This window comes from Xanthomonas sp. NCPPB 2250 (assembly GCF_056725265.1).
On sequence record NZ_CM161520.1, the window covers coordinates 3,316,850 to 3,374,520 of the forward strand.

General features: G+C 69.5%; 46 protein-coding genes, 1 tRNA gene and 1 pseudogene (2 of these 48 running past the window's edge). 17 read left to right on the forward strand and 31 right to left on the reverse strand.

Annotation, left to right across the window (positions count from 1 at the left end; all coding sequences use genetic code 11):
• From AC1PMG_RS13190 to AC1PMG_RS13210, 5 genes are all read left to right on the forward strand, one after another.
• Positions 1–636, forward strand: partial view of a cytochrome ubiquinol oxidase subunit I gene (locus tag AC1PMG_RS13190; protein ID WP_481109175.1) — the 3' end only. 954 nt of this gene lie to the left of the window's left edge; only the last 636 of its 1,590 coding nucleotides appear in the window; the start codon falls outside the window, past its left edge; the stop codon is at positions 634–636.
• A 19-nt stretch (positions 637–655) separates the two neighbouring features.
• Positions 656–1,807, forward strand: coding sequence for a cytochrome d ubiquinol oxidase subunit II (cydB, locus tag AC1PMG_RS13195; protein ID WP_342073584.1), 1,152 nt, complete (start codon positions 656–658; stop codon positions 1,805–1,807).
• 23 nt (positions 1,808–1,830) lie between these two features.
• The gene (gene cydX / locus AC1PMG_RS13200; protein WP_017912084.1) at positions 1,831–1,962 is read left to right on the forward strand and encodes a cytochrome bd-I oxidase subunit CydX; all 132 of its coding nucleotides are present in this window, start codon (positions 1,831–1,833) and stop codon (positions 1,960–1,962) included.
• Positions 1,963–2,022: 60 nt separating this feature from the next.
• Positions 2,023–2,099: transfer RNA gene (locus AC1PMG_RS13205), tRNA-Pro, on the forward strand.
• Positions 2,100–2,378: 279 nt separating this feature from the next.
• Complete coding sequence (locus tag AC1PMG_RS13210; protein WP_481109176.1) at positions 2,379–2,696, forward strand: hypothetical protein; 318 nt, start codon at positions 2,379–2,381, stop codon at positions 2,694–2,696.
• A 22-nt stretch (positions 2,697–2,718) separates the two neighbouring features.
• Here AC1PMG_RS13210 and AC1PMG_RS13215 read toward each other — a convergent pair whose 3' ends face one another.
• From AC1PMG_RS13215 to AC1PMG_RS13300, 18 genes and pseudogenes are all read right to left on the reverse strand, one after another.
• A complete protein-coding gene (locus tag AC1PMG_RS13215; protein WP_481109177.1) occupies positions 2,719–3,903 on the reverse strand; it encodes a beta-barrel domain-containing protein in 1,185 nt (394 codons plus the stop codon).
• Complete coding sequence (locus AC1PMG_RS13220) at positions 3,896–6,064, reverse strand: type I secretion system permease/ATPase (protein WP_481109178.1); 2,169 nt, start codon at positions 6,062–6,064, stop codon at positions 3,896–3,898. The genes AC1PMG_RS13215 and AC1PMG_RS13220 overlap by 8 nt, the downstream gene beginning before the upstream one ends.
• Positions 6,054–7,226 (reverse strand): TolC family protein, encoded by a 1,173-nt coding sequence (locus tag AC1PMG_RS13225; protein ID WP_481109179.1) that lies wholly within the window; start codon positions 7,224–7,226, stop codon positions 6,054–6,056. Before AC1PMG_RS13225 ends, AC1PMG_RS13220 begins: the two co-directional genes overlap by 11 nt.
• Before the next feature lie 101 nt (positions 7,227–7,327).
• Positions 7,328–12,829, reverse strand: a complete 5,502-nt coding sequence (locus tag AC1PMG_RS13230; RefSeq protein WP_481111671.1) for an Ig-like domain-containing protein — start codon at positions 12,827–12,829, stop codon at positions 7,328–7,330.
• A gap of 222 nt (positions 12,830–13,051) precedes the next feature.
• Positions 13,052–13,276: pseudogene (locus tag AC1PMG_RS13235) on the reverse strand (BapA prefix-like domain-containing protein); the annotation flags it as partial.
• Between the two features lie 865 nt (positions 13,277–14,141).
• Positions 14,142–16,064, reverse strand: a complete 1,923-nt coding sequence (locus tag AC1PMG_RS13240) for a CocE/NonD family hydrolase (RefSeq protein ID WP_481109180.1) — start codon at positions 16,062–16,064, stop codon at positions 14,142–14,144.
• Between the two features lie 234 nt (positions 16,065–16,298).
• Positions 16,299–17,549 (reverse strand): glutamate-5-semialdehyde dehydrogenase, encoded by a 1,251-nt coding sequence (locus tag AC1PMG_RS13245; protein ID WP_481109181.1) that lies wholly within the window; start codon positions 17,547–17,549, stop codon positions 16,299–16,301.
• Between the two features lie 141 nt (positions 17,550–17,690).
• On the reverse strand, positions 17,691–18,896 hold the full coding sequence (proB, locus tag AC1PMG_RS13250) for a glutamate 5-kinase (RefSeq protein WP_481109182.1): 1,206 nt from the start codon (positions 18,894–18,896) through the stop codon (positions 17,691–17,693).
• Between the two features lie 16 nt (positions 18,897–18,912).
• A complete protein-coding gene (locus AC1PMG_RS13255; protein ID WP_481109183.1) occupies positions 18,913–19,170 on the reverse strand; it encodes a YciI family protein in 258 nt (85 codons plus the stop codon).
• Positions 19,171–19,238: 68 nt separating this feature from the next.
• Positions 19,239–20,081 carry a hypothetical protein gene (locus tag AC1PMG_RS13260; RefSeq protein ID WP_481109184.1) on the reverse strand — a complete coding sequence of 281 codons (843 nt, stop codon included), beginning with the start codon at positions 20,079–20,081 and terminating at the stop codon, positions 19,239–19,241.
• Complete coding sequence (argH, locus tag AC1PMG_RS13265; protein WP_481109185.1) at positions 20,078–21,373, reverse strand: argininosuccinate lyase; 1,296 nt, start codon at positions 21,371–21,373, stop codon at positions 20,078–20,080. Before argH ends, AC1PMG_RS13260 begins: the two co-directional genes overlap by 4 nt.
• Before the next feature lie 112 nt (positions 21,374–21,485).
• Positions 21,486–22,451 carry an N-acetyl-gamma-glutamyl-phosphate reductase gene (argC, locus tag AC1PMG_RS13270; protein ID WP_481109186.1) on the reverse strand — a complete coding sequence of 322 codons (966 nt, stop codon included), beginning with the start codon at positions 22,449–22,451 and terminating at the stop codon, positions 21,486–21,488.
• Positions 22,448–23,077 carry a GNAT family N-acetyltransferase gene (locus AC1PMG_RS13275; protein ID WP_481109187.1) on the reverse strand — a complete coding sequence of 210 codons (630 nt, stop codon included), beginning with the start codon at positions 23,075–23,077 and terminating at the stop codon, positions 22,448–22,450. The genes argC and AC1PMG_RS13275 overlap by 4 nt, the downstream gene beginning before the upstream one ends.
• Before the next feature lie 14 nt (positions 23,078–23,091).
• Entirely contained in the window at positions 23,092–24,408 is a 1,317-nt protein-coding gene (locus tag AC1PMG_RS13280; protein ID WP_150409055.1) for an acetylglutamate kinase, read from the reverse strand.
• A gap of 79 nt (positions 24,409–24,487) precedes the next feature.
• Entirely contained in the window at positions 24,488–25,591 is a 1,104-nt protein-coding gene (locus AC1PMG_RS13285) for an acetylornithine deacetylase (protein WP_481109188.1), read from the reverse strand.
• A gap of 116 nt (positions 25,592–25,707) precedes the next feature.
• A complete protein-coding gene (locus tag AC1PMG_RS13290) occupies positions 25,708–26,952 on the reverse strand; it encodes an argininosuccinate synthase (RefSeq protein ID WP_481109189.1) in 1,245 nt (414 codons plus the stop codon).
• 71 nt (positions 26,953–27,023) lie between these two features.
• Entirely contained in the window at positions 27,024–28,049 is a 1,026-nt protein-coding gene (locus AC1PMG_RS13295; RefSeq protein WP_342074151.1) for an N-acetylornithine carbamoyltransferase, read from the reverse strand.
• Between the two features lie 299 nt (positions 28,050–28,348).
• Positions 28,349–28,879, reverse strand: coding sequence for a hypothetical protein (locus tag AC1PMG_RS13300; RefSeq protein WP_342074152.1), 531 nt, complete (start codon positions 28,877–28,879; stop codon positions 28,349–28,351).
• A gap of 142 nt (positions 28,880–29,021) precedes the next feature.
• Between AC1PMG_RS13300 and cysS the strand changes: the two genes are divergently transcribed.
• The 3 genes from cysS to AC1PMG_RS13315 all read left to right on the forward strand — a co-directional run bounded on the left by cysS (position 29,022) and on the right by AC1PMG_RS13315 (position 32,424).
• Entirely contained in the window at positions 29,022–30,437 is a 1,416-nt protein-coding gene (cysS, locus tag AC1PMG_RS13305; protein WP_267084731.1) for a cysteine--tRNA ligase, read from the forward strand.
• 302 nt (positions 30,438–30,739) lie between these two features.
• Positions 30,740–31,180, forward strand: coding sequence for a SufE family protein (locus tag AC1PMG_RS13310; RefSeq protein ID WP_017912501.1), 441 nt, complete (start codon positions 30,740–30,742; stop codon positions 31,178–31,180).
• A complete protein-coding gene (locus tag AC1PMG_RS13315) occupies positions 31,177–32,424 on the forward strand; it encodes an MFS transporter (protein WP_481109190.1) in 1,248 nt (415 codons plus the stop codon). The genes AC1PMG_RS13310 and AC1PMG_RS13315 overlap by 4 nt, the downstream gene beginning before the upstream one ends.
• 123 nt (positions 32,425–32,547) lie before the next feature.
• Here the strand turns inward: AC1PMG_RS13315 and AC1PMG_RS13320 are convergent, their stop codons facing one another.
• Positions 32,548–33,660 (reverse strand): alpha/beta hydrolase, encoded by a 1,113-nt coding sequence (locus AC1PMG_RS13320; protein WP_481109191.1) that lies wholly within the window; start codon positions 33,658–33,660, stop codon positions 32,548–32,550.
• 582 nt (positions 33,661–34,242) lie between these two features.
• On the opposite strand from AC1PMG_RS13320, the gene AC1PMG_RS13325 reads away from it, so the two are divergent.
• Positions 34,243–34,599 (forward strand): hypothetical protein, encoded by a 357-nt coding sequence (locus tag AC1PMG_RS13325; protein WP_481109192.1) that lies wholly within the window; start codon positions 34,243–34,245, stop codon positions 34,597–34,599.
• 244 nt (positions 34,600–34,843) lie between these two features.
• Positions 34,844–35,518 carry a secreted signal peptide protein gene (locus AC1PMG_RS13330; protein ID WP_481109193.1) on the forward strand — a complete coding sequence of 225 codons (675 nt, stop codon included), beginning with the start codon at positions 34,844–34,846 and terminating at the stop codon, positions 35,516–35,518.
• A 249-nt stretch (positions 35,519–35,767) separates the two neighbouring features.
• Here the strand turns inward: AC1PMG_RS13330 and dksA are convergent, their stop codons facing one another.
• Complete coding sequence (dksA, locus tag AC1PMG_RS13335; RefSeq protein WP_481109194.1) at positions 35,768–36,907, reverse strand: RNA polymerase-binding protein DksA; 1,140 nt, start codon at positions 36,905–36,907, stop codon at positions 35,768–35,770.
• A gap of 114 nt (positions 36,908–37,021) precedes the next feature.
• On the opposite strand from dksA, the gene yidD reads away from it, so the two are divergent.
• From yidD to AC1PMG_RS13350, 3 genes are read left to right on the forward strand one after another with little or no spacing between them, the layout of a single operon-like run.
• Positions 37,022–37,294 carry a membrane protein insertion efficiency factor YidD gene (gene yidD / locus AC1PMG_RS13340; protein ID WP_481109195.1) on the forward strand — a complete coding sequence of 91 codons (273 nt, stop codon included), beginning with the start codon at positions 37,022–37,024 and terminating at the stop codon, positions 37,292–37,294.
• Positions 37,294–38,628, forward strand: a complete 1,335-nt coding sequence (locus tag AC1PMG_RS13345; protein WP_481109196.1) for a dihydroorotase — start codon at positions 37,294–37,296, stop codon at positions 38,626–38,628. The genes yidD and AC1PMG_RS13345 overlap by 1 nt, the downstream gene beginning before the upstream one ends.
• The gene (locus AC1PMG_RS13350) at positions 38,628–39,491 is read left to right on the forward strand and encodes a M23 family metallopeptidase (RefSeq protein WP_481109197.1); all 864 of its coding nucleotides are present in this window, start codon (positions 38,628–38,630) and stop codon (positions 39,489–39,491) included. The genes AC1PMG_RS13345 and AC1PMG_RS13350 overlap by 1 nt, the downstream gene beginning before the upstream one ends.
• Positions 39,492–40,097: 606 nt before the next feature.
• On the opposite strand, the gene AC1PMG_RS13355 is transcribed toward AC1PMG_RS13350, so the two are convergent.
• Together AC1PMG_RS13355 and AC1PMG_RS13360 are read right to left on the reverse strand one after the other, a co-directional pair.
• Positions 40,098–41,054, reverse strand: a complete 957-nt coding sequence (locus AC1PMG_RS13355) for a hypothetical protein (RefSeq protein ID WP_481109198.1) — start codon at positions 41,052–41,054, stop codon at positions 40,098–40,100.
• Entirely contained in the window at positions 41,051–42,736 is a 1,686-nt protein-coding gene (locus AC1PMG_RS13360) for a sensor domain-containing diguanylate cyclase (RefSeq protein ID WP_481109199.1), read from the reverse strand. Before AC1PMG_RS13360 ends, AC1PMG_RS13355 begins: the two co-directional genes overlap by 4 nt.
• A 413-nt stretch (positions 42,737–43,149) precedes the next feature.
• On the opposite strand from AC1PMG_RS13360, the gene AC1PMG_RS13365 reads away from it, so the two are divergent.
• Entirely contained in the window at positions 43,150–44,331 is a 1,182-nt protein-coding gene (locus tag AC1PMG_RS13365; protein WP_481109200.1) for a putative acyl-CoA thioester hydrolase, read from the forward strand.
• Between the two features lie 199 nt (positions 44,332–44,530).
• On the opposite strand, the gene AC1PMG_RS13370 is transcribed toward AC1PMG_RS13365, so the two are convergent.
• The 6 genes from AC1PMG_RS13370 to efp all read right to left on the reverse strand — a co-directional run bounded on the left by AC1PMG_RS13370 (position 44,531) and on the right by efp (position 49,663).
• A complete protein-coding gene (locus AC1PMG_RS13370) occupies positions 44,531–45,235 on the reverse strand; it encodes a squalene/phytoene synthase family protein (RefSeq protein WP_481109201.1) in 705 nt (234 codons plus the stop codon).
• A 179-nt stretch (positions 45,236–45,414) separates the two neighbouring features.
• Positions 45,415–46,116 (reverse strand): phosphoglycolate phosphatase, encoded by a 702-nt coding sequence (locus AC1PMG_RS13375; protein WP_481111672.1) that lies wholly within the window; start codon positions 46,114–46,116, stop codon positions 45,415–45,417.
• A gap of 49 nt (positions 46,117–46,165) precedes the next feature.
• Positions 46,166–46,885, reverse strand: a complete 720-nt coding sequence (gene ubiG / locus AC1PMG_RS13380; protein WP_481109202.1) for a bifunctional 2-polyprenyl-6-hydroxyphenol methylase/3-demethylubiquinol 3-O-methyltransferase UbiG — start codon at positions 46,883–46,885, stop codon at positions 46,166–46,168.
• A 53-nt stretch (positions 46,886–46,938) separates the two neighbouring features.
• Positions 46,939–48,273 carry a TRZ/ATZ family hydrolase gene (locus AC1PMG_RS13385; protein WP_242159783.1) on the reverse strand — a complete coding sequence of 445 codons (1,335 nt, stop codon included), beginning with the start codon at positions 48,271–48,273 and terminating at the stop codon, positions 46,939–46,941.
• A gap of 25 nt (positions 48,274–48,298) precedes the next feature.
• The gene (locus AC1PMG_RS13390) at positions 48,299–48,970 is read right to left on the reverse strand and encodes a TMEM175 family protein (protein ID WP_342074174.1); all 672 of its coding nucleotides are present in this window, start codon (positions 48,968–48,970) and stop codon (positions 48,299–48,301) included.
• Between the two features lie 126 nt (positions 48,971–49,096).
• Positions 49,097–49,663 carry an elongation factor P gene (gene efp / locus AC1PMG_RS13395; RefSeq protein WP_010343528.1) on the reverse strand — a complete coding sequence of 189 codons (567 nt, stop codon included), beginning with the start codon at positions 49,661–49,663 and terminating at the stop codon, positions 49,097–49,099.
• Between the two features lie 99 nt (positions 49,664–49,762).
• Here efp and epmB point away from each other — a divergent pair, with 99 nt between their 5' ends.
• Positions 49,763–50,800 carry an EF-P beta-lysylation protein EpmB gene (gene epmB / locus AC1PMG_RS13400; RefSeq protein WP_481109203.1) on the forward strand — a complete coding sequence of 346 codons (1,038 nt, stop codon included), beginning with the start codon at positions 49,763–49,765 and terminating at the stop codon, positions 50,798–50,800.
• A 60-nt stretch (positions 50,801–50,860) separates the two neighbouring features.
• On the opposite strand, the gene AC1PMG_RS13405 is transcribed toward epmB, so the two are convergent.
• From AC1PMG_RS13405 to AC1PMG_RS13415, 3 genes are all read right to left on the reverse strand, one after another.
• Entirely contained in the window at positions 50,861–53,005 is a 2,145-nt protein-coding gene (locus AC1PMG_RS13405) for a putative bifunctional diguanylate cyclase/phosphodiesterase (protein ID WP_481109204.1), read from the reverse strand.
• On the reverse strand, positions 53,002–53,919 hold the full coding sequence (locus tag AC1PMG_RS13410) for a phosphate/phosphite/phosphonate ABC transporter substrate-binding protein (protein ID WP_481109205.1): 918 nt from the start codon (positions 53,917–53,919) through the stop codon (positions 53,002–53,004). Before AC1PMG_RS13410 ends, AC1PMG_RS13405 begins: the two co-directional genes overlap by 4 nt.
• Before the next feature lie 151 nt (positions 53,920–54,070).
• A complete protein-coding gene (locus AC1PMG_RS13415) occupies positions 54,071–54,829 on the reverse strand; it encodes an RNA methyltransferase (RefSeq protein ID WP_481109206.1) in 759 nt (252 codons plus the stop codon).
• A 118-nt stretch (positions 54,830–54,947) separates the two neighbouring features.
• On the opposite strand from AC1PMG_RS13415, the gene AC1PMG_RS13420 reads away from it, so the two are divergent.
• On the forward strand, positions 54,948–55,775 hold the full coding sequence (locus tag AC1PMG_RS13420) for an inositol monophosphatase family protein (RefSeq protein WP_481109207.1): 828 nt from the start codon (positions 54,948–54,950) through the stop codon (positions 55,773–55,775).
• 483 nt (positions 55,776–56,258) lie between these two features.
• Positions 56,259–57,671 carry the 5' portion of a methyl-accepting chemotaxis protein gene (locus AC1PMG_RS13425; protein ID WP_481109208.1) on the forward strand. Its footprint extends 735 nt past the window's final position, so only the first 1,413 of its 2,148 coding nucleotides appear in the window; the start codon lies at positions 56,259–56,261; its stop codon lies off the right edge, out of view.

Genomic DNA, 57,671 nt, shown 5'->3' on the forward strand with positions numbered 1-57,671 from the left:
CGCGTGCGCGGCGGGCAGATCGCCTACGGCGCGCTGCAGCGGCTCAAGGCCAACCGCAACGATGCCGAGGCGCGCGCGGTGTTCGATCGCCACTGGCAGGACCTGGGCCACGGCCTGCTGCTCAAGCGCTACCGCGAGGACATCCTCAACGCCACGCCGGAGGAGATCGCCAAGGCCGCGCTGGACACGGTGCCGCGGGTGCTGCCGCTGTTCTGGACGTTCCGGGTGATGGCCGGCCTGGGTTTCTACCTGATCGCCTTCTTCGCCGCCGCGCTGTGGTTCTCGTGCAAGCACAATTTCGAGGACAAGCGCTGGTTCCTGAAGCTGGCGCTGTGGACCCTGCCGGCGCCGTGGATCGCGATCGAGTGTGGCTGGTTCGTGGCCGAGTACGGCCGCCAGCCGTGGGCGGTGGAAGGCGTGCTGCCGACCTTCTACGCCGCTTCCGGCCTGGCCCTGCACGACATCCTGATCACCCTCGCCGGCTTCGTGGCGATCTACACCACGCTGCTGATCATCGAGATCAAGCTGATGCTCAAGGCGATCCGCAAGGGACCGGACGCGCTGCCGGCCCTGCTGCAGCCCGCCCCGCGTCCCGTTACCCCGATCGCCGCGCCTGCGACCGCCGGCCACCTCTGACCCCGGCAGGAGACACACCATGGACTTCATTGCATTGGACTACACCACGCTGCGCGTGATCTGGTGGCTGCTGCTGGGCATCCTGCTGATCGGCTTCGCGGTGATGGACGGATTCGACCTGGGCGTCGGCGCGCTGCTGCCGTTCGTGGCCAAGACCGACGCCGAGCGCCGGCTGGTGGTCAACACCATCGGCCCGGTCTGGGAAGGCAACCAGGTCTGGTTGATCCTGGGCGGCGGCGCCATCTTCGCCGCCTTCCCGCCGCTGTACGCGGTGAGCTTCTCCGGCTTCTACCTGGCGATGTTCGTGATCCTGTTCGCGCTGATCCTGCGCCCGGTCGGGTTCAAGTTCCGCGGCAAGCTGCCCAGCCAGCGCTGGCGCAACGGCTGGGACTGGGCGCTGTTCGTCGGCGGCTTCATCCCGGCGCTGATCATGGGCGTGGCGGTGGGCAACGTGCTGCTGGGCGTGCCGTTCCACTTCGACGACACCCTGCGGGTGTTCTACACCGGCAGCTTCTTCGGCCTGCTGATGCCGTTCGCCCTGCTCGCCGGCCTGCTCAGCGTGAGCATGCTGGTGGCGCACGGCGCGGCGATGCTGGTGCTGAAGACCGACGGCCCGGTGGCCGAGCGCGCGGCGCGCTACGGCAGCCTCGCCGCCCTGGTGGCCTGCGCGCTGTTCGCCGGCGCCGGGGTATGGGTGGCCACCGGCCTGCCCGGCTATGCGGTCACCTCGCAGGTGGTCACCGACGGCGCCACCAATCCCCTGCTGAAAACCGCCGTGCTCGGCGAGGTGGGCGGCTGGATGCACAACTACCAGCGCATGCCGCTGACCGCCCTGGCCCCGGCCGCCGGCCTGCTCGGCCTGCTGCTCAGCGCGGTGCTGCTGCGCAAGCGCCGCGGCGGCCTGGCGTTCATCGCCTCCGGCGCGGCCATCGCCGGCATCATCCTGACCGTGGGCTTTGCGATCTTCCCGTTCCTGCTGCCCTCCTCCAGCCAGCCCGGCTCCAGCCTGACCGTGTGGGACGCCTCCAGCAGCCACCTGACCCTGTGGATCATGCTGCTGGCCACCGTGGTGTTCCTGCCGATCATCCTCGGCTACACCACCTGGGTGTACCGCGTGCTCAAGGGCAAGGTCACCGCCGCCTCCCTGGACGACAACCCCAACGCGTACTGACGCGCCCGCAAGGAGAAACGATCATGTGGTACTTCGCCTGGATTCTCGGTGTCGGCCTGGCCTCCACCGCCGCCATCCTCAACGGCATGTGGTTCGAGGCGCGCGAGCGCAACGCCGCGGATGCCGCCGCGGACGCGGCCGACGCGGCGGACTGAAATTTTTTTGCAAAGGCGCTTGCCGAATGCGGAAGACCTCCGTATCATGTGCGGCTCCTTCGGGGTGTAGCTCAGTCTGGTAGAGCGCTACGTTCGGGACGTAGAGGTCGCAGGTTCGAATCCTGTCTCCCCGACCAGTTTCAAGGTCACAAGAAGCCTGGAAAACCACAGTTTTCCGGGTTTTTTTGTGTCCGCAATCCGGTGCGGCCACGCAGCGCGGCCACCACCCGCCGCCGCCCGCCTCCGTCTTCTCGAAGCAGCCTGGCCTTGACGCCCGGGCCCGGCGCCTCGCCACAATGGCGACGGGGAAGCGGCGCATGCATCACGACCTGCGTCTTCGGCGACGACACGCGCCGAAGGCGAGATGGCGGGCATGTCCGTTTCGATGCTCACCACTCCGACGACGGACACATGCCATGAAACTGCAAACCGCACTCTGCCTCTCACTGATTTCGCTCTACTGCGCGCCGGTAGCAGCGGTGACCGAACTCGACAAATCGGTGGATCGGGTGGGCATCCAGAACAACTACGCCTACTTCGCAATCAAGGACAACCTTTCCGTCTCGTGCAAGTTCGACATCATCTACCTCAACCTGACCAGCGATTTCGGAAAAGCCGCGTATGCGAACATCCTGGCGGCCCAGGCTGGGGGCAGAAAGCTGTCCCGGTTCGATTACGACCAGGTCGCCCCCGGCGAAATGTGCACCCTTTCTCTGGTTGAGTCACGCAGCTGAGCTGGACTGGGCGCGGCCACGCTCAGCGCAACCGCGCCTTCAACAGCGGCCGCAGCAGGTAATTGAGCACGCTGCGCTTGCCGGTGAGGATGTCGACCTCGGCCACCATGCCGGGGATGATCGGCAACGCTTCGCCACCGCGGCGCAACTGGCTGCCGTCGGTGCGGATCAGCACTTGGTAGAACGACTCCTTCCCATGCGGGGTCTGCTCCTCGATGGTATCGGCGCTGATCTGTTCGACCGTGCCGTTGAGCTCGCCGTAGATCGTGTAGTCGTACGCGGTGATCTTGACCCGCGCGCCCATCCCCGGCACCAGGAACGCCACGTCGCGCGGCTTGATCCTGGCCTCCACCAGCAGCCGCTCCTCCACCGGGATGATCTCCATGATCGGCTCGCCCGGCGGGATCACGCCGCCACGCGTGTTGATCAGCACGGTGTTGACCCGTCCGCGCACCGGCGACAGGATCTCGGTGCGGCGCAACTGGTCGTGGCGCTGGCGCACGATCGGCTCCAGTGCACCGAGATCCGCCTTGCGCTTGGCCAGTTCGGTATAGGCCTCCTGGAAATAGCTGTTGCGCAGCTCGCCGAGCCGGCCCTGCAAGGTCGCGATGTCCTGGCTGAGCTTGAGCGCCTCGACCTGGCTGACCGCGCCGCGGGCGACCAGCGGCCGCACGATGTTCAACTGGTCCTGGGCCAGCCGGATCTGCCGCTGGATCGCCTGGCTGCCTTCGGCCAGCTTGCTGCGGCGCGACTCGAACAGGTCGCGCTCGGAACGCTGCAAGGCCTCATTGGAGGCGACCTGCTCAGGGAAGGCGATGCGGTCCTTGCCCAGCACTTCGGCTTCCAGGCGCGCGATCGCCGCATGCAGCACCTGCTCCTGGTTGACCGACTCCTGGTAGTTGGTCAGGAAGTGGGTGCGTTCCAGGCGCACCAGCGGCTGTCCCGGCTTGACCAGTTCGCCTTCCTGCACCAGCAGCCGATCCAGGATCCCGCCCTCCAGGCTCTGGATCTTCTGCATGCGGCTGTACGGCACCACGCGGCCATCGCCACGGGTGACCTCGTCCAACTCGGCCCAGGCCGCCCAGGCCAGGAAGATCGCCACTGTCGCCAACACGGTCCACAACAACGGCCGGTACAGCGGATGGGTGGAGGCCAGCAGCGGATCGGCCAACCGCCGCCGCAGCGCGATCGAGGAGCGCTCAGCCATGGCCGCCCGCCAGTGCCGGCGCCGGCGCCTGTACCCGGTTGCCCTGCAGCACCTGCTCCACCGGTCCATCCACCACCACGCGTCCTTGCCGCAGCACCACGGCACGCCGGGTCAGTTCGAGCATGCTGCGCTTGTGCGTGCTCAGCACCAGCGTGCGCGTGCCCAGCCAGCGCTGCAGGTAGGCGATGACCAACTGCTCGCTGTGCTGATCGAACGCCGCGGTGGGTTCGTCGAGCAGCACCACGCCGGGATCCTGCAGCAGCAGCCGCGCCAGGCCCAGCGCCTGCCGCTGTCCGCCGGAAAGACTGGTGTTGCCCTGGATCGGCAGGTCCAGGCCGAAGGGATGCGCGCGCACGAATGCCCCCAGCCCCACCCCATCCAACGCCGCGTACAGCTCGTCGTCGCCCAGCGCCGCGCCGTGCAGGTTGAGGTTGTCGCGCAGGCTGCCGTGGAACAGGGCCACGTCCTGCGGCAGGTAGCCGATGTTGCGCATGCGGTCGGCCGGGTCGATCTGCGCGATCGCCACGTCGTCGAGCAGTAGCCGCCCCGATTGCGCGTCGACCAGGCCCGCCAGCAGGCGCAACAGGGTGGACTTGCCGGCGCCGTTGCCACCGAGCAACGCCACGCGCTCGCCGGCGCCGATCCGCAGCGCCTGCACGTCCAGCGCCGGCGGCTGATCGCCATGGCGCAGCGTCACCGCATCCAGGCGATAGTCGCCCTTCAGCCGCAGCTTGTGCACGAAGCGTTTGCCGGCCGGACGCTCCTGCGCTGCGCCCAGCAACTGGTCCAGCCCCTCCATCGCCACCCGGGTATGCTGCCAGCGCCCCAGCACCGCGGCCGCCTGCCCCAGCGGTGCGATCGCGCGTGCGGCCAGCAGCGAGCAGGCCACCAGCGCACCGACGGTCATCTCGCCCTGCTGGATCCGATAGACGCCGAACACCACCACACCGACGTAGGCCAGCTGCTGCACCACCGAGGCGGCATAGCTGAGCGCGGTGGTCAGCGAATGGGTCTTCATCGCCGAGGCCGCCAGTTGCGCGGTCAGGCCCTCCCACAGGCCCTGACAGCGGCCCTCGGCACGCGCGGCCTTGATCGATTCCAGATGCTCGAACGCCTCCAGCAGCAGGCCGTTCTTCATCGCGCCCTCGCGCAGGTTCTGCCGCGACAGCGCGCCGAGCAGGCGCTGCGCCAGCAGCCCGGGCAGCACCATCAACACGCAGGCGACCAGCGGCACCCACACCACGTGGCCGCCGATCAAGGCGATGATGGCCAGGAAGATCGCCACGAACGGCAAATCGCTGATCAGCGCTGCGCTGGACGTGGTGTAGAACTCGCGCACCGACTCGAACTCGCGGACCTGCGTACTGAAGGCCCCCATCGACCCCGGTTTGGCCGCCATGCGCATGGCCAGCACGCGCGAGAACAGCAGCGTGGACAACTGCAGGTCCAGGCGCTTGCCCAGCACCGCCAGCAACTGCCCGCGCAGGGTGCGCAACACGCCTTCCAGCACGATCGCCAGGACCACGCCGCTGGCGAGGATCCACAAGGTATCGAAGGCCGCGTTGGGCACCACGCGGTCGTAGACCTGCATTGCGAACAGCGCGGTGGCGATGGCCAGCAGGTTGGCGACCATCGCCGCCATCGCCACTTCGGCGTAAGAGCGCCACAACTTCTTCAGCGGGCCGTAGAACCAGTGCTCCGCGTCGCTGCCGGCATAGCCGCCGATGCGTCCATCGTCGCGAAAGCGCGGTTTGGCGAATACCGCAGAGCCACTGTACAGCCGCTCCAGTTCGGACAGCGGCATGGCCTGCTCGCCGCCACTGGCATGCGGCAACAGCACCCGCGCCTGCTGCGACTCGATCGCCTCCAGCAGCAGGGTGCGGCCATCGTGCAGCAACAGCAGCGCGGGCAGCAGATAGCCGTCCATCCCCGCGAGCGGGTAGTCCAGCACGTCGGCATTGAGATCGGCACGGCGCAGTGCCCGGGGGACCAACCGCAACGGCAGTCGCCCCTGATCCAGCGCGATGCCATCCACCAGTTCGGCATCGGTCAACGGCCGCCCCAGGCGCTGGCACAGCAACACCAGGCCAGGCCGCAGGCCATCCACCTCCGCGGCCTGCGCGGCGCCGACCGACACCGCCGAATTGTGCTCAACCTGCATGGGCGCTCTCCCGGAACATGGCCTGCAACACCCCGATCTGCGCCGCGGCGCGGTAACGCAGGCGCTTACGTTCGATCCGCAGCGCGATCAACTGGCGTTCGGCCTCCAGCCGCTCCCGCTGTACGTTGAGCAGTTCGATCACCTCGCGCCGGCCCACGCTCAACTGCTCGCGGTAGAGCTCGGCCACCTCCACCGCCTGCTGCGCCTGTTGCAGCAGTGCCTGCTCGCGCCCGCGCAGTGCATCGCCGGCATCGGCCAGCGTCTGCACAGTGCGCAGGATCTCGCGGCGCACGGCATCCACGTTCCACTGCGCCGCTTCCAGGCGCTGCCGCGCGGCCTGCGGGCGCAGGAATGTCGACATGCCCTGAAAGACATCCATGCTCAGGCGCAGCGAAATGGTCGAATCGTTCTGCAGGCGCCCGCCGACGTCGCGGCGCAGCGCGGCGGCTTCCAGATTCAGTTGCGGCTTCAACGCCGCGCGGGCCTCGCGCACTTCCGCTTCGGCGGCACGCACCTGTTCGTTGGCCTTGCGCAGCAAGGGCGAGGCGTCCACCGTCCGCGGCAGCTGTGCCGGCGCCAGTTGCGGCAGGTCCGGCAGGTCCGGTTCGAGCAGACCCTCGGCCTCTGTGCCAACCAGCAGCAGGAACTGGTTGCGCACCTCCTGCAGCGTGCCCTGCTCGGACGCTAACTGGTCCTGCCCACGCGCCAGTTCCAGCCGCGTGCGCTCCAGTTCGCTGCGATCGGCGTAGCCACCGCTGCGCGCTTCGCTGAGGTCGGCGATGGCCTGCAGGCGTTGCAGATGCGCCTGCACCGCCTGCAGCCGCTGCTGCGCCAGCAGTACGTCCAGGTACACGTCCACGATCGCCAGCGCGGCATCGTCGGCGGCGACCTCCACCCCGGCGTCCTGCCCGCGCTGCTGCGCCCGTGCCGCCGCGACCCTGCTCGACACACGGCCCCAGTCGTACAGCATCTGCGAGAGGTTGACGTCGTAGACCACCTCGCCGGGATCCATTGCCTTGGGCCCGGCGCCCACCGACAACGCCGGGTAGTAGCCGCTGCGCGCGATGCGCACGTCGGTGGCGGCACGTGCCGCCTCGGCCATCGCCGCGCGCAGTTGCGGCTCGCTGCTCAGGCCTTGTTGCACCGCCTGGGCCAGCGACATGGCGAAGGCACCTGGCGGTACCGCCAGCAACAGGCAGACGCAGGCGCTGGCCGCCCGGCCAGGCCGGCGCGCGCGCCGGCCGTGCGTGCAGGTCTCCCCCATCAGGCCGTCACCACCGCAAGCGTGTTGTCCTCCACCAGCAACGTGGCGCTGCCGAAGCTGTAGACGTGGTAGTTGATGCCATCGATCGCCTGTGTTGTGCCGCTGTCGACGGCACCGACGATGTTGAGCACATCCGCGCTGTCGCCGGTGATCTGCAAGGTATCGTTGCCGTCGGTGATCGCCAGCACCTCCGACGCGGTCAGGGTCAGGGTACTTCCGGAGTCGCCCTTGCCCAGGTCGATACGCTCGATGTTGGACAGCGTGCCCACGCCTGCCGCGTTGTAGTCCAGGTCGATGCCGTTGGCGAACAGCACCGTATCGAAGCCGGCGCCACCGTCGATGCTGGTGAAGTTGGTCGCGGTGATCTGGATGGTGTCGTCGCCATTGCCGGCCAACACCTGATCGCCGCTGCCGACGTTGAAGATCAGGTCGCTGCCGTCGCCGGCGAGGATGCGCTCGCTGCTGCCGTCGGCGCCGGACAGGATGTCGATGCCGCCAGTGCCGTTCACGCTGATGGTGCCGATGCTCAGGGCCGCGCCACTGCCGGACAGGCTGATGCCATAGCGCGCACTGTCGTTGCCGAGCGTGTCGGTGGCAACCACTTCGAAGGCGACCTGCGCGCCAAGGTTGAGCACGCCGGACGCGGTGAGCCCGAGTTGGCTCAGGACGCTGGGACTGAGCAGGTTCAAGGCGAAGTCACCATTGGCGTCGGCCTGGATGGGCGTGAGTTCGACGTTGAGCGCCGGGGTGATGACGCGGATCGCCAGGCTGGCATTGGGATCGGCGTTGCCGCTGAATCCGAAGGTCGCCGGCAACAGCGCGAAGTCCAGCCCGAAGTCGCCCAGCGTCAGCGGCTGCGCGATGTTGGCGCCAACCCCCAGCGAGGCGACCGAACTGGTGTTGCCCGCCGGATCGGCGCCCACCACGGACACCTGCGCGTTCAACAACTGCGACCAGCTCAGGCCGATGTCCAGGCCGGTGAGCAGATCCAGCGAGGCCAGGCCGCTGTTGTCGGCGGTCAGCGTGGCCGTGGCCTGCACGCCGCCCACATTGACGTTGACCGTCAGTGCAGTGCCCGGTTCGCTGGAAATCGTCAGCAGATTAGCGACCAGCGACAGCACCGGAGTGGCCGGCGGGATCGTATCGATGGTGAAGCCGACCGAGGACGAGGCCGGGCCCCCGTTGAGATCGGCGGTGACCGTCGCGGCGCCCTGCGGCAACGCGGCGCCGCCGCTCGGCGGCAGCACCGAGACCACCACGTTGCCGGCAGCGAGGTCGCCGCTGGTGAGCGTGTGCGGGACATCCACCACGTAGCCGTTCTGGCCGGCGAAATGCACGGTGACCACCTGGCCGACCAGCATGTTCGGCCGCAGTTGCACCACCACCTGGATGCCGTCGCCGATTTCCGCAGCGTTGATCCAGGTATCGCCGGCCTCGGGCACGCTGAGCAGCGGCGGCGACAGATCCGGGGCAGTGAGCAGTGCGGGCGGGCTGACGTTGCCGGCGGCATCGACCGCCACCACCGACAGTGCCTGCCCGATCACCAGCGCCGGCACCAGCGGCAGGCTGAAGGCGCCATTGCCATCGGCCTGGATCAACAGGGGATTGGCGGTATCGCCGTTCACCACCACACGCAGTTGCGCGTTGGCTTCGGCGGTGCCGGTGAGCAGGCTGCCGTCCAGGCTGATCGTGACCAGGGGTGCCGCCGGTGCCAGCGCATCCACCGTGGTGGTCGCCGGCGGGCTGACATTGCCGGCCGCATCGGTGGCCACGGCGTTGACGACGGTGCCGTCCGGCAGTGGCGTCCCCGGCGTCACGCTCCAGTTGCCGGCGCCATCGGCGGTGGTCTGCCCGATCAGCGTGCCGTTGCCGTCGGTGACGGTGACCGTCGCGCCCGCCTCGGCGGTGCCGACGATCGCCGTGCCGTTGCTCGGCTGCAGCACCGGCGCCGCCGGTGCCAGCGCGTCGATTGTGGTGGACGCCGGCGGACTGGTATTGCCGGCCGCATCGGTCGCCACGGCGTTGACGACGGTGCCATCCGGCAACGCGGCGCCTGGGGTCACACTCCAGTTGCCCGCGCCATCGGCGGTGGTCTGCCCGATCAGCGTGCCGTTGCCGTCGGTGACAGTGACCGTCGCACCCGCCTCCGCAGTCCCGACGATTGCCGTGCCATTGCTCGGCTGCAGCACCGGCGCGGCCGGTGCCAGCGCATCGATGGTGGTCGTCGCCGGCGGGCTGGCATTGCCGGCCGCATCGGTCGCCACAGCGTTGACGACGGTGCCATCCGGCAACGCGGCGCCCGGCGTCACGCTCCAGTTGCCCGCGCCATCGGCGGTGGTCTGCCCGATCAGCGTGCCGTTGCCGTCGGTCACCGTCACCGTCGCGCCCGCCTCCGCGGTGCCGACGATCGCCGTGCCATTGCTCGGCTGCAGCACCGGTGCGGCCGGTGCCAGCGCATCGACCGTGGTGGACGCCGGCGGGCTGGCATTGCCGGCCGCATCGGTGGCGACGGCGTTGATCACGGTACCGTCAGGCAACGCGGCACCCGGCGTCACGCTCCAATTGCCGGCGCCATCGGCCGTCGTCTGGCCGATCAGGTTGCCATTGCCATCGGTGACGGTGACGGTCGCACCGGCCTCCGCGGTACCGACAATCGCCGTGCCATTGCTCGGCTGCAGCACCGGCGCCGCCGGTGCCAGCGCATCGACCGTGGTGGACGCCGGCGGGCTGGCATTGCCGGCCGCGTCGGTGGCGACGGCGTTGATTACGGTGCCGTCCGGCAACGCGGCACCCGGCGTCACACTCCAGTTGCCGGTGCCATCGGCCGTCGTCTGCCCGATCAGGTTGCCATTGCCGTCGGTGACGGTGACGGTCGCACCCGCCTCCGCAGTACCGACAATCGCCGTGCCGTTGCTCGGCTGCAGCACCGGCGCCGCGGGCGCCAGCGCATCGACCGTGGTGGACGCCGGCAGGCTGGCATTGCCGGCCGCATCGGTGGCGACAGCGTTGATCACGGTACCGTCCGGCAACGCGGCACCCGGCGTCACACTCCAGTTGCCGGCGCCATCGGCCGTCGTCTGCCCGATCAGGTTGCCATTGCCGTCGGTGACGGTGACCGTCGCACCCGCCTCCGCGGTCCCGATGATCGCCGTACCGTTGCTCGGCTGCAGCACCGGCGCGGCCGGTGCCAGTGCATCGACCGTGGTGGACGTCGGCGGGCTGGCATTGCCGGCCGCGTCCGTGGCGACGACGTTGACCACGGTGCCGTCCGGCAAGGCCGTGCCCGGTGTGACGCTCCAGTTGCCGGCGCCATCGGCCGTCGTCTGCCCGATCAGGTTGCCATTGCCGTCGGTGACGGTGACCGTCGCACCCGCCTCCGCGGTCCCGACGATCGCCGTACCGTTGCTCGGCTGCAGCACCGGTGCCGCCGGTGCCAGCGCATCCACGGTGAGCGATGCGGGCGGGCTGGCATTGCCTGCGGCGTCGGTGGCAATGGCATTGACCACCGCGCCATCCGCCAACGGTGTCGCCGGGATGACGCTCCAGTTGCCGGACGCATCGGCCGTGGCTTGGCCAATCAGGTCGCCATTGCCGTCGGTGACAGTGACCGTCGCACCCGCCTCGGCGGTCCCGACGATGGCCGTGCCGTTGCTCGGCTGCAGCACCGGCGCCGCCGGCGCCAGCGCATCCACCGTGGTCGTCGCCGGCGGACTGACGTTGCCGGTCGCATCGGTGGCCACGGCGTTGACCACGGTGCCGTCCGGCAACGCGGCGCCCGGGGTCACGCTCCAGTTGCCCGCGCCATCGGCGGTGGTCTGCCCGATCAGCGTGCCGTTGCCGTCGGTCACCGTCACCGTCGCCCCCGCCTCGGCGGTACCGACGATCACCGTGCCGTTGCTCGGCTGCAGCACCGGCGCCGCCGGTGCCAGCGCATCCACGGTGAGCGATGCGGGCGGGCTGACGTTGCCGGCCGCGTCCGTGGCGACGACGTTGACCACGGTGCCGTCCGGCAAGGCCGTGCCCGGTGTGACGCTCCAGTTGCCGGCGCCATCGGCGGTGGTCTGCCCGATCACCGTGCCGTTGCCGTCGGTGACGGTGACCGTCGCGCCGGCCTCCGCCGTGCCGACGATCGCGCTGCCATCGCTCGGCTGCAGCACTGGCGCGGCCGGCGCCAGCGCATCGACGGTGGTGGTCGCCGGCGGGCTGGCGTTGCCTGCGGCATCGGTGGCGACGGCGGTGATGACTGCGCCGTCCGGCAGCGGACTGGCGGGAACGAGGCTCCAGTTGCCGGACGCATCGACCGCGGCCTGCCCGATCACCGCGCCGTTGCCGTCGGTCACCGTCACTGTCGCACCGGCCTCCGCCGTGCCGTTGATTTCGCTGCCGTTGCTCGGCTGCAGCACCGGCGCCGCGGGCGCCACCGCGTCCACCGTGGTGGTCGCCGGCGGACTGACCGTGCCGGCGGCATTGCTGGCGACCGCCGTGATCACCGTGCCGTCCGCCAGCGGCGTGGCCGGGGTGAAGCTCCAGTTGCCGGACGCATCGACGATGGTCTGGCCGATCGGTGCGCCGTTGCCGTCGGTCAGGGTGATGGTCGCGCCCGCTTCCGAGGTGCCGGCGATGACGCTGCCGTTGCTGGCGTCGATGACCGGTGCCGCCAGCAGATCCGGCGCCTGCACGCTGGCCGGCGGACTGGTGTTGCCGCCCGGATCGGTCACCACCACTGTCAGCGTCTCGCCATCGGTCAGCGGCGGCTGCAAGGGCACGGTGAAGGTGCCATCACTGCCCACCACGGCCGTGACGTCCGGCACGCCGTCGCCATTGGTATCCACGCCCACTGTGGCGCCCGCCTCCGCGGTGCCGGTGAGGCTGCCGCCATCGGCCGAGACCTGCAGATTGCCGGCCGCCGCCGGCGGCGTGGTGTCGGGCGCGTTGACGCTGGCGCCGGGGCCGGTGTTGCCGGCCGTGTCGGTCACCACCACCGTCAGCGGTTCGCCATTGGTGAGTGGCGGCTGCAGCGGTACGGTGAAGGTGCCGTCGCTGCCGACCACGGCGGTCACGTCCGGCACGCCATCGCCATTGGTATCCACACCCACCGTCGCGCCTGCCTCCGCCGTGCCGGTGAGGCTGCTGCCATCGGGCGCCACTTGCAGGTTGCTGGCCGCACCGGGCGGGGTGACGTCCGGCGCCTGCACCATCGCCGGCGGGCTGGTATTGCCCACCTGATCGATCACCACGACCGAGACCATTTCTCCATCGATCAACGGCGTAGGCAGGGCAACAATGAAGGTGCCACTGCTTTCGGTCATCACGATATGGTCCACCTGTCCGTCGCCATCGGTGTCGACGTGTACCCAGGCACCAGCCTGCGCGGCTCCGGTCAACTGCAAGCCGTTCTCCGCGATGCGCAAGTTGCTGGCGGCCGCTGGCGGCACGGGCGACGCTGGGGGCGGCGAGGCCGGCGGCTGCGCGATCAGGTTGCTGTCGTCCTGCTTGCTCATACTGCCCAGTGCGCCAGCGCCCGCCGCTACCCCGCCAGCCAGCAGCAATGGCCCGAGGAGACCGCCAGATGATGCGCCTATGCCCGCCGCAGTCAGTGACTCGAATCCTGCCTCGACACTCAATGGCGCATATGTGCCCAGCAATGCGCCTGCTTCGCCAGTGCCGGAGAACTGCACCGCAACCAGACGCTCTTCCTGAGTCAGGAACAATTGGCTTGGTTCAGGGGCTGGATCAAAGAAGTGGGCAACGCGCAGCATTTCGCCGCTTTTCATCCGCACGATCAGATCATCGCCCTCACGCGTGTACGCCGCGATATCATCAGGCGGCATGTCAAGCACCACACGGCTGGGCTGATCCAGATTAACTACACCGTCTGATGGCAGCGGGATAGCCTGGACGCGCGCGGGGTCCGCATCGTGCGGGACAACCTTGACCTGGATACTCATGACGAACACTCCTTTCGCGAGGATGGGCGGAAGCGGGCGAGCGTGAGCCGATGGCCTGGGGCGATCGACGCGACTGGGCGCCGTGCCGGCCGATGCGCAGGCAACACCTCACCTACGCGGCCCTATCGGTCCACGACAAGCTTTGGATCGGTGATCAAGCAACGCAGCGCACGCACTGCCGCGCGCCACGTCGGGGTGGACGCAGCTAGCGTCGGGGTCGTTGCAAGGGGGAAACCCGGGGATGAGGCCGGCGGCGGCGCTGCGCCACGTGACGGGGCGAACGAGACAAACGGGCGGTGTCCAATGACATCACGGGCACTCCTTGTGAAAGCAAAACAGTTCGAACGGCAGGACGGCAACACCATGTGCAGTGACACTGCGCCGACATGCCTCGCCTGCATCGCGAGGTGCCCACCTTCAGGTCCGGATCGATCGTGCCGCATATCCGCCAAAGAACTGGCGTTACGCGGTCCCCCCTTCCGTTTGCACGCACCGATCTTTGCCAACGACGACACAGATAGGCAATAAATCGGCACAAATCCGTGACACAACTGTGTTTAGCACCACACTCCAGCGACGCTTTTTTCACAAAGCCCGCTGCGGGTTTTTCGAGTTTATTGCGCAAAGCAATAAAAAAATGACGCGACCGGCGTGGCCCGGTCCTGCGCGGCCGCGTGCGCTCCCTCCATCGGCTGCGTTCGCCGAACCGCGCCGGTAAACGATTGCATCGACAGGCGCAGGCGACACCGTGCGGCCGGCGCGCCTACGCAGCGCCCGGCCCTGTCATGGCGATCGGCCCACCGAACCTGGACAGTCGGCAGCGCGACGCGTGGCGTCGCGCGCCGCCGGTGCGGCACGCCCTGGCTCAGTACACCGGCAAACTGATGAAACTGGCCTGCTGCGGCGTGTGCCAGATCCGCTGCGTCGCCGTCTGGTAATCGCCGGGCTTGGCGAAGTAGATATTGGGCACGTAGGTCTGCGGATTGCGGTCGTACAGCGGGAACAGGCTCGACTGCACCTGCACCATCACCCGGTGGCCGCGCTCGAAGGTGTGGTTGGCGGTGGGCAGGCCGAAGCGGTAGGCCAGCGGCTGGTTCGGGGTCAGCGGCGCCGGATGCTCGAAGCTTTCGCGGTAGCGGCCGCGGAAGATCGCCAGCGACACCGGCAGCTCGTAGCCGCCCAGTTTCGGATCGGACGCCATCTGGTCCGGGTACACGTCGATCAGCTTCACCACCCAGTCGCTGTCGCTGCCGCTGGTGGAGGCCTGCAGGTTCACCTGCGGCGCGCCGGCGATGCGCAGCGGCGCCTGCAGCGGTTCGCTGACGAAGGTCAGCACGTCCGGGCGGCCGTCGACGAAGCGCTGGTCGTGCACCAGCCAGGTGGTCCACATGTCGCGATCGCCGAACACCACCGGGCGCGGCACGAACGGCACCGGCTTGGCCGGGTCGGACACGTACTCGGTGTACTCGCCCTGCCCGGCCTTGGGCGCCTCGAACGAGACGCGGCCGCCGGCCTCCAGGTACAGCGGCTTGCTCTGCGCCGGGCAGCCCTGCGCGCAGCTCAGCGGCCAGCGTTGCAGACGATCCCAGTGGTTGGCGCCGGTGTCGTAGATCAGCACCGGCGGGGTGTCGGCCTTGGGCGCGCCGTCGACCAGGTACTGATCGAAGAACGGCTTGAGCACGTCGCGGCGGAACTGCAGTGCGGTGTCGCCGTCGAACTGCAGTGCGCCCAGCGAGGCGCCCTCGTAGTTGACCTGGCTGTGCCGCCACGGCCCCATCACCAGGTAGTTCCTGTCGTTGCCGGTGTCGCGCGGCTCCATCGCCTCGTAGCTGTGGATCGCGCCCCACATGTCTTCCTGGTCCCACAGCCCCTGCAGCCACATCGTCGGCACCTTCAGCGGGGTGCGTGCCATCACCTTGTCCAGCGCCTGCTCCTGCCAGAACGCATCGTAGGCCGGGTGTTCGGTGAGCTTGCGCCACCACGGCAACTGCTCCAGCCCGGCGGCCTTGGCGTAGTCGCCGGCCGAGCCGGCGCGCAGGAAATTGCTGTAGTCGTCGTAGCCCTGGCGCGGAATGCCCTCGCCCTTGCCGCGCCGGGTCATCTGACCGGTGAAGTAGTCCAGGTTGACCTGACGGAAGGCGCCGTAGTTGAGCCAGTCGTCGCCCATCCAGCCGTCGATCATCGGGCTTTCCGGCGCGGCCACCTTCAGCGCCGGATGCGGATCGGCCAGCGCCATCACCACGGTGAAGCCCTCGTAGGACGAGCCGATCATGCCGACCTTGCCGTTGGATTCGGGCACGTGCTTGACCAGCCAGTCGATGGTGTCCCAGGCGTCGGTGGCGTGATCGACCTTGGTCGGGTTGAGCGGCCCGCGCAGCGGCCGGGTCACCACGTAGTCGCCCTCCGAGCCGTACTTGCCACGGATATCCTGGAACACGCGGATGTAGCCGCCGTCGACGAACACTTCGTCGCCCTGCGGCAACAGGTCGCGCATGTGCGGGGAGGCCAGCCGGCTGGCGCGGCCGCTGGCGTCGTACGGCGTGCGCGTCAGCAGGATAGGCGCGCCGTGCGCGCCCTTCGGCAGCACGATCACCGTGTGCAGCTTGACCCCGTCGCGCATCGGGATCATCACCTCGCGCTTGATGTAGTCGTTGGCCGCGGTTGGCGCGACGAAGGGCTTGCCGGTGATGTCCGGCGTCATCGGCGCGGTCTGAGCGAACGCGGTGCCGGCGGTGGCGAGGGCGACGGCGACGGCAGCGGCGAGCAGGCAAGGAGCGAGGCGGCGCATGGGCATTGGATCCCGAAAGGAGGCGAATCCGCGACGCTAGGCGACGACGCCGCGCTCGGCAAGTGACAAAGGCTGGGTCGCCGACCCTCGCCGTTGGCGCCGCGGTGCGCGAGCGCGTGGGCACGCCCTTCCGATCAGCGCCAGTGGCTGGCCTGATCCCAACTCCATCGACACGCCACCGATCAGTCCCTTGCCAGGCAGCTCAGGCGCCCGGCCGACCAGGGTCGCGGCGCCTCAGTGTCGGACCTGGCCTTCGCCGCGCACCACGAAGCGCTCCACGGTCAGCGCTTCCAGGCCCATCGGGCCGTAGGCGTGCAGGCGCGTGGTGGAAATGCCGATCTCTGCGCCCAGGCCGAGTTCGCCGCCGTCGGAGAAGCGAGAGGAGGCGTTGACCATCACCACCGCCGCGCGCAGCGCCTGCACGAAGGCCTCGGCGTTGGCCGCGTCCGCGGTGGCGATGACCTCGGTGTGGTCCGAGCCGTAGCGGCGGATGTGCGCGATCGCCGCGTGCAGGTCCGGCACCACCGCGATCGCCAGGATCAGGTCCAGGTACTCGGCGGCGTAGTCCTCGTCGCTGGCAGGATCGATGTCCGACAGCAGCGCGCGGGTGGCGGCATCGCCGCGCAGGGTGACGCCGCGCTGGCGCAGCGCCTGGGCTGCCAGGGGCAGGAAACGCGCGGCCACGTCGGCGTGCACCAGCAGCGTCTCCAGCGAATTGCAGGCGGCCGGCCGCGTGGTCTTGCCGTCGACCAGCAGCTTCACCGCCAGCTCCAGGTCGGCCGAGGCATCGACGAACAGATGGCACACGCCCTTGTAATGCTTGATCACCGGCACCCGCGCATGTTCGGCGACGAAGCGGATCAGGCCCTCGCCGCCGCGCGGGATCGCCAGGTCGACGATGTCGTGGAGCTGCAGCAGCTCCAGCATGGTCTCGCGGCGCAGATCCTCGACCAGGGTCAGCGCGGCCTCGCCGATGCCGGCGGCGCGCAGCGCCCGGCGCAGTGATGCGGCGATGGCGGTATTGGAGTGGATCGCCTCGGAGCCGCCGCGCAGGATCACCCCGTTGCCGGCCTTGATGCACAGTGCCGCGGCGTCGGCGGTGACGTTGGGGCGCGCCTCGTAGATCATCGCCACCACGCCCAGCGGCACGCGGATCTTCTGCACGCGGATGCCGTTGGGGCGCACGTCGTCGCGGGTGACCTGCCCCACCGGATCGGGCAAGCCCGCCACCTCGCGCAGCGCCGCGGCGATGCCGTCCAGGCGCTTGCGGTCCAACGCCAGCCGATCGAGCATCGCGCTGCCGACCTCCTTGGCCCGCGCCGCCTCCAGGTCGCGCGCGTTGGCGGCGAGGATCGCGTCGGCATCCGCTTCCAGCGCCGCCGCCATCGCCTCCAGCAGCGCCTGTTTGGCCGACGACGACAACTGCGCCAGCGCGTGCGCGGCATCGCGGCATTGCTGGGCCTGGGTGCGGATGGAGGTCGTCATGGGGGAGTTCCAAGTAAGTGGGTGGTTTTGGGGCGGGACCCGGGACCCGGGACCCGGGACCCGCTAGGCTGGGCCTCTGCCGAATGCCGTCAAGCCAACGCGCCGCAAAAAACAAGCCAGCGCGACAACAGCACCCTGACGCTATGCCGCCGTTCCGGGCCCCGGGTCCCGGGCCCCGGGTCCCGGCTTCTCCAGCACCACCAGATCGTCCCGATGAATCACATTCTCGCCGTAGTTGTAGCCCAGGATCGCCTCGATGTCGCGCGAGTGGCGGCCGGCGATGCGGCGGATGTCCACCGCCGCGTACTGGCTGACGCCGCGCGCCAGGCAGCGCTCGCCGGCCGCGTCGCGCAGGCGTACCTCGACCATGTCGCCGCGACGGAACTCGCCCACGGCGCCGGCCACCCCGCCCGGCAGCAGCGAGGCGCCCTTGTCGAGCAGCGCAGTCGCGGCACCGGCGTCGACCAGGATCGCCCCCGGCTCCACCGGCACATGACGCAGCCAGTACTTGCGCGCGGCGATGCGGGTGCGCGCGGCATGGATGCGGGTGCCGCGCAGGCGGTCCTGGGCCAGGCCGCGCACCACCTCGGCGCTGCGACCGTTGAACAGATAGGTCTCGATGCCGGCGGCACCGGCCTTGGCCGCGGCCTCCAGCTTGGTGCGCATGCCGCCGGTGCCGACGCCACTGCCGCTGCCGCCGGCCATCGCCAGCACGGTCGCGCTCAGTTCCTGCACCTCGTGCAGCGGCTGCGCCTGCGGGTCGCGGCGCGGGTCGGCGGTATACAGGCCATCGATGTCGGTGGCGATGAACAGCGCATCGGCGTCGACCAGGGCGGCGACGATCGCGGCGAGATTGTCGTTGTCGCCGAGCTTGAGTTCGTCCACCGAGACCGTGTCGTTCTCGTTGACCACCGGCAGCGCGCCCAGCCGCAACAGCTCGCCCAGGGTGGCGCGCGCATTGAGGTAGCGGCGGCGGTTGCGCAGGTCGTCGTGGGTCAGCAGCACCTGCGCCACCGGCCGCTCGAAGAAACGCTGCCACAGCGCGATCAGTTGCGCCTGGCCGAGCGCGGCCAGCGCCTGCCGCGCGGCCAAGGCCGCGCCGGCTTCGGCGGCCTTGGGCACGATGGCGCGGCCAGCGGCGACCGCGCCGGAGGACACGATCACCAGCTCACGGCCCGCCGCCAGGTTGGCCGACACGAACTGCGCCAGGCCCAGCGCGAAACGCGGGGTCAGTCCGCCGCCGTCGGCGGCCAGCAGGCTGCTGCCGACCTTGAGCACCGCGCGCCGCCAGTGCGGCAGCGCTTGCTCGACGAAGGACATGGCGGCGGTGGCGGTCGGTGCGGTCATCGGGCGCTCCCTCGGCTCAGTGCGCGTTCCAGGCGTACACGGTGAGCTCGGACGCGGCCTGGAGCGCCAGCGGATCCTCGGCGACGATGGCCTGCGCCTGCGCCAGACTGTCCACGTTCTTGAGCACGTAGGCACCGCCGCTACCGTCGCCGAAGCCGCCGGCGCGCTCCAGCAGCCCGCGCTCGCGCAGCGCGGCCAGGAAGTCGCGATGCGGCTGGATCACCGACTCCGGAAACGCCGGCTTGCGCATCGCCATCACCAGGTACAACGTCATTGCCTTCTCCTGCATGCGAGGGCGCGACATGGCACGCGCCCCGGTAAACGTTCGACGACCGCGCTGCGTCACCGCAGCGCCGGCCTTGCCTCCGCGCGGGCGCCGAGGCTGGGAAACAGCCGCAGCAGCCGCCGCAGGTTGTCCTGCGGGGCGACGTCGGCGGCCTCGTCCATCCAGCGTTCGTCCGCCTCCGGATGCGGCCCGGCCAGCACCACCGTGCCGCGGCCATGGCGATAGCGTGCGATCGCCACGTCGCCATTGCCGTAGTGGGCGATCGGCACGAAGCCGTCCGCCGCGCTGCCGGTGAGGAACGGGCCGTCCTGATAGTAGACGCGCTGCCAGGTGCCGTCCCAGCGGATGGCGATGGTGTGGTCGCCTTCGTCGTCGATGCCCGAGCGCGGACGCCCGACTTCCGACTGCAGCGCCACATCGACCAGGCCAATGCCGTCGCGGTCGGCCAGGTACGCGCCCATGCACAGACCCAGGAAGCCCCTGCCGCCGCTGACGAAGTCGCGCAAGGCCGCGGCGCCCTCGTCGCCGAGGGCGGCGTACGCGGCCGCGATGTCCTGGCCGCCGCCGGGCTGGATGTACAGATCGACATCGCGAAGCGTGGCGGGGGTGACGTGCAGCGGTTCGCGCTCGCCGACATAGACGATGGTCAGCGGCAGGCCGGTGGCGCGCAACGCATCCACCACCATCTCCGAGCAGCCGCGGCAGCCGGCCGCACCGCGGTAGACCGCCACCTTCTGCGCCGCATTGGTCGCCGCGCTGGCCGGGGCCGCGGGCAGCGACAGCAGCCCAGCGGCGAGCAGCGCCAGGGCAATGGTCTGCAGGCCGCCCGCCATGGCTTGCCACGCGGGCGATGCGATCGCCGCCGTGCGCCAGCCTGCGGGACGGCCGTGCAGGCTCATCCCAGGGTCTCCCAGCGCGCGCGCAGCGCCTGCAACTGCAGGTCGGCGGCGGCGCCGGGCGAGACCCGCGCGGCCAGGCTGCCTTCCGGCGTGCGCCCCTGCCCGGCGCTGTCGGCGGATGCGGCAGCGGCCTGGTAGGCCTCGCGGAACGGCACGCCGGCCACCGCGGCTTCCACCGCCACGTCGGTGGCGTACATGCCCGAATCGATCGCCGCGCGCAGCCTGTCCTCGCGCCACTCCAGATTGGCCAGCAGCGCCGGCAGCAGCTCCAGCGCGGCCAGGCCGCGGCCGAAGCCGTGGAAGATCGCGCCCTTGCTGCTCTGCAGGTCGCGGTGATAGCCCGACGGCAGCGACAGCAGCTGTTCGATTTCGGTACGCGCGGCGGCCACGCTGGCGTGGGTGGCGCGCATCAGCTCGATCACGTCCGGGTTGCGCTTGTTCGGCATGATCGAACTGCCGGTGGTGTACTGCGCCGGCAACGCGACGAAGCCGAATTCGCCGCTGGTGAACAGCGACAGGTCCCAGGCCAGGCGGCGCAGATCCAGGGTGGCGCTGCCCAGCGCTTCCAGCGCGGCCATCTCGAACTTGCCGCGCGAGAGCTGCGCGTAGATCGGGCTGACCTGCAGGCGCGCGAAGCCCAGCGCGGCGGTGGTGTGCGCACGGTCCAGCGGCAGGTTGACGCCGTAGCCGGCGGCGGTGCCCAGAGGATTGCAGTCGACCAGGCGCAGGGTGTCGCGGGCGCGCATCGCGTCGTCGATGAAGGCCTCGGCCCAGCCCGCCCACCACATGCCCGCCGAAGACACCACGGCACGCTGGATGTGGGTGTAGCCGGGCACCGGCAGGTCGCGCTCGGCCTGCGCGCGGTCCAGCGCCACCTTGGCGATCTCCGCGCTCAGTTGCGCCAGCCGCGCCAGCTTGTCCTTCAGCCACAGCCGGGTGGCGACCAGGATCTGGTCGTTGCGGCTGCGCCCGGTGTGGATCTTGCGCCCGGCATCGCCCAGGCGCTCGGTCAGCCGCGCCTCGATCGCCGAGTGGCCGTCCTCGAAGCGCGCATCCAGCACGAACGCGCCACTGCGGAAATCCTCGGCCAGCACCGCCAGTTCGCGCTGCAGCCCGGCCAGTTCGTCGGCGGACAGGATGCCGATGCGCTGCAGGCCTTCGGCGTGCGCGCCGCTGGCGGCGATGTCGTGCAGGAAGAACTCGCGGTCCAGGAGCACGTCGTCGCCGGCCAGGAACGCCTGGATCTGCGTGTCGACGGCGACACCGGGTTTTTGCCAGAGCAGATTAGTCATTGGGGGTCCTTTTTTGCGGGACCCGGGACCCGGGGCCCGGGACCCGGAAAAGCAAAAGCATCGGCTCTTGCTTCTCCGGGTCCCGAGTCCCGGGCCCCGGGTCCCGACGATTTCAAACGGGAATCGACGTCAACTCGTCCACGCCCAGCGCCAGGTTGAGGTTCTGCATCGCCTGCGTCGCGGCGCCCTTGAGCAGGTTGTCCAGCGTCGCCACCAGCACCAGGCGCTTGTTGCCCGGTGCCAGGGTGAAGCCGCCGAGCTGCACGCCGTGGCGGCCGGCGATGCGGCTGACCCAGGGTGCCTCGTCGATCACCGCGATCAGCGGCTCGCCGGCATAGCGCGTGCGATACAGCTGCTGCACCGCATCCAGCTTGAGCGGTTGCTGCAACCACAGGTTGACGGTCATGGTGATGCCGCGGAAATGCGGTGCCACGTGCGGCATGAACTCCACCGGCACGCCGAGCTGCGCGGACACCTCGCGCTCGTGCATGTGGTCGGTCAGCGCATACGGCATCAGGTTGTCGTGCAACAGCGCCGGGTTGTTCTTGTCCGACGGCGTGGTGCCGGCGCCGGAATAGCCGGACACGCCGAAGCACTGCGGCGGCCCGGCGAGCTGCTCGCGCAACGGCGCGATCGCCAGCTGCATCGCGGTGGCGTAGCAGCCCGGGTTGCTGATGCGGCGTTGCCCGGCATAACGCGCACGGGTCAGTTCCGGCAGACCGTAGTACCAGGCCGGATCGAAGCGGTAGTCCGCGGACAGATCCACCACGATCGGGTCGGGCGCGCCGGCAACGACCGACGCATCCAGCGCCGCCACATAGGGCCCGGCCTTGCCGTTGGGCAGCGCCAGCACCACCACGTCGGCGCGCTTGGCCGCCACCGCCTCGGGATCGAGGTTCTCGTAGCGCAGCTCGCCCTGGTAGGTGTCGTGGTGCGCATCGACGCGCTGCCCGTCCAGCTCGCGCGAGGACAGGAACGCCAGGCGCAACTGCGGATGCGCGGCGATCAGGCGGATCAGCTCGGCGCCGGTGTGGCCGCGGGCGCCGACGATGCCGATGGAATAAACGGGAGTGCTCATGCGTGCGAATCCAGGCGGAACTGCAGGTGGCGTTTCACCCCTGCCCATTCCGTATCGATGATGGAGAAGATGACGGTGTCGCGCGGCGTGCCGTCGGCATGGCGCTTGTGGTTGCGCAGCACGCCGTCCTGCTTGGCCCCCAGCCGCGCAATCGCGGTGCGCGAGGCGTGGTTGAACCAACTAGTCTCGAAGACCACGCTGAGGCAGCCGAGCGATTCGAAGGCATGGCCAAGCAGCAACAGCTTGGCCTCGGTGTTCAGGCCGCTGCGCTGCACCCGCGGCGCGTACCAGGTGTAGCCGATCGACAGCGTCGGCACCTGCGGATCCAGGCCGTAGAAACGCGTGCTGCCGACGATCTCACCCTGCGCATCGCGCACCACGAACGGCAGCACCCGGCCCAGCGCCTGCACCTCCAGCGCGGCAGCGACGTAGGCGTCCACCCGCTCCGGCGCGGGCACATTGGTGTACCACAGCGCGTCCAGGCCGCTGCCGCGCAGCGCGGCGCGCAGGCCCTCGGCATGCGCCGCCTGCAGCGGCTCCAGGCTGACGTGGCGCCCGCGCAGTGTGGGCACGTGGCGCCAGGCCTCGGGCAGCACGGGATCGATGCTGGAGAGGGGAACGGTCATGACGACGGCACCGCTCAACCCTGCAGGGTCGGCGTGCGCGTCGCGCAATGCGCCACGCAGTGCTGGATCTGCTCGAAGGTCTCCAGGCCGTACCAGAACACCTTCCACTTCTCCTGCTTGAAGCAGCCGTCGGACTCGGCGTAGTAGAAGATGTTGACCTGGTTGTTGTGGCGCGAACGCCAGAACAACTGCGGCGTCTCCTCGCGCATCACGTTCCACACCGCGCGGCCCAGGCCCTCGCCCTGCGCATCGTCGAGCACCGCGAACTTGTCCAGGTAGGTATAGCCGCCCTCGTCGGTCAGGATCACCGCGGTGCGGTAGTTCTCGCTGACGTAGGCGCGCAGCAGCTTGGTGGTGTCGAAATAGTCCGGCACCAGGGTGCGGCCGAAACTGGATTCGATCAGGGTCTTCAACCGCGGCAGGTCCAGTTCGCCCCATGTCGTGGCGCGCAGCACTTTCTCGCCGCGCCGCACCAGGGTGCCCGAGCCCTTGTGGGTGAACAGTTCCTTGGCCAGGTCGGCCGGGCGCGTGATCGACACCGACGACTCCAGCGGCAGCCGGTCCAGCAGGTCCTTGATCTGCTCGATCTTCACCTTCATGCCGCCATGGATCCACGGCTGCGCGATCAGGTGGTCGTACTCGGTGGAGAGGTTGATCGAATCGATCACCGTGCCCTTCTCGTCGAGCAGGCCGCCGGTGCCGGTGAGGAAGATGATCTTGTACGGCTGCAGCTCCTGCACCAGTTCGTTGGCGGCGAAATCGGCGTTGATGTTGAGGATCTGCCCGCTGGGGGTCTCGCCAAGGCTGGTGATGACCGGGATCGAGCCGGCCTGCAGACTGGCCTCGATCGGCGCCAGGTTCACCGCGGTGACCTCGCCGACCAGCCCGTAGGTGTCGCGGTCCAGGTACTGCGCCTCGAACACGCCGCCGGTGATCGAGGTGGCGCGCGCGCCGTTCTGCTGCAGCGCCTCGACCAGCTTCAGATTGGAAGCCTGGAACACCCTGCGTACGATCGCCAGCGCTTCCGGCGAGGTCACCCGCAGGCCGTTGACGGTCTGCTTGTCGATGCCGGCAGCGGACAGTTCCGCGTCCAACTGCGGGCCGGCGCCGTGCAGCACGATCGGGGTCAAGCCCACTTCCTGCAGGAACGACAGCGAGGAGGTCAGCGCCTCCAGGTCGTCGCGCAGCACCGCGCCGCCGACCTTGACCACGGCGAAGCGCTTGGCGTCCAGCTGCGAGAAGCGCTTGAGGTACTGGCTGATCTCCTTCGCGCTGGCCATGCTCGAGAGCAGGCGCACGATGGTCTGGCGGGTTTGGCGGTTGGCGTGCATGGCGTGGGGCGATGTCCGAAGGAATCCAGGGTGGAGCCGATCGCAGGACCGGTCCGGGCGACGTGGGAAGGCGCGCGGCTCAGCGCGCGCCGTTGATGATGCGGTGCACCGAGTCGGCGTAGCGCTGCAGTTGCTCCAGAGTCACGAACTCGTCGGCGGTATGCGCCTGGGCGATGTCGCCCGGGCCGTAGACCAGCGCGGTGTAGCCGCCGGCGGAGAACAGCGAGGCCTCGGTCCAGAAGTCCACCGCATTGCCGATCGGCAGCTCCAGCGCATCGGCGACGTCGCGCGCGGCCAGGCGCTTGTCCTCGGCGCGGGCGCCATTCCGGTCAGAAGCCGCACCGGAGGGCAGGCTCGGCCCGCGGAAGGTTTCCTCGAAGTGCGCCGCGGCCGGCTCGGCGAAGCCGGCGAAAGTCGCCAGCAACGCGTCCACGTCCATCGACGGCAGCGGCCGGAAACCGAAGCGCAGCTCCGCCGCCGGCGCGATCATGTTGGCCTTGATCCCGCCCTCGACCCGGCCGATGTTGAAGCGCAGCCCGGTCAGCCCGCCGAAGCGCGCGTGCGCCAGCGACTCCACGTGGTCCAGCGCACGGCCGCCCCAGCGCATTGCCTGATGCAGGGCGCTGGCCGCGGCATCCTGCTTGCCGGAGGCATGCCCGGCACGGCCGGCGAAGCGCATCAACACCGAACTGATGCCGCGATGCGCCAGCACCGCCTCGCTCATGGTCGGCTCGGCCACCAGCACCGCCTCGTAGGCGATGCCGCGGGCCAGGAACGCAGCGATGCAGCGCGGGTCGTTGGCTTCCTCATCGCTGGAGAACAGGAACGCGGCATCGCCGTCGCCGGCATTGGCCGCGGCCAGCAGCGCCGCCGCCGCGCCCTTGATGTCGCACACGCCCAGGCCGACCACACGATCGTCCAGGCGCCGCATGACGTGCGGATCGGCGCTCCAGTGCGGCGAATCCGGCACCGTGTCCAGGTGCACGTTGAACAGGTACTTGGGCGTGCCGCGTACCGCGTACAGGCTGACCGCGCCGGCGCCGTGGTCGATCACCTCCACCGCGAACCCGGGCAGCTGCGCGCGGAGGTAGTCGAAGATGCCATCGGTGCCGATCGCCCGCGGCGGATTGCGGGTGTCGAAGGCCACCAGCGTCCGCAGGTGATCGAGCGTCTGTTCGAGCATGAATCGAGGATCCTTCAACACTGCATCCGCCCGTCTGGAGCAGAGCCCCCTTCGTGTTGAAGGGGGCGCGCCAACGGCGCGGGGTTTAGGTGGAATGCGTGGGCTCTACGCGCAGGTCAACCGCGGTTGACCTGCGCGTAGAGCGTCGAGCTCATCCCGAACAGCTTGATGAAGCCCTCGGCCTCGGCCACGCCCCAGTCCGCCGACTGCGCGTAGGTCGCGCCCTTGGCGTTGAGCAGGTGCGGCGACTTCACCGCCACCGCGTCGACGCGGCCGCCGCGGGTCTCCAGCGTCACCTCGCCGTTGACCATCGCCTGCGACGACTTCAGGAAGGCTTCCAGGTCGGTCTTCAACGGGTCGTGGTAGAAGCCTTCGTAGACCAGCTCCACCCACTTGCGCGCCACGTCCGGCTTGAAACGGTTCTGCTGCTTGGTCAGCACCGCATCCTCCAGCGCGCGGTGCGCGGCCAGCAGCGCCACCAGGCCCGGCGCCTCGAACACGATGCGGCCCTTCAGGCCGATCACGGTGTCGCCGGTGTACACGCCGCGGCCCACGCCATAGGGCGCGAACAGCTTGTTGAGCTTGGCCAGGATCTGTTCGCCCGGCAGCGCCTTGCCGTCGAGTTCGACCGCCTCGCCGTGCACGAACTTCAGCTTCACCGTCAGCGGCTCGGTCGGCCACGCGCTGCGCGGCGCGCACCAGCCGCGGGCGCCCTCGCCCGGCGCTTCCCAGCGGTCGATCTCGCCGCCGGACATGGTCAGGCCGAGCAGGTTCTCGTTGATGGTGTATGCCTGCTGCTTGGCGCGGACGCCGAAGCCGCGCTCCTCCAGGTACTTCTGCTCGTAGGCGCGGGTCTGGGTGTGTTCCTTCTGGATCTCGCGGATCGGCGCGACGATCTCGTAGTCGCCCAGCGCCTTGACCGCCAGGTCGAAGCGCACCTGGTCGTTGCCCATGCCGGTGCAGCCGTGGGCGATGACCTTGGTACCCAGTTCCTCGGCGCGCTTGAGCGCGGCATCGACGATCAGGTAGCGGTCGGACACCAGCAGCGGATACTGGCCCTGGTAGCCCTCGCCCGCCCACACGAACGGCTTGACGAAGCCGGCCCAGATCGCCGGGCCGCCGTCGACGGTGACGTGGCTGGCCGCACCCAGTTCCGCGGCGCGCTTCTCGATGAAGTCGCGCTCCTCGGCGTCCACGCCGCCGGTATCGGCGAACACGGTGTGCACCGCATAGCCCTTGGCCTGCAGGTAGGGAATGCAGAAGCTGGTATCGAGACCGCCGGAGAAGGCGAGGACGATGTCCTTGGTGCCGGGATTCGGGAGTGGGGAGTCGGGATTCGTGGAAGCGGTTTGCTGCGACATGGGGGCGTCTCTCTGCGGTTGACTAAGTTAGGAACGGAAAGGGGGCGCTGCTGCGACTCCCCAATCCCGAATCACGAATCCCGACGGCCCTGGCCGGCAAGCGCCGCCATGATCGCCTTCTGCACATGCAGGCGGTTCTCGGCTTCGTCGATGGCGATGCAGTTGGGCGAATCCATCACCGCGTCGGTGGCCTTGACGTTGCGACGCAGCGGCAGGCAGTGCGAGAACACGCCGTTGTTGGTCAGCGCCATCTTGCGTTCGTCGACGATGAAGTGCTGGTACTGGTCGCGGATCGGCTTCTCCGGGCCCCAGTTGCCGAAGAACGGCAGCGCGCCCCAACTCTTGGCGTAGACCACGTCGGCCCCGGCGTAGGCGCTGTCGATGTCGTGGCTGACGCTCAGCGAGCCGCCGCTCTCGGCCACGTTCTGCGCGGCCCAGCCCATGTAGCGCTCGTCGAGCACATAGTCCGGGGTCGGGCACAGCAGGGTCACGTCCATGCCCAGGCGGGTGGCGATGGTCAGTGCGGAATTGGCCACCGCGGTGTTCAGCGGCTTTGGATGGTAGGTCCAGGTCAGCACGTACTTCTTGCCGCGCAGGTCGCGGGTACCGAAGTGCTCCTGCAGCGCCAGCGCATGCGCCAGCTCCTGGCAGGGATGGGTGATGGTCTCCATGTTGATCACCGGCACCGGCGAATACTTGGCGAAGCTCTTCAGCACCAGGTCCTCGCGGTCCTTGGCCCAGTCGACGAACTTCGGGAACGCGCGCACGCCGATCATGTCCACGTAGCGGCCCAGCACCCGCGCCACCTCGGCGATGTGCTCCTCGGTGTCGCCGTCCATCACCGTGCCCAGGTCGAACTCGATCGGCCACGCGTCCTTGCCCGGCTGCAGCACCACCGCGTGGCCGCCCAACTGGAACGCGCCCAGCTCGAAGCTGGTGCGGGTGCGCATGGACGGGTTGAAGAACACCAGCGCGATCGACTTGCCCTTCAGCTCGCTGCCGAGGCGGTTGCGCTTGAACAGCGCCGCCTGGGTCAGCACCGCGTCCAGTTCGGCGCGGCTCCAGTCCTGGGTGTTCAAGAAGTGCTTCAGAGACATCGATCGATCCTTTGCAGCGGTGGGGACGCGGGGACGCGCGAGGCGTTCTACAGGGAGGTTCTTTACGGGTGAAACTTTTCCGGCCGATGAAAACGAAAAAACCCAGCCTCGGGCTGGGTTTTCAGAACGAACGGCACGACGCTCCGGTTACCCAGCGAGAATGTGGGATTCCGGTCGACGCGCGCGCGACGTCATGCCCGAGGCCATGCGTGCGGCGCTGAGATCGTGCTGGGGCAGGTTCGCTTTCATCGGCGCGCATCCTCGCACGCGCACGCCACAGGCGCAAGCGCGCGCGGCGCTCAGCGCGGCGGCACCACCACCGCGTCGGGCACGTACGGCGCCACCGAGACGCGGATACGCAGGCGGTTGCCCGGATCCTCGGGCAGCCGCGAGCGGTACTTGGTGCCCTTGTAGACATAGTCCACGTCGAAGGCGATGGGCCGGCGGAACTCGCGGCCGACCTCGACCATCCGGCAGTTGCGTCCGCCCTGCGGCGCCGCGGCCGGCGCAGCCGCCGGGGCTGGCTCCTCGTGGCGGCGGCTGAAGATGTCCTTCACCGAATCCATCAGCCGGTTCAAGCGGCTGTCGTCCTCGGCCGGCTTGGGCGCCGGCGCCGCCGGGGCCGGCGCGGGAGCCGGGTCGCATTGCTGCTCGGTGCGGGTGGCGCGCAGGGTCTGGTAGACCGGCTCCACGTTCAGGACCTGGGCGTAGTCCAGCTTGACGTTCTCGATCACCACCACCCGGTTGCGCGCCTCGGAGTCCTGCGCCCAGGCCGGCGCGGCGGCGCAGGCAAGGATGCCGACCAGCGGCAACAACGGGTTCGGGCGCATCGGCAGCAGCTTCGCAAGGGCAGACCAATGAGTGTAGGCATGGCGGCTTGCGTCGGGCTGAACGCGAGCCGACAGGCGCGCGGCGCGCCCGCCTGGCGACGGCTGCCGGTAGAATCGGACGGTTTCCCCACCGCCGATGCCGATGAGCCTGCGCCTGCACAACAACCTGACCCGCCGGGTCGACGCCTTCGAACCGCTCGATCCGGTGGCCGGCCCGACGCTCTACGTCTGCGGCCCCACCGTCTACAACTACGCGCACATCGGCAACGCCCGCGGACCGGTGGTGTTCGACGTGCTGGCGGCACTGCTGCGACGCCGCTACGGCAAGCTGCGCTACGCCCGCAACATCACCGACGTGGACGACAAGATCAACGCCGCCGCGCAGGCGCAGGGCGTGCCGATCTCGGCCATCACCGACCGCTTCGCGGCCATCTACCGCCAGGACATGGCCGCGCTGGGCGTCACCCCGCCGGACATCGAGCCGGCGGCCACCGCGCACATCCCGCACATCGTGGCGATGATCGAGCGGCTGATCGCCGGCGGCCACGCCTATGCCGCCGAGGGCCACGTGCTGTTCGCGGTGGCCAGCTTCGCCGATTACGGCAAGCTGTCGCGGCGCGACCCGGAGGAGATGCTGGCCGGCGCCCGCGTCGAGGTCGCCCCGTACAAGCGCGACCCGGGCGACTTCGTGCTGTGGAAGCCGTCCAGCGACGACCTGCCTGGCTGGGACTCGCCGTGGGGCCGCGGCCGCCCCGGCTGGCACATCGAGTGCTCGGCGATGGCCGCCGCGCACCTGGGCGAGACCATCGACATCCATGCCGGCGGCGTCGACCTGCAGTTCCCGCACCACGAGAACGAGATCGCGCAGAGCGAATGCGCCCACGGCGGCGCCACCTTCGCCCGCGTCTGGCTGCACAACGGCATGCTGACCTTCAGCGGCGCCAAGATGAGCAAGTCGCTGGGCAACATCGAGACCGTGCACGATCTGATCGAGCGCCACCCGCCCGAGGCGCTGCGCTGCGCACTGCTCAGTGCCCACTATCGGCAGCCGCTGGACTGGTCCGACGCCCTGATCCAGGCCCAGGTGGCCCGACTCGACGGCCTGTACGGAACGCTGCGCGATCTGCAGGCCATCGACGCCGAGGCCGTCATTCCGGCCGAGATCGAAGAGGCCCTCGACGACGACCTCAATACGCCGCTGGCGCTGTCGGTGCTGTCGAGCCTGGCGACCCAGGCGCGACAGGCACTGCGCGAGGCGGCGCCGGCCGGCGGCCCCGATCCCGCCGATGCCACGCAACGTGCGGACACGCTGCGCCAGGCCAAGGGCCGCCTGCTCGGCGCTGGCCTGGCCCTGGGCCTGCTGCAGCAGGATCCCCAGGTCTGGTTCCAGGGTGCCGGCAGCGACGACGACGCCCGCATCCAGGCGCTGATCGACGCCCGCAGCGATGCCAAGAAGGCCCGCGACTTCGCCCGCGCCGACGCCATCCGCCAGGAACTGGCCGACGCCGGCATTGTCCTGGAGGACACGCCGCAGGGCGTACGCTGGAAGCGTGGGTGACCGGGCCCTCGTAGAAAGAGGGCGCATGGCTGTTTCCTTCTCCCTTCGGGAGAAGGCGCCCCGAAGGGGCGGATGAGGGTACGGGCGAAGCGACTCGCATCGACAGTTCGCGAGGCTGCGCTCGGACCCTCACCCCAACCCCTCTCCCGGAGGGAGAGGGGCTTTACAAGATGCCCGAAGGGGCGGATGAGGGTACGGCGCGAAGCGAATCGCCTCGACAGTTCGCGAAGCTGCGCTCGGACCCTCACCCCAACCCCTCTCCTGGAGGGAGAGGGGCTTACATCGCTTGATCTTGGATTGCTATGACCGACACCGACTTTCCGCTCGAACCCACGCCCGCCGACGCCCAGGCCGCCATCGCCGAGGAATTCGGCTTCTTCGGCGACTGGTCCGAGCGCTACCAGTACCTGATCGACCTCGGCCGCAAGCTGCCCGCCTTCCCCGAGCACTGGAAGACCGAGGAGCACCGCTTGCACGGCTGCCAGTCGATGGTGTGGATCGTGCCCGAGGGCAATGCCGAGCGCCTGGTGTTCCATGCGATCAGCGACTCGGCGATCGTCTCCGGGTTGATCTACCTGGCGCTGCGGGTCTACTCCGGGCGTAGTGCCGCCGACATCCTCGCCACCGCGCCGGACTTCGTCGCCGCCATCGGCCTGGGCAAGCATCTGTCGCCGACCCGCAGCAACGGCCTGGCCGCGCTGCTGGCCTTCATCCAGGACACCGCGCGCGCCCAGCAGGCATGAGCGCCCCCCTGCCTACCCCGCATACCCTGCGCACGCTGCTGGCGCACCCCGGCTTCGCCCTGGTGCTGGCCTACCGCATCCTGGCGATGCTGTCCTATCAGATCGTCGCGGTCACGGTCGGCTGGCACATCTACGAGATCACCCGCGATCCGTTCTCGCTTGGCCTGATCGGGCTCGCCGAGATCCTGCCGTTCTTCTGCATCGCCCCGTTCGCCGGCTACCTGGTCGACCACCTGCCGCGGCGCCACCTCGGCATGCTCGCCAGCGTCGGACTTATCGCCACCGCCGCGGTGCTGCTGGCGGTGAGCCGCGGCTGGCTGTCGGCGCACGGCGTATGGCCGATCTATGCGGCGATCGCCCTGACCGGCGCCGCGCGCGCCTTCCTGTCGCCGGTGTACAACGCGCTGTTCGCACGCGCCCTGCCCCGCGAAGCCTATGCGCGCGGCGCCAGCGTCGGCAGCGTCGCGTTCCAGGCCGGCATGGTGATCGGCCCGGCGCTGGGCGGCCTGCTGGTCGGCTGGGGCGGCAAGAGCCTGGCCTACGGCACCGCCATCGGCGCCTCCAGCGCGGCGCTGCTGGCGCTGTGGCTGCTGCGCATCGACGAGCCGGTGCACGAGGGTCCACGCGCACCGATCTTCCGCAGCATCGCCGAAGGCGCGCAGTTCGTGTTCTCCAACCAGATCATGCTCGGCGCGATGGCCCTGGACATGTTCTCGGTGCTGCTGGGCGGCGCAGTGTCGATGCTGCCGGCCTTCATCCACGACATCCTGCACTACGGCCCCGAGGGCCTGGGCATCCTGCGCGGCGCGCCGGCGCTGGGTTCGATCCTGGTCGGCGTGTGGCTGGCGCGGCACCCGCTGCAGCGCAATGCCGGGCGCGTACTGCTGCTGGCGGTGGCCGGCTTCGGCCTGTGCACCATCGCCTTCGGGTTGTCGCGGCACTTCTGGCTGTCGGCGGCGATCCTGCTCGCCTACGGCATGTGCGACGGCGTCTCGGTGATCGTGCGTTCGACCATCCTGCAACTGGCGACGCCGGACGCGATGCGCGGCCGCGTCTCCTCGATCAACGGCATCTTCATCGGCTCGTCCAACGAACTGGGCGCGTTCTACGACGGTGTCATGGCGCGGCTGATCGGGTTGGTGCCCGCCGTGGTGCTTGGCGGCTGCGTGACCCTGGGCGTGGTCGGCGTCACCAGCTGGAAAGCGCCCAAGCTGCGCAACCTGGATCTGCGCGACCTGCAATAGGCCTGGCTGACGGCGCGCGTGGGTCGGACGCGAGACAGCCCGGCCCGGTCGTGCAACACGCACCCTGGCGCCGGCGCGTGCGCACCGCGCCAGTCATCCTTCCATTCGCCGCAACGGCCGCGCTCAGCGCGCGGCCGCCACCGCGCGCGCCTGCGCCTCGTCGTCGGCCCAGGCATGCGCGCAATCCGGCAGGCCGGCCGGCTGCACCAAACCACCCCGCCCCGCCAGGAACCGGCAGGTGGCGGCGAACACCGCCGGCACGGCGTGCGAGCGGATCGGCGAGGCCAGCACGTGATTGTCCGCCCCGGGGAAATCCACCGCCTGGCGCAAGGCTGGCGGTATTCCCAGTTGCTTGAACATCGCCTGCAACGCTGCCACCGACACCGTGCGGTCTTGATGCTGGGCATCGCGGTAGTAGTAGCCGAGGAACACCGGCACATGGATCCGCGCATAGGTCGCCGGCCGCATGCCGCCGCGGGTCAGCGCCGCCAGCGCGCGATAGCCGTCCAGGTGCGTGGCGTCGGCCCAGTAGGCGCTGTCGACCGGATAGCGCAGGATCGGATCGCCACCGTTGTGCGTCCACGCCAGCAACTGCGCGCCCCACGGCCACAACATCGGCTGCAGTTGATCGCCGTATTCGCGCACCAGCGGCGACCACAGCACCAGCGCCTGCACCTGGCGCGGATTCGCCGCCACCGCCTGCGTCGCCAGCGCACCGCCCATCGAATTGCCGATCACCACCACCCGGTCGCCCAGCACACGGGTCACCGCCAGCGCCTCGGCCGCACCCGCGAGCAGGCGGCCGGCATCGACGCCGCGCAGCGCATCGGCTGCGACCAGGCCGTGCCCGGGCAGGCGCGGCAGATACAGATTGCAGCCGAAGCTGCGCGCCAGCCGCACGTGGGTGGGCGCGCCCTCGCCCTGGCTGGCGGTGAAGCCATGCAGATAGACCATGGCGCACGCGCGTCGCCCGGGATGCGCCGGATCGGCCCAGACGATCCGCGCCTGGTTGTCCGGGCGCAGCCCCGGCGTGGCGCGCTCGCGCGCATCGATCCAGGCCTGCAGCGCCAGCGGATCCTGCGGCACCGCCGGCGCCGCCACCTGCGGCAAGGCCACGCTGACCCGCGGCCCCAGCGCAACGACCGCCAGCAATGACAGGGCGATCAGGATCGGCCATCGCCAACGACGGCGGCGTTTGCGCGCACCCGATCCAGCCACGTCGGCATGACCGTTCAAGCGCGACGCTCCGTTATCGAACCGAGCGAGGATACATAATGGAAATAGTTTTCAAGCAGTGACATTGATTGTCGGCGGCGACATGGCGATATACCACATTCGCCATTATGCGTCACCGTCATGACAGGCGCATTTAAAGCCTCTCCAAAGCCACGCATGGCACTGAAACCCAGATCACAAGCTAATGATTTTACTAGATTATTTTCCAAACAGCCAGCACCGGTAGAACGCATTTTGCAGACAAGATGGAAAGTCCGCAAACGCAGAAAGGAAGACGAAAGAAGCCTCCGAAATTATCTCTTCCGAATTAATTTTCAGCCCGCTTCTGGAAAATGGACGCGCATCGAAACGCGCGACGCCCATATGGAACACGGATGGAATCAGCCGAATGGAACATTCGCTTTTCCGTGACGAGGCAGTGGACGCCCGAAGCCAGGCATGGCTGGAGACGGCGGCACTGGCAACGCCACTTTCGACTCGGGCGCGGACTTGCATCGCACTAAGCACCGACGCCACCGACCCGGCAGACAACCACCGATTGAAGTTCTCCACATGAAAGTCTTTGGATTACCGTGCATAGGCATGGCGTTGGCATTCGCCATTGCCGTGCCAGGATCGTTGCAGGCGAATCCAGCCTCTTCCCGCGCAGATGGAGAACAGGCGATCGCGTATGTGCTGAAGAACGACCTCGCCCTGTCGAGGCTCTTCGGCAGCTGCCCCACATTGAAATTTGCCCGCACCGGCGTCGAAGGGAACAACGCCTTCCTGATCGAAGTCAACTGCGACATCAAGAACAACCCAGAGGAAGATGCGGACTGCCCCGCCTATCACATCCATGCGCTGGGGACGATGGACACGCCGTCGCATTGGACGGTACGTCGCCTGGACCTGACCTTGGCGTGCTCCAGCGAGGGAGCGCCAAAGACACCGCGGATGTAACCGCCGCATAGGCACTTGCGGCGTCGGTGCAGACGCAGTGGCGAAAGTCCGACCTCGGAGATGATCACCACCAATTCGGGCCTGAATCCGTCCGATCAGTGGTCATCGTTGAGCAGCGACCAGCGCAACGCGTTCATCACCGCCTACGGGCACCGCGAAGGCTGGCACGGCAACTAACTCCCCCCGTGGCGAGGACGGGAGCGCTCCCGTCCTCGCCACGCACCATCCGTCACGGAGATTTCTCATGGCATCCCGGTTCTTTCCGCTGTTCGGCTTGCTCGCTCTCTGCATGGCCTACTCGCAGGCCCATGCCGCCGGCAGCGATGCGGCCGCCTGCACGCACGCGCTGCATCAGGCCTTTGCAGGCTCCAGTAGCGCGGCCACCCTGCCCACGCCATGCGCGCGTCTCGGACCAGTCGCGCTCGGCATGCGCAAACAACAGGTGCTGGCCGCACTGGGCCAGCCGGACATCACACGCAGCGATGCGGCACATCCGGACACGCTCAGTGTGGTGTATCTGTACCCGCGCGGGCTCAATGCGCTGCTGGCGCAGCAACCGCGGCCGGCGACCGCTCTCCGCTACAGCCAGTTGGCAGTGCGCTTTCGCAACGACCGGGTCACCAACCTGATCGCCTTCGCCACTCCAGATGCGCCGTTGCCGTTCGAGTTGCTCGGCCAGCCGGCCGGTACGCACGTCGATCGGGTCTTGCAGGCCATCGGCGGGCAGCCGCAATGGAACGCCAGCCGCGACTACGTGCAGTTCGCCGCGATGCCACTGGGCCTGGAGGTCGATCCGGATACGTCGGCGATCGTCGGGCTGGACCTCGCAGCCAGCAAGCAGGACCTGGACAGCTTCGCCCTGCCCGGCGTGCAACTGCGCAAGGACGGGCAAAGCGGCCTGATCAACGGCGTGCGCTGAAGGGCGCCGCCGTCCATGCCGGGATAGGCCCGCCTGCCAACGGACGCCTGCCCACGCGGCCGCGAACGGCTGCGGCGGCAGGACGGGCGCACGGCTGCGCATCGCGCATCGATGGGCGGTCGTGCAGGAGGAGTGGCACTACCGCTACACGCGGCAGCAAACGGCAGACGCTTCGCCCTGACGGGGGGCCGAAAACGCAAAGCCCCGCGCGAGCGGGGCCTTGCCTTGACACCTCGGGGCGGCGCGGACTCAGTCGCCCTGCTGCTTCTGCAGATGTTCCCAACGCTCCTGCGCGTCGATGGTGCGCTCGGCGGTCAGACGCGCTTCCAGGCGCTCCAGGCCGATTTCTTCGCCCGTGTCCACGCAGTAGCCGTAGTCGCCGGCGTCCAGACGCTTGAGGGTGCTGTCGATCTTGCCGATCAGCTTGCGGTAGCGGTCGCGGGTACGCAGTTCCAGCGAGTTCTCGGTTTCGCGGGTGGCGCGCTCGGCTTCGTCGCCGATGTCGCGGACCTCGTCACGCAGGTTCTCGATGGTCTGCTTGGATTCCTCGACCAGGTCGGCGCGCCAGGTGAGCAGACGCTGGCGGAAGTACTCCTGCTGCAGCGCGCTCATGTACTCCTCGTCCGCCGCAGGCTTGTAGCCCTTGGGCAGGATCGGGCGGCCGGTGGCCTCGTCGGTCTTGTACTCCACCACCTTGTACTTGGCCGGCTTGGCCGGGGTGTTGGACTTGGCGGTCACGGCCACGGCGACCTTGCCGGTGGGCTTGGCGACCGGCGCCTTCGGGGTGGATTCGGACTTGGTGGGGGTTTTCGCGGAGGATTTCGAAACGGACACGGGATTCTTTTGTGGCGGGGTCGACGGCGCGGCGGACTTGGCGGCAACGGGCTTGGAGGCCGGTGCTGCGGCAGGCGCGGCGGGCTTGACCGGGACAGGCTTGGCCGCAGCCGGCTTGGGCGCCGACTTCGGTACGGAGGTGGTCACCGCAGGTGCGGCAGAGGCGGTGGCCGGTTTGGATTTGGCGGGAGCGGCCGCGGGCTTGGCGACCTTGGCGCCAGGCTTGGCCGCCGGTGCCTTCGCTGCCGGCTTGGCGGCGGGCGCTGGCTTGGCGGCGGCCTTGGCCGGTGCGACCGGCTTGGCAGGCGCCTTCTTGGCCGGGGCCTTCTTGGCAGGAGCGGACTTGGCCGGCGACGCAGCGACCGGCTTGGCCGCCGGCTTCTTGGCCACGGCCTTGCTGGCCGATTTGGCCGGCGCGGCCTTGGCTGCCGACTTCGCAGGCGCGGCTTTCTTCAGCGGTTTGCTGGCGGCGGACACCGTCGCTTTCTTGGCGACGGGCTTGGCAGGCTTCTTGGCGGCCTGGACGGCCTTCTTTGCAGGTTTTTTAGCAGCCACGAACGCTCTTCCTTGGTCTTCCCGGGGCCCGGGAAAGCGGGCCTTTATAGCCTACCCTACCCCCCGCGGCAACAACGCGGCGTATACGCCGAGCGATCCGCCTAGTCCAGCACAGTGGCATATCATGGTCATGTGATCGCCCGCGCTCTCATCGCCCTGCTGCGCCTGTACCAGCGCTTCATCAGCCCGCTGCTGGGACCGCGCTGTCGTTTCGTGCCCAGTTGCTCGGCGTATGCGGTGACCGCCATCGCCCGTTTCGGCGCATTGCGCGGCGGCTGGATGGCCGCCCGCCGCGTCGGCCGCTGCCACCCCTTCCATCCTGGCGGGTTCGACCCGGTGCCCGACCCCACGGCGCCGCCACCCTGCCGCTGCCAAGGAAAACACTGATGTCCGCTTCCACACTGATCGTCAACGCGCGCCTGGTCAACGAAGGCCGCGAAACCCAGGGCGACCTGCGCATCGCCGACGGCCGCATCGCCGCGATCGCCCCGCAGCTGGCCGCGCGCGAGGGCGAGACCGTGGTCGATGCCGCCGGGCGCTGGCTGCTGCCCGGCATGATCGACGACCAGGTGCACTTCCGCGAACCCGGCCTGACCCACAAGGGCGACATCGCCACCGAATCGGCGGCGGCGGTGGCCGGCGGCCTGACCAGCTTCATGGACATGCCCAACACCAATCCGCCCACGCTCGACGCCGCCGCGCTGCAGGCCAAGTACGACGCCGCGCACGGCCGCGCCTGGGGCAACTACGGCTTCTACCTGGGCGCCAGCAACGACAACCTGGCCGCGATCCAGACCCTGGACCCGAAGACCGCGCCCGGCATCAAGGTGTTCATGGGCGCCTCCACCGGCAACATGCTGGTCGACAACCCGCAGACCCTGGACGCGATCTTCCGCGACGCGCCGACGCCGATCATCACCCACTGCGAAGACACCCCGACCATCGACGCGACCCTGGCCGCGTTCAAGGAAAAGTACGGCGAGGCGCTGACCCCGGACATGCACCCGGACATCCGCTCGCGCGAGGCCTGCCTGAAGTCCTCGCAGCTGGCGGTGTCGCTGGCGAAGAAGCACGGCACCCGCCTGCACGTGCTGCACATCTCCACCGCCGACGAGCTGGCGCTGTTCACCCCCGGCCCGATCCAGGGCAAGCGCATCACCGCCGAGACCTGCATCCATTTCCTGCGCTTCGACCGCGCCGACTACGCCACGCTCGGCAACCTGATCAAGTGCAACCCGGCGATCAAGGACGCCAGCGACCGCGAGGCGCTGATCCGCGCCATCGCCGAGGACGTGATCGACGTGCTCGCCACCGACCATGCGCCGCACACCTGGGAAGAGAAGAGCAAGCCCTATGCGCAGGCGCCGTCCGGCCTGCCGCTGGTGCAGTACGCGCTGGTCGCGGCGCTGGAGCTGGTCCACGAGGGCCGGCTCAGCGTGGCCCAGGTGGTGCACAAGTTCGCGCACGCGCCGGCGCTGCTGTTCGACGTGCACGAACGCGGCTTCCTGCGCGAGGGCTACCACGCCGATCTGGTGCTGATCGACGACACCGCGTTCACCGTGCGCCGCGAGGACGTGCTGTCCAAGTGCGGCTGGTCGCCGTTCGAAGGCCGCAGCTTCCGCTCCAGGATCGCCGCGACCTGGGTCAACGGCATGCTGGCCTGGGACGGGACCCGCCTGGTCGGCACCCCCAACGGGCAGCGCCTGGCGTTCGACCGCTGATGCGCGGCGCCCTGGTGGCCCGCGCCGCACTGGCGCTGGTCCTGCTGACCGCACCGCTCGCCCCGGCGCTGCACGCGCAGACGCCGGCCGCGGCCGGCGCCGAGGCGCGCAGCGTGTTCCCGCGCAGCGCCTCGCAGGGCGCGCTGGTGATCGGCAAGATCGCACCGGGCAGCCGCGTGCAGTACGCCGGACGCACCCTGCGGGTCAGCGATTACGGCAGCGTGGTGTTCGGCATCGGCCGCGACGAGCGCGGTCCGCTGCGCATCGCGGTGCAGCGCCCGGACGGCGGGACCGAGACGGTCGAGATCGCGGTGACGCCGCGCGACTGGCCGCTGGAACAGGTCAACGGCGTGCCGCCGAAGACGGTGAACCCGCCGCCGGCGATCGCCGAGCGGATCAAGCGCGAACAGGCACAGGTCACCGCCGCGCGCGACCGCGACGACCCGCGCACCGATTTCGCCGCGCCCTTCATCTGGCCGGTGCAGGGCCGCATCAGCGGCCGCTTCGGCAACGCCCGGGTCTACAACGGCCAGCCCGGCGCCGGGCATTCCGGCATGGACATCGCCGTGCCAACCGGCACCCCGGTCAAGGCCCCGGCCGCCGGCGTGGTCACCTTCGCCGCCCCCGACCTGTACCTGACCGGCGGCACCGTGCTGCTGGATCATGGCTATGGCGTCAGCTCCAACTTCCTGCACCTGTCGCGGATCGACGTCAAAGTCGGCGACCGCATCGCCCAGGGCCAGGTCATCGGCGCGGTCGGCGCCACCGGGCGTGCGACCGGACCGCATCTGCATTGGGGGATGAATTGGTTCGATGTGCGCATCGACCCATTGCTGGTGCTGGAGCGGACGAAGCAGCCTTGAAGCACTGGTGTGCCAGGTGCACTGACGCGCGGCGGCGCGTTCCTCATCTGGGTCGCCGACACATTCGCCTGGCGCGGTTCGATGTGCGCATCGACCCGTTATTGGTGCTGGAGCGCACGAAGCAGCCGTAGAGCGTTGGTGCGTCAGGTGCAAAGGCGCGCGGCGGCGCGTTCATCATTTGCGCATCCGACGCCTTCGCCTGGCGCGGTTCGATGTGCGCATCGATCAGTTGCTGGTGCTGGAGCGGACGAAGCAGCCATAGAGCGCTGCGGCGGCGCGTTCCTCAGGGGCAGTGACGTACAGCAGCGCATGCATTTTGTAGGAGCGGCTTCAGCCGCGACGGGCATTCCCGGTAACGCCCGTCGCGGCTGAAGCCGCTCCTACAGATGTCCTGAAGTCGCTTCGACATTGCAACGCTGAGCGGCATCCACGTCGCGCAGCGGCTGGGGCGTCGGATCTCGGCGCAGGAACGCAAGCGGCGGAGGCCAGGCGCGCCGGCGCTTGCTCGAATGGCTGCGCGCGGCACGGGCGGTATGGCGCGAGGCCGTACCCTCACCCCAACCCCTCTCCCGAGGGGAGAGGGGCTTGCTGCCCGCAGCCTTTCCGCTAGGCCGGTGTGACCACCTCCAGCAGTCGCCCCAGCACCACATGCGACGGGCTGTTGGCCAGGTCCAGCGGCATCACCAGCTTGGGATTGGGATGCGGCAAGGGCGTTCCCGGCGCTTCTTCGCCGGCTTCCCGCAGCAGACTGCCGTTGTCGTCCACCTGGCCGGTGACCGGCGGCAATGGCGGCAGGCCCAGCCCCGTGCGGACCGCGTTGGCGCGGCTCAGCAGGTCGTCGTCGGCGACCGTGGTCAGTGCCGAGGCGGCCAGGCTGGCCGGTGCGCCCTCCACCGCCGCCAGGCGCTGCGCGATGTCGCCCAGCGCCTGCTGCCGGTGCGGATGCAGCAGTTGCCACACTTCTTCCCACAGCGCCTTCCAGTCCAGATCCGGGAACGGCATGTGGGTCGGCCCGCTGAGCACGATCTGCGGCGCCAGCCGGCCTGGCGGCGTCGCGTCGCATTCGGCCAGCGCGCGGTAGACCACCTCGCTGCACACCATGTGCGAGGGGTTGTCGCGGACCAGATGGTCCAGCGCCTCGCGCACCACGATTCGCGCCAGCCAGTGCTGCGGCCACTTGCCGCGGATGGCGACCAGCAAGCCGAGCGTGGCCAGGCTGTCCAGCGGGTACGGGACGCCCAGCAGCGATTGCGCCTTGGCCAGCACGCTGGCGCGGTCGGCATCGTCCAGCGCCACGCAGGCGTAGCTGAGCGGCCGGTAGGCGTCGATGAGGAGGTAGTTGGTGGTGTCGGTCAGCCGCTGCGACAGCGGATAGCGGCGCACGCCGCTGGCCGCCGCCTCGATCAGATCGCCCCGATCGGCGACGATGGCGGCATGGCTGTAGATGCTGTCGCCGCACCAGGCGATCAGTTCGGACACCGGGCCGCAGCCCAGTTGCAACAGGATGTCGCCGACCTGCAACTGATCGGGAGCGAACGCGGGCAAATCGGTCTGCACAGTCATGGTTGAGGCTCCTGGTGGGTGACGTGGTGGCTGGGGGGGGACACGCTGACGCGGTTGCGGCCGGCGGCCTTGCTGGCGTAGAGCGCGGCATCGGCCCGCTGCAACAGCGCCGCCACGCTCTCGCCGCGCTGCCATTGCGCCACGCCGACGCTCAGCGTGCATGACAGCGCCTGGCCTTCGCGCGGCAGCGGCTGCGCGGCGACGTGCTGGCGGATGTCCTCGGCCACGCGCCGCGCGGCCTCCAGGGTGGCGCCGGGCATCAGCAGCAGCATCTCGTCGCCGCCCTGGCGGCCGAGCGTGTCGGTGCTTCGCAGGCGCGCCCGCGCGCAGGCGGCGACCCAGCGCAGGCAGGCGTCGCCGCCGGCGTGGCCGTGGATGTCGTTGATGCGCTTGAAATGGTCGATGTCGATGTAAGCCAATGCCAGCGGCCGGTCGCCGCGCGCGGCGTCCTGCAGCGCCTCGGCCAGACGCTGCTGCAGTGCGGCGCGGGTGAGGATGCCGGTGAGTTCGTCCACGGTCGCCATGCGGCTGGCGCGGTCGCGGTCGCGACGCAGCTCCAGGATCTGCTCGGCCAGACCGAAGGTCACCAGCAGGCAGGAGATCGCCAACGCCAGGCTGATGCCATGCGCCAGCACCGGCGCGGCCAGATCCAGGCGCAACCACCCGGTCAGCTCCAGGCAGCGCAGCACGCACAGCATCCACAGCGGCGCCCACGAAGCCAGCAGCGGCCAGGCGTAACGTTGCCCGCGCAAGGCCAGTAGCAGGCAACACGGCAGCAGCAGCGCCGCACCGACGATCAGCCCGACATTGCCGAGCAGGCTCAGCACCGCCGCGTCCGACAGCAAGCAGGCCACGGCGATGCCGAGCAGGAACAGCGCGCACAGCCGCAGCACCCGGTCCAGCCGCGGCAGTTGCCGGCGCATCTCCAGTTGACGGCGCTGGAAGGTGATGATGAAGAAGCCGCCGAGCGCGGCGACGATGCGCATCGGCGTCGGCGAGGACGCGAACACGCTGGCCAGGCCGGGCACCGCGCGCGCCTCGCCACCAAGGCCGAGCAGGTACAACAGCACGCACATCACGTTGGCGGTGAAGTAGCCGTAGATCGACTCGCGCAGACGCGCCCACAACGCGATCGCCAGGATCGCCAGCACCGCGGTCGAGCCGAGGATGAAGGCGCGCCAGCCGACGTAGTGCAGATCCTCGCGCTGCACCTGGGCCAGCGGCGCGATGCCCACCGGCATCGGCATCGCCGCCGGCGCATGCACCCGCAGCCAGATCGAGGCGCCGGCCGGCAGCCCCTGCGGCAAGGCGATCACCAGGGCCCGGGTGGAGTAGCGCAGGTCGGCGTCGGCGCCGTAGATCGCGTGCCGGGTTGGCGCGGCGCGTCCCGGCACCCAGGCCTCAACCCGGGTCAGGTAGGGCGACTGCAGCACCAATTGCGGCTGGCCGTCGCGGCCGATCGCATGGTCGGCGCGGATCCGCCACCAGGTGGGCTGCTTGCTGCGCTCGTACAGGGTCGCGCCATGACCGGCGTCGACGAACGCGGCATCGTCACGCCCCGCCACCACCTCCGATGCCGGGGGGTCGGCGGCCAGCCGTTGCAACAGCAGTTCCTGCCCCAGCACCGACCCGGTCACGCCCAGGCACAGCAACAGGCAGCACCAACGGCACAGGCGCTTCAATCGACGACTTCCAAGTGGGATCGGCGTCGAGGGTAGCGCAAGCCGCGACGGCGCTCGTATCCAAATTCACGACCCCGTCACGCCACCACGCGAGGTCGGCACACCGCGCGCAGATCCATGCCGCAGTGCGGCGACCGTCCGCCGCCGCCGGGTCTGGAGCGCCTGCAGCCGTCGCGTTTTGGCCTGGGAATCGCCCTCCACGCCCCCCACCAACCGGCGCACTGCATGTGCGGCGGATCCGCGATCGTGATGGAAGCGACACAACCGAACTCTGACTGCGACATCGGCCGGCATCGGCGCGCAAACGCCCCTACCATCGCCGGTCCGCTGACGACGCCGGATCAGGCGACCGAATGACACCGGTATCATTCCACGCGTCGCTGCGGGCCCTTATCCTTGAGCGGAGGCTTCCCATGACCGTATCGCGCTGGTTGCTGCTTTCCTCCACCCTCGCCCTGGCGGCCGGGGTCGTCACCGATGCCCCGGCGCTGACCGGAACCGCGTCGCGCCCGCAACTGACCAGCAGCGAGGCGGCCAACCAGACCGTCGCCCGCCACCTGGCCCAGGCCGGACCGATCGGCGCGCTGGTCACCGACAACTGGGATCCGAGCGCCGGCGTCGCGCTGCTGCAGGCCGACTACGCGGTGGCCGCCGACGGCAGCACCCGCTACCGCACCGTGCAGGCCGCGGTGGACGCCGCGGTCGCCGCCGGTGGCAGCATGCGCCGCTACATCAGCGTGGCGCCCGGCACCTATACCGAAGTGGTCTGCGTGCCCGCCGCGGCGCCGCCGCTCACGCTGTTCGGCCTCGGCGGCAGCCCGGCCAGCACCACGATCCGTTTCGGCAACGCCAACCCCACCCCGAAGCCGACCGGCAGCGCCACCCATCCCTGCGCCAGCAACGCCGCCAGCAGCACCGTCGGCACCTCCGACAGCGGCACCGTCACCGTGCGCGCGGCGCAGTTCCAGGCGCGCAACCTGGCGATCGTCAACAGCTACGTCGAGGGCACCTACAGCGGCAGCAACCAGTCGGCGGTGGCGCTGGCGTTGCGCGGCGACAAGGCGGTGCTGGAGAACGTGGTGCTGACCGGCAACCAGGACACCCTGCTGATCAGCGCCGGCAGCGCCAACACGGTGATCCGCGCCTACCTCAAGGGCGGCACCATCGAGGGCGACACCGACTTCATCTTCGGCTCGGGCGTGGCGGTGTTCGCCGGCAGCACCATCCGCTACACCGCGGCGCGCCGCGGCGCCAACGACGGTGGCGTGATCTTCGCGCCCAGTACCCGCCCGGGCAGCAGCTACGGCTTCCTGGCGATCAACAGCACCTTCGATGCGGTCGGCAACCCGGGCAGCGGCACGGTGTGGCTGGGCCGGGCCTGGGACGAGAGCGTGGGCAGCCTGTCCAACTACGTCGACGGCACCTCGCCCAACGGCAAGGTGGTGATCCGCGACTCGACGCTGGGCGGGCACATCCGCAAGAGCGCGCCGTGGAACGCCTCGACCATCGGCCGGCCCTACTGCAGCAGCGGCTGCAGCACCTCGGCCAACCGTTTCTACGAGTACGCCAACAGCGGCGCCGGCAGCGCGCCCTGAAGCTAGGCGGCGCGGGCTGGCGCGTGTCGTCCTGCCCGCGCATGCCGCGTCGCGGTTGCGCGTACCTGTTGCAAGGACGCGCGAGGACGTGGACGTCCGTCCAGACCTGAGTGACGACATCGCGGCGCGCGCGCAACCGCGGCCCTTCGGGTTGGGCCTGGCAGGCCAACCCGACGTAGTCGAAGAGTGTTGGTAGGCCCTAGCCCAGCCCGGCCCACCAGGCGCGCCACAGCGTCGACATCTGTCCCGGCGGCCTGGGCGTGGCGGCCGCCTGCTGCACCATCCGCGCACGCGCCAGCGCCGACAGGATGCGCCGCGGACGCGGCCCGCGCACGCGGCGCGGCCACGGCTTCAGCAACGCCTGCGCCCAGCGTTGGCGCTGCTGCGCCTCATCGCCGCCGCGCAGCGCCAGCGGCGCGGTGGCGGCGCCGCCCTCGAGCAGGCGCTGCGCCAGCACCTGCAGCGCGACCGGCACCGCGGCGCCCTCGGCCGGGGCCTCGAACAACGCGCGCTCGACCGCAACCACCGCCTGCGCGAACGGCTCCAGCCGCTCCAGCGCATGCGCGGTGTCGGCCGCGGCCGCGCGCGACTGCGGCAGGCTCGGCAAGGCCTCGGCCAGTTGTGCCCATGGCGCAGCCACCGGCTCCAGCACCCGGCCCAGCGGATGCCGCGAACGCTGCCCGGCCCAACTGCGCAGTTCCTCGCCCCACCACGCCAGCTTGGCGTCGGCCGGCAGCGGATCGCCGGCGATGTTGAGGATGTCGTCGAACTCCTGCAGCAGGGCGAACCAGGCCACGGTGCGGGCGCGCTGCGGCGCCGGCAGGAAGGTCTCGGCCACGGCCCATTCCGGCCAGCGGCGGCGCCATTTGTCGAGGAAGGCATCCAGGGCGGACGAACTGCTCATGCGATCGGTGAATCCGGAGTCAGGCGCGCGCCGACGGCATCGCGCAATGGGAGAGTGAGCGCGGCTGCCGCGCAGAACGCGCAGTGTACGTGCGCGACCGGTGGATGCCGAGCGGCGCGGCGTGCAGGCGGCGACACCGCGGTCACAGCATCGCCGCGAACGCGGCGACCGCACCGATTTCAGGACGCGGCTGCGCCGACCGGCCAGGCCGCGGCGTCGTACAGCTCGGCCGGCGCGGCGACCATCGCGTCGGCGCGCCAGGCCAGCGGATCGTCCTCGTCCAGCCGGTAGCCCCACAGCACCGCGACCGAGGCCATGCCGGCGGCACGTGCGGCGAGGATGTCGCGTTCGTCGTCGCCGACGTAGACCACCTCGTGCGGCGCCACGCCCAGGCGCTGCGCGGCAACCTGCAGCGGCAGCGGATGCGGCTTGCGCTCGGGCAGCGTATCGCCGCCGATCAGCACCGCGCAGCGCCGCTCCCACTGCAGCTGCGGCAGGATCAACCGCGCCAGCGCCTCCGGCTTGTTGGTGACGATGCCCCACACGCTGCCGGCGGCCTCCAGCCGCTGCAGCAACGCGGCGATGCCGTCGAACAGCTGCGAATGGCGGCCGATCAGCGCCTCGTAGTGGCGCAGGAATGCCGGGATCAGCGCGTCGCGCTGCGCGGCGGGCAGATCCGGGAAGGCGACGCCGAGCATCGCCCGCGAGCCCTTGGACACCACCGGCCGCAACTGCGCCAGGGTCAACGCCGCACGCCCATGCTCGGCCAGCACCGCATTGGCCGCGGCCAGCAGATCCGGCGCACTGTCCAGCAACGTGCCATCCAGATCGAACAGCACCACCCGCGGGTAGCTTCGGATCGAACCGCTCTCGAGCGGCATCACGCCCACGCGCACCCGCCGTTGCCAATCCCCAATCCCCAATCCCGAATCACGGCTTCCCCGCACACGCCAGGTAATTGACCTCGGTGCGCGAGGACAGCCGCGCGCGGTTGCGCCACGGCTCGTAGGCCAGGCCGCTGACGTCGCGCAGCTGCAGCTCGGCCTGGCGCAACCACGCGGCCAGCTCCGCCGGCTTGATGAAATCCTGGTAGCGATGGGTGCCGGTGGGCAGCAACCGCGCCACGTACTCGGCACCGACGATGGCCAGCGCGAACGCGGCCGGGGTGCGGTTGAGCGTGGACAGGAACAGCTGTCCGCCCGGCTTGAGCAGGGTCGCGCAGGCGCGCACGATCGCCGCCGGATCGGGCACGTGCTCGAGCATCTCCATGCAGGTGATCGCGTCGAAGCTGCCCGGCTGCGCCGCTGCCAAGTCCTCGACCGACTGCACGCGGTAGTCGACCTCGACCCCGGATTCGAACTGGTGCAGCCGCGCGACCTTGATCAGCTCCGGCGACAGGTCGATCGCGGTGACCTGCGCGCCCTCCTTGGCCAGCGCCTCGCTAAGCAGGCCGCCGCCGCAGCCCACGTCCAGCACCATCGCGCCGCGCAGTGGCAGGCGCTCGGCGACGTAGCGCAGGCGCACCGGATTGAGCGCATGCAGCGGCTTCTGCGGGCCGTCGGCATCCCACCAGCGGGTAGCCAGGGCGCCGAACTTGTCCAGTTCGGCCTGATCGAAGTTGGCGGAGGCGTTGGCGGTGGAAGCGGTCATGGCGAACTCTCGTTGGGGCCGCGCGCGCGGAGCGGCACGGCGAACATAGCGGATCAGGCGTGGACGCTGCGGATACGTTCGCGCCACTGCCGCGCATTGGCGACCAGCGCATCGACGTCCATGTCCACCAGCACGCGCTGGCTCAGCTTGGGCTGGCCGGCGATCCACACGTCGCTGACCTGCTGGCGGCCGGTGGCGTACACCAGTTGCGACAGCACGTTGTGCAGCGGCTGGGTCTCCAGCGCCGACAGGTCCACGCAGATCAGGTCGGCCTGCTTGCCCGGCTCGATCGAGCCGATGGTCTCGCCGAAGCCCAGCGCGCGCGCGCCGCCCAGGGTGGCCGCGCGCAGCGTGCTGGCCGCGTCCAGCGCGGTGGCGTCGTTGGCCACCGCCTTGGCCAGGATCGCCGCGGTGCGGTTCTCGCTGAACATGTCCAGGTCGTTGTTGCTGGCGCAGCCGTCGGTGCCGATCGCCAGGTTCACGCCCGCACGCTGCAGCGCGCAGGCCGGGCAGAAGCCGGAGGCGAGCTTGAGGTTGGATTCGGGGCAATGCACCACGCTCACACCGCGCTCGGCGCACAGGTGGATCTCGGCGTCGGTGAGCTGGGTCATGTGCACCGCGATCAGGCGGTCGTTGACCAGGCCCAAGCGGTCCAGCCGCGCCAGCGGGCGCTGCCCGTACTGCTTGAGCGAGTCGGCGATTTCCTGCGCGGTCTCGTGGGTGTGCAGGTGCACCGGCACCTCGAGCTGGTCGGACAGCATCCGCACCCGCTCGAAGTTGGCGTCGTTGACCGTGTACGGCGCATGTGGGGCGAAGGCGATGCCGACCAGCGGATCGTCGCGCCACTGGTCGTGCACCTCGCAGGCGCGGGCGAAGTACTCGTCGGAGGTCTTGGCCCAGGCGGTCGGGAAATCGATGATCACCGTGCCGACGCGGGCGCGGAAGCCGTGCTGCTTGTACACGGCGGCCTGCACGTCGGCGAAGAAGTAGTTCTCGTTGGCGCAGGTGGTGCCGCCGCGCAGCATCTCGGCGATCGCCAGCGCGGTGCCGTCGGCGACGAACTCCGGGCCGATCACCGCGGTTTCCACCGGCCAGATGTGCTGCTGCAGCCACACCATCAGCGGCAGGTCGTCGGCGATGCCGCGCAGCAGCGTCATCGGGTTGTGCGTATGCGCGTTGACCAGGCCCGGCAGCAGCGCCGCGTCCGGGCGCGAGACGGTGCGCGCGGGGGCGAAGCGCGTACGCGCCTCGGCCGTGGGCAGCACCGCCACGATCTCGCTGCCGCGCACCGCCACCGCGTGGTCTTCCAGCACCACCGCATGCGGTTCGATCGGGACCACGTAGCCGGCTTCGATCAGCAGGTCGCAGGATTCGGGTATGGAGGTCATCGCAGATGCTCTGAAAAGGGAAGGATCACGGTGCGGATGCGGGTGCCGGCGCCGCCTGCGCCTGGAGGATGCGCCGCTGGTATACGCGCATCACTACCCACTGCAGCAAAAAGACTGCCAGGAAGCCGAAGCGGCCCAGCCACGGCGCGACCATGCCCACGGGGATGCATAACGCGAACACCACCGGCGAGACCGCCGCGCGCAGCTTCATCGCCTGCGCCTGCAGCGGACCCAGCCGCTGCGCCAGGCCTTCCTTGCGCACCGCATAGGCATGCAGCCAGTACCCGGCCAGGCCGATCGCGGCCAGGTGCGCGCAGTACACCGCGAACGCCTCGTGGTTGCCGAAATAGTCCGAGTACAGCGCGGTGGAGAACGGCAGCAGGCCGATCAGCAGCAGCTGCAGCACGTTGAGCCAGATCAGCCGGTCGTCGAACTGGCGGATGTGCCGGCACAGCTGCAGGTGCGACTTCCAGAACAGCGCGGTGACCAGGAAGCTGACCGCGAAGCCGATGAACAGCGGCAGCATCCGGTGCAGGGCGGCGAGGATGCCGCCGGCCGCCGCGACCTCGGCGTGTCCGGGCACCTTGATTTCCACCGCCAGCAGGGTGATGGCGATGGCGAAGACCGCATCGCTGAAGAACACGACGCGGTCGTGCGGGTACTTGCTGTCGGCGCTGTCGGCGTGGCTGGTCGTCACGGGCGTTTCCTGGGAGCGAGGTGGTCCATCACCGCCGCACGGCGATCCGGCGCATGGCGCTGCCTGGCCGCCGCACGCCAGCGCGTGCGCATGCCCGCGGCCGGCTGCGGCCGCGGGCATGCCGACTTACTTGACGCGCGAAACGTATTCGCCCGAACGCGTATCGACGCGGATCACTTCTTCCTGGCCGACGAACAGCGGCACGCGCACCACCGCGCCGGTCTCCAGGGTCGCCGGCTTGCCGCCGCCGCCGGAAGTATCGCCGCGCACGCCCGGGTCGGTCTCGACGATCTTCAGTTCGACGAAGTTCGGCGGGGTGACCTGGATCGGCGTACCGTTCCACAGCGTCACCACGCAATCCTCCTCGCCCTTGATCCACTTGGCGGCGTCGCCGACGCCGGCCTTGTCGGCCTGCACCTGCTCGAAGGTTTCCTGCTGCATGAAGTGCCAGTACTCGCCATCGCTGTACAGGTACTGCATGTCGGTGTCGACCACGTCGGCCGCTTCCACGCTGTCGGTCGCCTTCATGGTCATTTCGACCACGCGCCCGGACTTGATGAAGCGGTACTTGACGCGGGTGAACGCCTGGCCCTTGCCGGGCTTGACGTATTCGGTATCGGTGATGATCGCAGGCTCGCTGTTGACCAGGATCTTCATCCCGTTCTTGACGTCGTTCATGCCGTAGCTGGCCATCTGAAACTCCTCGGGTAAGGCAAACCCGCCGCGTTCGGCGGCCGGCCGGATAGAATGGAAGCTCCGCCGCAACGGCGGGCGCTCGTGTGATGACCGCCTATGATAACCGCAGCCCCCCGCCCGATGCAGCCGTCCCCGCCCCTGCCCGCCGCCGCGCCGCCGCGCTGGCAGCAGGCTTGGCGCGACGCCGTGCGCGACCCGCGCGAGCTGCTGGCCCTGCTGGAGCTGGATCCGCAGGCGCTGGGCGTCTCCGAACAGGCTGCGACGCAATTCGCGCTGCGCGTGCCGCGCAGCTTCGTCGCGCGCATGCGCGCGGGCGATCCGCACGATCCGCTGCTGCGCCAGGTGCTGCCGATCGACGACGAGCAGCGCCTGGTCGCCGGCTTCGCCCTGGATGCGGTCGGCGACACCGCGGCCAAGAAGGCCGACGGCGTGATCCACAAGTACCGCGGCCGCGCCCTGCTGGTGGCCACCGGCAGTTGTGCGGTGCACTGCCGCTACTGCTTCCGCCGGCACTTTCCCTATGCCGACGAGACCGCCGCGCGCGATGGCTGGCGCACGGCGGTGGCGGCGATCGCCGCCGACCCCAGCATCGAGGAAGTGATCCTGTCCGGCGGCGATCCGCTGTCGCTGGCCACACCGAAGCTGGCCGAACTCACCGATGCGCTGGCGGCGCTGCCGCAGCTCAAGCGCCTGCGCATCCACAGCCGCCTGCCGGTGGTGCTGCCCGAGCGCGTCGATGCGCCCTTGCTGGCCTGGCTGCGCACGCTGCCGTGGCCGCTGGCGTTCGTGATCCACGCCAACCACGCCAACGAATTCGATGCCGGCGTGGATGCCGCACTGGCGCGCCTGCGCGAGGCCGGCGCGCACCTGCTCAACCAGGCAGTGCTGCTGCGCGGGGTCAACGACAGCGTCGAGGCGCTGGCCGCGCTGAGCGAGCGCAGCTTTGCCGCCGGCGTGCTGCCCTACTACCTGCATCAACTGGATCGGGTGCAGGGCGTGGCCCATTTCGAAGTGGACGATGCCACCGCACTGGCCCTGCACCAGGCGCTGGCCGCACGCCTGTCCGGTTACCTGGTGCCGAAACTGGTGCGCGAGATTCCCGGCGACAGCGGCAAGCGCCCGCTGCTGCCCTGACCCGCCTGGCCGGGACCGCCGCAGGCAAGGCGCACGCCGGCCACGACGCCGCAGCGGCGATCACACGCCGGCGGGCGGTGCGTCTTCGTTGGCGAGCAACTGGCGGAATTCGTCCGCGCTGAGCGGGCGGCTGAGCCAGAAGCCCTGCCCCAGTTCGCAGCCGCGCTCGCGCAGCAGCTCGAACTGGGTCTCCTGTTCGATGCCTTCGGCGACCACGGTGATGTCCAGCGAATGCGCCATGGCGATGATCGCCGTGGTCAGCGCCAGATCGTCCGGGTCGCGCTGCAGGTCGGCGACGAAACTCTTGTCGATCTTGACCCCGTCCACCGGCACCTGGCGCAGGTGGCTCAAGCCGGAGAAGCCCGTGCCGAAGTCGTCCAGCCAGACCTTGACCCCGGTGCGATGCAGCCGCGCCAGCATGCTCGCCGCCTGCAGCTCGTCGCCGATCACCGCGGTCTCGGTCAGTTCCAGATGCAATTGCGCCGCCGGCAGCCCGGACTCGCGCAGGCATTCGGCCACCACTTCGGGCAGATCGCCACTGCGCAACTGCCGCGGCGAGACGTTGACCGAGACGAACAGGTCGCGGCTGCCGTCGGCGCGCCGCCACTGGGTGGCCTCGCTGCAGGCCGCGCGCAGCACCTTGGGACCGATGCTTTCGATCAGCCCGCTCTGCTCGGCCACGTCGATGAACACCGTCGGCGAGATCGTGCCCATCGCCGGATGCTGCCAGCGCAGCAGCACCTCGACGCCGACCATGCGCCGGTCCTGGGTGCGGAAGATCGGCTGGTAGGCCAGCTTCAGTTCGTCGCGTTCCCAGGCGCCGCGCAGTTCGTGCTCCATGTGCACGCGCCGCTCCACCGCATAGTCCATCGCACGGCTGTAGAAGCGGTGGCAGTTCTTGCCGGCCAGCTTGGCCTGGTACATGGCGATGTCGCCGTTCTTCAGCAGCGCCGAGGCGTCCTCGGCATCGCCCGGGTAGACGGTGATGCCGATCGAGGTGCCCATGAACACCTCGCGGCCCTGGATCCGCAGCGGTTCGCGCAGTTCCTGCACCAGCCGCTGCGCCAGCGCGGTGGCGACCTTGGCCGCCTGCGCGTCCTCCACCAGGATCACGAACTCGTCGCCGCCGAAACGTGCCAGCAGCGCGTCGTCGCCGCCCAGTTGCTCCACCGCCAGCTGGATGCGCCGCGCGAACTGCAGCAGCGCCTCGTCGCCGGCCTCGTGGCCCAGGGTGTCGTTGATCCGCTTGAAGTCGTCGATGTCGGCGAACAGCAGCGCCAGCCTGCGCTGCGAGGCGCGCGCCGACAGCATGCGATGGTCCAGCGCCTCGCGGAACGCGAGCCGGTTGGTCAGCCCGGTCAACGCATCGGTGTAGGCCATGTGGCGCACGTCGCGGTCGTGCCGGGCGATCGCCTCGCTCATCCGACCGAACGCGCGCAGCAGTTCGCTGACCTCGTCGTGGCGGCCGCTGTCGCGACGCTCCACCGCATAGTTGCCGGCCTCGATCTGGCGTGCGGCCGCCGCCATCCAGCGCAACGGCGCCACCAGCGTGCGCTGCACGTAGACCGCCACCATCGCCGCGGTCAGGCCCAGGGCGGCCAGCAACAGCAGCAACCAGCCGAGATGGCGCTTGCCCAGGGCGCCCAGGCGCTGGTCCAGGTTCTGCCCGGCCTTGCGCTCGTACTCCTGCGCGCGTGCCCAGGACATGCCCACCCGCACCCCGCCCACGCGCTGGTCGCCGATCATGATCGGCATCGACACGTCGAGGAACTCAGACGACTCCTGCGCCAGCAGGCCTTGGGCGCGGATCGCGGCGTCGGCCATCGGCCCGCGCATGCGCTGGCCGTAGCCCACCAGGTCCTTGCTGCCGTCGTGGATCAGCCGCCCGTCGGCGTCGTAGACCAGCACGTAGGCCACCGCCACATAGCCCAGCGCCCCACGCACCTGCGTGCCGATCGCATCCAGGTCGGAGTAGTACACCGGGTTGGCCAGCGAATCGGCCAGTTGCCGCGCCAGCGATTCGCCGCGGGTGCGCATGCTGCTGTCGAACAGGCTGTGGATGGCGTTGCCGCTGAGCGTGCGCACCTCGCGCTGCATCGCCGCCTGGCGCTCCAGCAGCAGGCCCAGGATCGCCATCACCAACAGTGCAGCCACGCCCATGGCCAGCAGGAACCTGGCCTGCAACCCGAAACGCATGGTCTTCATTCCACTTCCAGCCTCACCCGCGCCACGCCGGCGCGCAGGGTATCCAGGCGCTTCTGCGACGCCGGATCGATCGGGTAGAAACCGGAGGTCCCGAAGAACTGGCGCAGCGCCGCGCGCCCCTGCGGATCGTCGGCGGCGTGCAGCAGCACCTCGCGCAGGCGCGTCTCCACGTCCGTGGGCAGATCGCTGCGCACCATCTCCACCGCGCGCGGATACGGTTCGCTGCGGTAGATCACCCGGAAGTCCCTTCGGAACGCCGGGGGAATGCGGCGATCGTCATCCCAGTCGAGATTGCTGAACGCCCCGGCATCCACCAGGTGCTTGTGCACGAAGGCGGCGATATTGAGTTCCGAGCGCGCGAACACGTAACCGACCGTCTCCGCCGAGGGCTGGTCCTTGGTCGAGAGCAGGATCTCCGGATGCAGGCCGCGCTCGAACAGCGTCATCATCGGCACCAGGTAGGCGCTGGTGGACAGCGTGCTCTGCAGCGCCAGCGTGCGCCCCCGCAGATCCGACAGGTCGTGAACCGGCGCGTCATTGCGCACGAAGAACACCGTGTGGTACTGGCGCACGCCGTTGCGCTCGGTCAGCAGCAGCGGCTTGGCGCCACCGCGCTGTTCCAGCGCCATCGCGGTGGCAGCGGTCTCGGTGACCCAGTCGACCCGGCCGCGACGCAGGTAACTGCTCATCTGCTGGCTGTCGCGGGCCATCAGGATCTGCCCGGAGGTGATGCCGACATCACGCATGCGCGGCACCACGTAGTCCAGCAGCGGCTTGAGTTGCTCGTAATGGGCCTTGGGATTGTCGCTGATGCGCCCCAGCACCAGGACCGAGGGCCGCGCGTGCACGGACGCGGGCCAGCAGATCGCCAGCGCCAGCCACACCACGACCACCCGCCAACGCGAACTGGACAAACCACGATCCCCAAGTAGACCTTGCAAAGCCTAGCCGAAAGCGCATGCCGGTGACAGCGTCACAGAATGGCGCCTGCCACCGATGCAGTCCGCCCTGGGCGCACGCGTCGGCGCGCGCGCCGCAATGGGCGCCTTCGCGCCTTGCCTGGCCTCAGTTTCCGGCCTGTCCGGCGAGTCGCGCCATGCGCTGCGCATCGGACAGCACGCCGCGCAACAGGCGCACTTCCTGTTCGGTCAGCTCGGTGCGCAGGAACAGCCGGCGCAACTTGCGCATCGCCGAATCCGGGGCGCGCCCCTTGTGGAAGTCGATATCGTCCAGGGTCTCGGCCAACTGCCCGAACAGCCCTTCCACCTGTGCGTGGCTGGCCGGCGCCTCACGGAACCCTGGTGCCGGCGCAGGCGCAGGCTCGGCGCCGCGCAGCTGCGCCAGGCGCAGTTCGTAGGCCAGCACCTGCACCGCCGCGGCCAGATTGAGCGAACTGAACGCCGGATCGGAGGGAATATGCACGGCCGCATGGCACAACTGCAGTTCCTCGTTGGTCAGGCCGGTGCGTTCGCGCCCGAACACCAGCGCCACCTCCGCCGGTTCGGCGCTGGTCGCGGTCAGGCGCTGCGCGGCATCGGCCGGTAGCAACTCCTCCAGCGACACGCGGCGGCTGCGCGCGGTGCAGCCCAGCACCAGCCGGCAATCGGCCACCGCGTCGGCCAGCGCCGGCAGCACCGGCGCCTGCTGCAACAGGTCCTCGGCCCCGGCAGAACGCCGGTAGGCCTCGGTATCCAGTTCGCATTCCGGCGCCACCAGCACCAGCCGCGACAGCCCCATGGTCTTCATCGCGCGCGCCGCCGCGCCGATGTTGCCGGGGTGCTGGGTCCCGACCAGGACGAAGCGGATACGGAGGGAATCTGTCATGGCGGCACGGCAGGCGAAGCGAACGGGGGCGTAGATGGTAAACTGTGCGGCCGGCCTTGGCGCCGGACTGCTCTTTTCCTCCTCCAGACCCACCTCCGCCTTCTCGGGAGCGCTTGCCATGCAAAAACCCGCCGTCACCGTCATGGTCAAGGCCGCCCGCCTCGCCGGCAACGTGCTGTTGCGCCACATCAACCGCCTGGAAGCACTGAACGTGGTGCAGAAGGACCGCATGGACTACGCCAGCGAAGTCGATGCCGATGCGGAAAAGGTGATCGTCAAGGAGTTGCGCCGCGCCTACCCCGACTACGGCGTGATGGGCGAGGAAGGCGGCGTGCAGGGCGGCGGCCGCTACATGTGGGTGATCGACCCGCTCGACGGCACCAGCAACTACCTGCGCGGCTTCCCGCATTACTGCGTGTCGATCGCCCTGGTCGAGAACGGCGAGCCGATCGACGCGGTGATCTTCGACCCGCTGCGCAACGAACTGTTCACCGCCAGCCGCGGCAACGGCGCCGTGCTCAACGATCGCCGCATCCGCGTCAGCGAGCGCAAGGAACTCAACGGCGCCATGGTCCACACCGGCTTCGCGCCGCGCGAGCGCAAGCGCACCAGCCCCCAGCTCAAGTGCGTGGATGCGCTGCTGGTGCAGGCCGAGGACATCCGTCGCACCGGTTCGGCGGCACTGGATCTGGCCTATGTCGCCTGCGGCCGCAGCGACGCCTACTTCGAAGCCGGCGTGAAGGCCTGGGACATCGCCGCCGGCGTGCTGCTGGTGCGCGAGGCCGGTGGCCGCGTCACCGACTTCAAGGGTGGCACCCTCGGCCGCATCGACGACCGCGGCCCGCAGCAGTTCCAGGTGGTCGCCGGCAACCTCAAGGTTGGCGATGCGCTGCAGAAGCTGATCGTCAATACCGGCTTCGCCGGAGAGTTCGACGCGAAGTTCTGAGTGAGGCGACCGGCGCTGCGCCGGCGCAGCGACATCGCAACAACGGAAAAGCCGCGCACTCGCGCGGCTTTTTTATGTCCGTCATCCGCCGATCGAGCCGGCGCACGACCTCCGCACAGGTCCGTTCGCGGCATCCGCCCGGCCTCGCGCAGATGAGCCGCCATCCGAGAAATTCCCTCAAACGCAACGCGCACGGGCCGTTTTGCCGTCACGCCGCACTCACGCATTGGACGCTGCGCGCTTCACTTCTGCTTGATCGGCGCTTGCGTAGAAAACGGCACACGACGCGCTACGTGCAGGCCAAACGGCATGTGCGATGCGCCCGACGCAATCGGCGAACGCAGCCCTAAAGATCCACGAAACGCGGCCGATACAGATGCGGGCCTTTGCCCGAACTTTCCCCCGCTGATCCGCGCCTGCATTGCCGTCCCTGCGGCAATGGAGCCGGTAGCGCCGCTCTCTCGCATCTTCCGGAGATCTCGCGTGTTCTTCCATCATCTCACCGTCACCAAGCGCCTGGCAATCGGCTTCTGCGGCGTGATCGCCATGTTATTGCTGGTCGGCATCACCAGCCTGATCGGCTTCCGCAAGTTCACCAGCGCGGCAGCGCTGGACGCGCACACCTACAAGGTCATCACCCTCGGCGACCGCATGCTGGTGAGCCTGCTCAACATCGAGAGCGGTGCGCGCGGCTTCGCCCTGACCCGCGATCCGTCCTACCTGGCGCCACTCGAACTCGGCGAACGCGAGTTCAGCGCACAGTGGCAGGAGTCCAAGCAGCTGACCGCGGACAACGCGGCGCAGCAGGCGCGCCTGCAGACCCTGATGCAGGACTACACGCAGTTCATGGCGACCAAGCGCAAGGCGGTGGAGCACATGCGTGCCACCGCGGCCGACAGCGACGACGCCCAGCTGGACGCGTTCCGCAGCGTCGGCAAGCAGCAGATGGACGGGTTGCGCGACACGATCGGCCAGTACGAGAACGCCGAACGCGCCCTGCTGCAGGTGCGCAAGGCCGAGAGCGAGGCGCGCGCGCAGTCGGGCGAATGGACCAGCCTCGGCGGCATGCTGATCGGCATCGTCGCCGCCATCCTGCTCGGCCTGCTGGTCCGCAACAGTCTGATGCGCCAGCTCGGCGGCGAGCCCGCCTACGCGGCCGACGTGGTGCGCCGCATCGCCAGCGGCGACCTGTCGCAGGAGGTGCGGCTGCGCTCGCAGGCGCCGTCGCTGCTCAACGACATGCGGCAGATGCAGGAGGAACTGCGCACGGTGATCCAGGCGCAGACCGAGATGGCCAGGCAGCATGCCGCCGGTCAGATCAGCTTCCGCATGGACGAGGCGCGCTTCCCCGGCGACTACGGGCGCATGGTGCGCGACACCAATGCGCTGGTCCACAGCCATATTTCGGTCAAGCAGCGGCTGATCACGCTGATGGGCGAGTACGCCGAAGGCGACCTCAGCCGCGACCTGGAACAGTTCCCGGGCGAGATGGCGATCCTCACCGAGACCATGGCCAAGGTGAAGCGCAACCTCGGCGCGATCAACCACGAGATCGACCTGCTGGTGCGCGCCGCGGCGCAGGGCGATTTCTCCCGCCGCGGCGAGGAGCAGCGCTTCCAGCATGCCTTCCGCAGCATGGTCGCCAACCTCAACACGATGATGACCGGCACCGAGAGCAACCTGGCGGCGCTGTCGCAGCTGTTGCGCGCGATCGCCGCCGGCGACCTGACCCAGACCATGCAGGGCGATTTCCACGGCGTGTTCGCGCGGATGCGCGACGACGCCAACGCCACCGTCGCGCAGTTGACCGACATGGTCGGACGCATCCAGCAGGCCGCGGCCAGCATCGACACCGCCGCGGGCGAGATCGCCAGCGGCAACGACGACCTGTCGCGC

What these genes read in the sequence shown, in the direction of transcription:
- cydB (WP_342073584.1), top strand. Translation starts at nt 656, where the DNA reads ATGGACTTCATTGCATTGGACTACACCACGCTGCGCGTGATCTGGTGG.
- cydX (WP_017912084.1), top strand. Translation starts at nt 1,831, where the DNA reads ATGTGGTACTTCGCCTGGATTCTCGGTGTCGGCCTGGCCTCCACCGCC.
- AC1PMG_RS13210 (WP_481109176.1), top strand. Translation starts at nt 2,379, where the DNA reads ATGAAACTGCAAACCGCACTCTGCCTCTCACTGATTTCGCTCTACTGC.
- AC1PMG_RS13215 (WP_481109177.1), bottom strand. Translation starts at nt 3,903, where the DNA reads ATGGCTGAGCGCTCCTCGATCGCGCTGCGGCGGCGGTTGGCCGATCCG.
- AC1PMG_RS13220 (WP_481109178.1), bottom strand. Translation starts at nt 6,064, where the DNA reads ATGCAGGTTGAGCACAATTCGGCGGTGTCGGTCGGCGCCGCGCAGGCC.
- AC1PMG_RS13225 (WP_481109179.1), bottom strand. Translation starts at nt 7,226, where the DNA reads ATGTCGCTGGCCCAGGCGGTGCAACAAGGCCTGAGCAGCGAGCCGCAA.
- AC1PMG_RS13230 (WP_481111671.1), bottom strand. Translation starts at nt 12,829, where the DNA reads ATGAGCAAGCAGGACGACAGCAACCTGATCGCGCAGCCGCCGGCCTCG.
- AC1PMG_RS13240 (WP_481109180.1), bottom strand. Translation starts at nt 16,064, where the DNA reads ATGCGCCGCCTCGCTCCTTGCCTGCTCGCCGCTGCCGTCGCCGTCGCC.
- AC1PMG_RS13245 (WP_481109181.1), bottom strand. Translation starts at nt 17,549, where the DNA reads ATGACGACCTCCATCCGCACCCAGGCCCAGCAATGCCGCGATGCCGCG.
- proB (WP_481109182.1), bottom strand. Translation starts at nt 18,896, where the DNA reads ATGACCGCACCGACCGCCACCGCCGCCATGTCCTTCGTCGAGCAAGCG.
- AC1PMG_RS13255 (WP_481109183.1), bottom strand. Translation starts at nt 19,170, where the DNA reads ATGACGTTGTACCTGGTGATGGCGATGCGCAAGCCGGCGTTTCCGGAG.
- AC1PMG_RS13260 (WP_481109184.1), bottom strand. Translation starts at nt 20,081, where the DNA reads ATGAGCCTGCACGGCCGTCCCGCAGGCTGGCGCACGGCGGCGATCGCA.
- argH (WP_481109185.1), bottom strand. Translation starts at nt 21,373, where the DNA reads ATGACTAATCTGCTCTGGCAAAAACCCGGTGTCGCCGTCGACACGCAG.
- argC (WP_481109186.1), bottom strand. Translation starts at nt 22,451, where the DNA reads ATGAGCACTCCCGTTTATTCCATCGGCATCGTCGGCGCCCGCGGCCAC.
- AC1PMG_RS13275 (WP_481109187.1), bottom strand. Translation starts at nt 23,077, where the DNA reads ATGACCGTTCCCCTCTCCAGCATCGATCCCGTGCTGCCCGAGGCCTGG.
- AC1PMG_RS13280 (WP_150409055.1), bottom strand. Translation starts at nt 24,408, where the DNA reads ATGCACGCCAACCGCCAAACCCGCCAGACCATCGTGCGCCTGCTCTCG.
- AC1PMG_RS13285 (WP_481109188.1), bottom strand. Translation starts at nt 25,591, where the DNA reads ATGCTCGAACAGACGCTCGATCACCTGCGGACGCTGGTGGCCTTCGAC.
- AC1PMG_RS13290 (WP_481109189.1), bottom strand. Translation starts at nt 26,952, where the DNA reads ATGTCGCAGCAAACCGCTTCCACGAATCCCGACTCCCCACTCCCGAAT.
- AC1PMG_RS13295 (WP_342074151.1), bottom strand. Translation starts at nt 28,049, where the DNA reads ATGTCTCTGAAGCACTTCTTGAACACCCAGGACTGGAGCCGCGCCGAA.
- AC1PMG_RS13300 (WP_342074152.1), bottom strand. Translation starts at nt 28,879, where the DNA reads ATGCGCCCGAACCCGTTGTTGCCGCTGGTCGGCATCCTTGCCTGCGCC.
- cysS (WP_267084731.1), top strand. Translation starts at nt 29,022, where the DNA reads ATGAGCCTGCGCCTGCACAACAACCTGACCCGCCGGGTCGACGCCTTC.
- AC1PMG_RS13310 (WP_017912501.1), top strand. Translation starts at nt 30,740, where the DNA reads ATGACCGACACCGACTTTCCGCTCGAACCCACGCCCGCCGACGCCCAG.
- AC1PMG_RS13315 (WP_481109190.1), top strand. Translation starts at nt 31,177, where the DNA reads ATGAGCGCCCCCCTGCCTACCCCGCATACCCTGCGCACGCTGCTGGCG.
- AC1PMG_RS13325 (WP_481109192.1), top strand. Translation starts at nt 34,243, where the DNA reads ATGGCGTTGGCATTCGCCATTGCCGTGCCAGGATCGTTGCAGGCGAAT.
- AC1PMG_RS13330 (WP_481109193.1), top strand. Translation starts at nt 34,844, where the DNA reads ATGGCATCCCGGTTCTTTCCGCTGTTCGGCTTGCTCGCTCTCTGCATG.
- AC1PMG_RS13345 (WP_481109196.1), top strand. Translation starts at nt 37,294, where the DNA reads ATGTCCGCTTCCACACTGATCGTCAACGCGCGCCTGGTCAACGAAGGC.
- AC1PMG_RS13350 (WP_481109197.1), top strand. Translation starts at nt 38,628, where the DNA reads ATGCGCGGCGCCCTGGTGGCCCGCGCCGCACTGGCGCTGGTCCTGCTG.
- AC1PMG_RS13355 (WP_481109198.1), bottom strand. Translation starts at nt 41,054, where the DNA reads ATGACTGTGCAGACCGATTTGCCCGCGTTCGCTCCCGATCAGTTGCAG.
- AC1PMG_RS13365 (WP_481109200.1), top strand. Translation starts at nt 43,150, where the DNA reads ATGACCGTATCGCGCTGGTTGCTGCTTTCCTCCACCCTCGCCCTGGCG.
- AC1PMG_RS13370 (WP_481109201.1), bottom strand. Translation starts at nt 45,235, where the DNA reads ATGAGCAGTTCGTCCGCCCTGGATGCCTTCCTCGACAAATGGCGCCGC.
- AC1PMG_RS13375 (WP_481111672.1), bottom strand. Translation starts at nt 46,116, where the DNA reads ATGCCGCTCGAGAGCGGTTCGATCCGAAGCTACCCGCGGGTGGTGCTG.
- ubiG (WP_481109202.1), bottom strand. Translation starts at nt 46,885, where the DNA reads ATGACCGCTTCCACCGCCAACGCCTCCGCCAACTTCGATCAGGCCGAA.
- AC1PMG_RS13385 (WP_242159783.1), bottom strand. Translation starts at nt 48,273, where the DNA reads ATGACCTCCATACCCGAATCCTGCGACCTGCTGATCGAAGCCGGCTAC.
- efp (WP_010343528.1), bottom strand. Translation starts at nt 49,663, where the DNA reads ATGGCCAGCTACGGCATGAACGACGTCAAGAACGGGATGAAGATCCTG.
- epmB (WP_481109203.1), top strand. Translation starts at nt 49,763, where the DNA reads ATGATAACCGCAGCCCCCCGCCCGATGCAGCCGTCCCCGCCCCTGCCC.
- AC1PMG_RS13405 (WP_481109204.1), bottom strand. Translation starts at nt 53,005, where the DNA reads ATGAAGACCATGCGTTTCGGGTTGCAGGCCAGGTTCCTGCTGGCCATG.
- AC1PMG_RS13415 (WP_481109206.1), bottom strand. Translation starts at nt 54,829, where the DNA reads ATGACAGATTCCCTCCGTATCCGCTTCGTCCTGGTCGGGACCCAGCAC.
- AC1PMG_RS13420 (WP_481109207.1), top strand. Translation starts at nt 54,948, where the DNA reads ATGCAAAAACCCGCCGTCACCGTCATGGTCAAGGCCGCCCGCCTCGCC.